This is a genomic window from Mesobacillus maritimus, assembly GCF_044803185.1.
Classification (GTDB): Bacteria; Bacillota; Bacilli; order Bacillales; family Cytobacillaceae; genus Mesobacillus_B; species Mesobacillus_B maritimus_B.
In genome coordinates, this window is sequence record NZ_CP085225.1 from 5,651,009 (window position 1) to 5,701,365 (window position 50,357).

Annotated in this window: 46 protein-coding genes, 3 tRNA genes and 1 riboswitch (1 of these 50 cut by a window edge); of the genes, 8 read left to right on the forward strand and 41 right to left on the reverse strand. The window is 38.5% G+C overall.

Features of this window, described 5'->3' with window-relative positions; genetic code table 11:
• Together LG336_RS27065 and LG336_RS27070 are read right to left on the reverse strand one after the other, a co-directional pair.
• On the reverse strand, nucleotides 1-177 hold the start of the coding sequence (locus LG336_RS27065) for a GNAT family N-acetyltransferase (protein ID WP_404330569.1). Its footprint begins 507 nt before the window's first position; only the first 177 of its 684 coding nucleotides appear in the window; its start codon is at nucleotides 175-177; the stop codon falls past the left edge of the window.
• Nucleotides 178-386: 209 nt separating this feature from the next.
• Nucleotides 387-1,274: a LysR family transcriptional regulator gene (locus tag LG336_RS27070; protein ID WP_404330570.1), complete on the reverse strand. Its 888-nt coding sequence runs from the start codon at nucleotides 1,272-1,274 to the stop codon at nucleotides 387-389.
• 137 nt (nucleotides 1,275-1,411) lie between these two features.
• On the opposite strand from LG336_RS27070, the gene LG336_RS27075 reads away from it, so the two are divergent.
• From LG336_RS27075 to rluF, 3 genes are all read left to right on the forward strand, one after another.
• A complete protein-coding gene (locus LG336_RS27075) occupies nucleotides 1,412-2,602 on the forward strand; it encodes a coenzyme F420-0:L-glutamate ligase (protein WP_404330571.1) in 1,191 nt (396 codons plus the stop codon).
• Nucleotides 2,603-2,843: 241 nt separating this feature from the next.
• Nucleotides 2,844-3,629: an SDR family NAD(P)-dependent oxidoreductase gene (locus LG336_RS27080; RefSeq protein WP_404330572.1), complete on the forward strand. Its 786-nt coding sequence runs from the start codon at nucleotides 2,844-2,846 to the stop codon at nucleotides 3,627-3,629.
• A gap of 308 nt (nucleotides 3,630-3,937) precedes the next feature.
• The gene (gene rluF, locus LG336_RS27085; protein WP_404330573.1) at nucleotides 3,938-4,645 is read left to right on the forward strand and encodes a 23S rRNA pseudouridine(2604) synthase RluF; all 708 of its coding nucleotides are present in this window, start codon (nucleotides 3,938-3,940) and stop codon (nucleotides 4,643-4,645) included.
• 392 nt (nucleotides 4,646-5,037) lie between these two features.
• On the opposite strand, the gene LG336_RS27090 is transcribed toward rluF, so the two are convergent.
• The 4 genes from LG336_RS27090 to LG336_RS27105 form a co-directional block, all read right to left on the reverse strand.
• Complete coding sequence (locus tag LG336_RS27090; RefSeq protein WP_404330574.1) at nucleotides 5,038-5,727, reverse strand: DNA-binding response regulator; 690 nt, start codon at nucleotides 5,725-5,727, stop codon at nucleotides 5,038-5,040.
• A gap of 886 nt (nucleotides 5,728-6,613) precedes the next feature.
• Nucleotides 6,614-7,336, reverse strand: a complete 723-nt coding sequence (locus tag LG336_RS27095; protein WP_404330575.1) for an amino acid ABC transporter ATP-binding protein — start codon at nucleotides 7,334-7,336, stop codon at nucleotides 6,614-6,616.
• On the reverse strand, nucleotides 7,333-8,016 hold the full coding sequence (locus tag LG336_RS27100; protein WP_404330576.1) for an amino acid ABC transporter permease: 684 nt from the start codon (nucleotides 8,014-8,016) through the stop codon (nucleotides 7,333-7,335). Before LG336_RS27100 ends, LG336_RS27095 begins: the two co-directional genes overlap by 4 nt.
• 70 nt (nucleotides 8,017-8,086) lie before the next feature.
• Nucleotides 8,087-8,887, reverse strand: a complete 801-nt coding sequence (locus LG336_RS27105) for an ABC transporter substrate-binding protein (RefSeq protein WP_404330577.1) — start codon at nucleotides 8,885-8,887, stop codon at nucleotides 8,087-8,089.
• A gap of 74 nt (nucleotides 8,888-8,961) precedes the next feature.
• Nucleotides 8,962-9,144: riboswitch (Lysine riboswitch) on the reverse strand.
• 181 nt (nucleotides 9,145-9,325) lie between these two features.
• On the opposite strand from LG336_RS27105, the gene LG336_RS27110 reads away from it, so the two are divergent.
• From LG336_RS27110 to LG336_RS27125, 4 genes are all read left to right on the forward strand, one after another.
• Nucleotides 9,326-10,978, forward strand: a complete 1,653-nt coding sequence (locus LG336_RS27110) for a M20/M25/M40 family metallo-hydrolase (RefSeq protein ID WP_404330578.1) — start codon at nucleotides 9,326-9,328, stop codon at nucleotides 10,976-10,978.
• 662 nt (nucleotides 10,979-11,640) lie between these two features.
• Complete coding sequence (locus tag LG336_RS27115; RefSeq protein ID WP_404330579.1) at nucleotides 11,641-12,507, forward strand: LysR family transcriptional regulator; 867 nt, start codon at nucleotides 11,641-11,643, stop codon at nucleotides 12,505-12,507.
• Between the two features lie 219 nt (nucleotides 12,508-12,726).
• The gene (locus tag LG336_RS27120) at nucleotides 12,727-13,386 is read left to right on the forward strand and encodes a type 1 glutamine amidotransferase domain-containing protein (protein WP_404330580.1); all 660 of its coding nucleotides are present in this window, start codon (nucleotides 12,727-12,729) and stop codon (nucleotides 13,384-13,386) included.
• A gap of 80 nt (nucleotides 13,387-13,466) precedes the next feature.
• Nucleotides 13,467-14,684, forward strand: a complete 1,218-nt coding sequence (locus LG336_RS27125; RefSeq protein ID WP_404330581.1) for an MFS transporter — start codon at nucleotides 13,467-13,469, stop codon at nucleotides 14,682-14,684.
• A 93-nt stretch (nucleotides 14,685-14,777) separates the two neighbouring features.
• On the opposite strand, the gene rlmH is transcribed toward LG336_RS27125, so the two are convergent.
• From rlmH to LG336_RS27240, 23 genes are all read right to left on the reverse strand, one after another.
• Entirely contained in the window at nucleotides 14,778-15,257 is a 480-nt protein-coding gene (gene rlmH / locus LG336_RS27130) for a 23S rRNA (pseudouridine(1915)-N(3))-methyltransferase RlmH (RefSeq protein WP_404330582.1), read from the reverse strand.
• A gap of 91 nt (nucleotides 15,258-15,348) precedes the next feature.
• Nucleotides 15,349-15,510: a CxxH/CxxC protein gene (locus LG336_RS27135; RefSeq protein WP_404330583.1), complete on the reverse strand. Its 162-nt coding sequence runs from the start codon at nucleotides 15,508-15,510 to the stop codon at nucleotides 15,349-15,351.
• A gap of 367 nt (nucleotides 15,511-15,877) precedes the next feature.
• The gene (locus LG336_RS27140; RefSeq protein WP_404330584.1) at nucleotides 15,878-17,107 is read right to left on the reverse strand and encodes a S1C family serine protease; all 1,230 of its coding nucleotides are present in this window, start codon (nucleotides 17,105-17,107) and stop codon (nucleotides 15,878-15,880) included.
• A gap of 193 nt (nucleotides 17,108-17,300) precedes the next feature.
• A complete protein-coding gene (locus LG336_RS27145) occupies nucleotides 17,301-18,095 on the reverse strand; it encodes an MBL fold metallo-hydrolase (protein ID WP_404330585.1) in 795 nt (264 codons plus the stop codon).
• Between the two features lie 6 nt (nucleotides 18,096-18,101).
• Nucleotides 18,102-18,902, reverse strand: coding sequence for a two-component system regulatory protein YycI (locus LG336_RS27150; RefSeq protein ID WP_404330586.1), 801 nt, complete (start codon nucleotides 18,900-18,902; stop codon nucleotides 18,102-18,104).
• Nucleotides 18,889-20,211 carry a YycH family regulatory protein gene (locus tag LG336_RS27155; RefSeq protein ID WP_404330587.1) on the reverse strand — a complete coding sequence of 441 codons (1,323 nt, stop codon included), beginning with the start codon at nucleotides 20,209-20,211 and terminating at the stop codon, nucleotides 18,889-18,891. Before LG336_RS27155 ends, LG336_RS27150 begins: the two co-directional genes overlap by 14 nt.
• Nucleotides 20,208-22,040 carry a cell wall metabolism sensor histidine kinase WalK gene (gene walK, locus LG336_RS27160; RefSeq protein WP_404330588.1) on the reverse strand — a complete coding sequence of 611 codons (1,833 nt, stop codon included), beginning with the start codon at nucleotides 22,038-22,040 and terminating at the stop codon, nucleotides 20,208-20,210. The genes LG336_RS27155 and walK overlap by 4 nt, the downstream gene beginning before the upstream one ends.
• An 8-nt stretch (nucleotides 22,041-22,048) precedes the next feature.
• The gene (gene yycF, locus LG336_RS27165; RefSeq protein WP_221873753.1) at nucleotides 22,049-22,759 is read right to left on the reverse strand and encodes a response regulator YycF; all 711 of its coding nucleotides are present in this window, start codon (nucleotides 22,757-22,759) and stop codon (nucleotides 22,049-22,051) included.
• A gap of 212 nt (nucleotides 22,760-22,971) precedes the next feature.
• Nucleotides 22,972-24,459: a peptidoglycan DD-metalloendopeptidase family protein gene (locus LG336_RS27170; protein WP_404330589.1), complete on the reverse strand. Its 1,488-nt coding sequence runs from the start codon at nucleotides 24,457-24,459 to the stop codon at nucleotides 22,972-22,974.
• Between the two features lie 376 nt (nucleotides 24,460-24,835).
• Nucleotides 24,836-24,908 (reverse strand) — tRNA-Phe (locus LG336_RS27175).
• A gap of 243 nt (nucleotides 24,909-25,151) precedes the next feature.
• Nucleotides 25,152-25,223: transfer RNA gene (locus LG336_RS27180), tRNA-Glu, on the reverse strand.
• Between the two features lie 66 nt (nucleotides 25,224-25,289).
• A tRNA-Lys gene (locus LG336_RS27185) sits at nucleotides 25,290-25,365 on the reverse strand.
• A gap of 299 nt (nucleotides 25,366-25,664) precedes the next feature.
• A complete protein-coding gene (locus LG336_RS27190) occupies nucleotides 25,665-26,957 on the reverse strand; it encodes an adenylosuccinate synthase (protein ID WP_404330590.1) in 1,293 nt (430 codons plus the stop codon).
• Nucleotides 26,958-27,160: 203 nt separating this feature from the next.
• The gene (gene dnaB, locus LG336_RS27195) at nucleotides 27,161-28,525 is read right to left on the reverse strand and encodes a replicative DNA helicase (protein WP_404330591.1); all 1,365 of its coding nucleotides are present in this window, start codon (nucleotides 28,523-28,525) and stop codon (nucleotides 27,161-27,163) included.
• A 376-nt stretch (nucleotides 28,526-28,901) separates the two neighbouring features.
• Entirely contained in the window at nucleotides 28,902-29,351 is a 450-nt protein-coding gene (gene rplI / locus LG336_RS27200) for a 50S ribosomal protein L9 (RefSeq protein ID WP_404330592.1), read from the reverse strand.
• Nucleotides 29,348-31,321 (reverse strand): DHH family phosphoesterase, encoded by a 1,974-nt coding sequence (locus LG336_RS27205; RefSeq protein ID WP_404330593.1) that lies wholly within the window; start codon nucleotides 31,319-31,321, stop codon nucleotides 29,348-29,350. Before LG336_RS27205 ends, rplI begins: the two co-directional genes overlap by 4 nt.
• Before the next feature lie 30 nt (nucleotides 31,322-31,351).
• Entirely contained in the window at nucleotides 31,352-32,296 is a 945-nt protein-coding gene (locus tag LG336_RS27210) for a YybS family protein (RefSeq protein ID WP_404330594.1), read from the reverse strand.
• A gap of 142 nt (nucleotides 32,297-32,438) precedes the next feature.
• Complete coding sequence (gene rpsR / locus LG336_RS27215; protein WP_221873761.1) at nucleotides 32,439-32,675, reverse strand: 30S ribosomal protein S18; 237 nt, start codon at nucleotides 32,673-32,675, stop codon at nucleotides 32,439-32,441.
• Nucleotides 32,676-32,736: 61 nt separating this feature from the next.
• Nucleotides 32,737-33,240: a single-stranded DNA-binding protein gene (ssb, locus tag LG336_RS27220; RefSeq protein WP_404330595.1), complete on the reverse strand. Its 504-nt coding sequence runs from the start codon at nucleotides 33,238-33,240 to the stop codon at nucleotides 32,737-32,739.
• 72 nt (nucleotides 33,241-33,312) lie between these two features.
• A complete protein-coding gene (gene rpsF, locus LG336_RS27225; protein ID WP_404330596.1) occupies nucleotides 33,313-33,600 on the reverse strand; it encodes a 30S ribosomal protein S6 in 288 nt (95 codons plus the stop codon).
• Between the two features lie 605 nt (nucleotides 33,601-34,205).
• Nucleotides 34,206-35,306 (reverse strand): redox-regulated ATPase YchF, encoded by a 1,101-nt coding sequence (gene ychF / locus LG336_RS27230; protein WP_404330597.1) that lies wholly within the window; start codon nucleotides 35,304-35,306, stop codon nucleotides 34,206-34,208.
• Between the two features lie 187 nt (nucleotides 35,307-35,493).
• The gene (locus LG336_RS27235; RefSeq protein ID WP_404330598.1) at nucleotides 35,494-37,503 is read right to left on the reverse strand and encodes a molybdopterin-dependent oxidoreductase; all 2,010 of its coding nucleotides are present in this window, start codon (nucleotides 37,501-37,503) and stop codon (nucleotides 35,494-35,496) included.
• A gap of 289 nt (nucleotides 37,504-37,792) precedes the next feature.
• A complete protein-coding gene (locus LG336_RS27240) occupies nucleotides 37,793-37,990 on the reverse strand; it encodes a DUF951 domain-containing protein (RefSeq protein WP_404330599.1) in 198 nt (65 codons plus the stop codon).
• Between the two features lie 252 nt (nucleotides 37,991-38,242).
• On the opposite strand from LG336_RS27240, the gene yyaC reads away from it, so the two are divergent.
• Nucleotides 38,243-38,860, forward strand: coding sequence for a spore protease YyaC (gene yyaC, locus LG336_RS27245; protein WP_404330600.1), 618 nt, complete (start codon nucleotides 38,243-38,245; stop codon nucleotides 38,858-38,860).
• Between the two features lie 40 nt (nucleotides 38,861-38,900).
• Here yyaC and LG336_RS27250 read toward each other — a convergent pair whose 3' ends face one another.
• The 12 genes from LG336_RS27250 to LG336_RS27305 form a co-directional block, all read right to left on the reverse strand.
• Nucleotides 38,901-39,614: a DUF554 domain-containing protein gene (locus LG336_RS27250; RefSeq protein ID WP_404330601.1), complete on the reverse strand. Its 714-nt coding sequence runs from the start codon at nucleotides 39,612-39,614 to the stop codon at nucleotides 38,901-38,903.
• A gap of 101 nt (nucleotides 39,615-39,715) precedes the next feature.
• Complete coding sequence (locus tag LG336_RS27255) at nucleotides 39,716-40,561, reverse strand: ParB/RepB/Spo0J family partition protein (RefSeq protein ID WP_404330602.1); 846 nt, start codon at nucleotides 40,559-40,561, stop codon at nucleotides 39,716-39,718.
• The gene (locus tag LG336_RS27260; RefSeq protein WP_404330603.1) at nucleotides 40,554-41,315 is read right to left on the reverse strand and encodes a ParA family protein; all 762 of its coding nucleotides are present in this window, start codon (nucleotides 41,313-41,315) and stop codon (nucleotides 40,554-40,556) included. The genes LG336_RS27255 and LG336_RS27260 overlap by 8 nt, the downstream gene beginning before the upstream one ends.
• Before the next feature lie 186 nt (nucleotides 41,316-41,501).
• Nucleotides 41,502-42,380 carry a nucleoid occlusion protein gene (gene noc, locus LG336_RS27265; protein ID WP_404330604.1) on the reverse strand — a complete coding sequence of 293 codons (879 nt, stop codon included), beginning with the start codon at nucleotides 42,378-42,380 and terminating at the stop codon, nucleotides 41,502-41,504.
• Between the two features lie 106 nt (nucleotides 42,381-42,486).
• Nucleotides 42,487-43,203, reverse strand: a complete 717-nt coding sequence (gene rsmG / locus LG336_RS27270) for a 16S rRNA (guanine(527)-N(7))-methyltransferase RsmG (protein ID WP_404330605.1) — start codon at nucleotides 43,201-43,203, stop codon at nucleotides 42,487-42,489.
• 28 nt (nucleotides 43,204-43,231) lie between these two features.
• A complete protein-coding gene (mnmG, locus tag LG336_RS27275; RefSeq protein WP_404330606.1) occupies nucleotides 43,232-45,121 on the reverse strand; it encodes a tRNA uridine-5-carboxymethylaminomethyl(34) synthesis enzyme MnmG in 1,890 nt (629 codons plus the stop codon).
• A 332-nt stretch (nucleotides 45,122-45,453) separates the two neighbouring features.
• Nucleotides 45,454-46,839 carry a tRNA uridine-5-carboxymethylaminomethyl(34) synthesis GTPase MnmE gene (gene mnmE, locus LG336_RS27280; protein WP_404330607.1) on the reverse strand — a complete coding sequence of 462 codons (1,386 nt, stop codon included), beginning with the start codon at nucleotides 46,837-46,839 and terminating at the stop codon, nucleotides 45,454-45,456.
• Between the two features lie 497 nt (nucleotides 46,840-47,336).
• Nucleotides 47,337-47,960, reverse strand: a complete 624-nt coding sequence (jag, locus tag LG336_RS27285; RefSeq protein WP_404330608.1) for an RNA-binding cell elongation regulator Jag/EloR — start codon at nucleotides 47,958-47,960, stop codon at nucleotides 47,337-47,339.
• Nucleotides 47,960-48,736, reverse strand: a complete 777-nt coding sequence (spoIIIJ, locus tag LG336_RS27290) for a YidC family membrane integrase SpoIIIJ (protein ID WP_404330609.1) — start codon at nucleotides 48,734-48,736, stop codon at nucleotides 47,960-47,962. The genes jag and spoIIIJ overlap by 1 nt, the downstream gene beginning before the upstream one ends.
• Before the next feature lie 185 nt (nucleotides 48,737-48,921).
• Nucleotides 48,922-49,293, reverse strand: a complete 372-nt coding sequence (gene rnpA / locus LG336_RS27295; RefSeq protein WP_404330610.1) for a ribonuclease P protein component — start codon at nucleotides 49,291-49,293, stop codon at nucleotides 48,922-48,924.
• Between the two features lie 328 nt (nucleotides 49,294-49,621).
• Nucleotides 49,622-49,756, reverse strand: a complete 135-nt coding sequence (gene rpmH, locus LG336_RS27300; protein WP_066059809.1) for a 50S ribosomal protein L34 — start codon at nucleotides 49,754-49,756, stop codon at nucleotides 49,622-49,624.
• 48 nt (nucleotides 49,757-49,804) lie between these two features.
• Complete coding sequence (locus tag LG336_RS27305) at nucleotides 49,805-49,981, reverse strand: hypothetical protein (RefSeq protein ID WP_404330611.1); 177 nt, start codon at nucleotides 49,979-49,981, stop codon at nucleotides 49,805-49,807.
• Nucleotides 49,982-50,357 lie beyond the last annotated feature (376 nt).

Below are 50,357 nucleotides of genomic sequence, written 5' to 3' on the forward strand. Positions count from 1 at the left end.
TTGCACATGCTTGCTTAATTGTTCTTGATTCCACCATAAATCAGACGGAAACGGAGGCGGAAAGCTTTCCTTCTGAATTTGAATTAAATCAACAAAATCCTTCTGTGTGTATTGCCGGATAACCACCTCAGAATTACGCTCTCCATTTTTTAATACCAGTCGCTTTTTATAATCCATTAAAAGCACTCCTCCCCCTTAAGCCCCTCATTATCATTTACGGTATTGTATCATCACTAAGCAGAAATATCATTTCACGAAAAGGACAATAGGTCATTTTCTACCTTAATCCTCCTACACAGTGTTAAATCTAATGTAAGATGGGAGGCTGTAAAGCTTCCCATCTTACAAAAAAATGTACACAAGTAGCGCTGGTACTTAATAGTGTACTAACGAGGTTTAGTAATGCTTCCAACAAACTTTTCCGCGGCACGTGATAGCGGAACCATTTTTAAACTCACTATTCCGATACTCCGGCTTGGAATCTTCTCTTCTAACAATACTTCGTATAAAATGCCTCTATTTAAATACTCTTCCGAGAATTCCTTTATCACACATGAAATCCCCAAGTTATTTTTTGCGAAATCCATGACCAAATCATAGGATCCAAGCTCAAATGCCGGGGAAACGTGTAAACCCTTCTTTCTTATAAAACGTTCCACATACATCCGTGAATTTGACTTTTTTTCTAAAAAAATTAATGGTAACTCCATTAAACGTTCTAAACGAACTGGTTTTGTCGTTATTTTTTTGTACTTTGTCCCACAGACAAAAATATCATGAATTTCCTTACACGGGATAATCTCGAGATGTTCATCATATATGGGCAAATTGCATATTCCGACATCTGCCGCTCCCGACTTAATAAAAGCAATGATATCTGAAGTTGTTCCATTAAGAATCTTTAACCTGATTCCAGGATACTTAAAACGGAAGTCCTCTAAATATGGTAGTAAAAAGTAGCGAGAGATTGTATCTCCAACACCGATACAAAGCTCCCCATTTTTCAACATCTTAAAATCTAGAAGCTTACTTTCAGCTGCGTTGATCATACCTAAAGCTGAGTTTACGTGATCATTTAATAATTTTCCTTCATTCGTTAATACTACCCCCTTTGATGTTCGGTAAAAAAGTTGAACTTCTAATTCTTTCTCAAGTTTCAAAATGGATTGACTCACTGCAGACTGTGTCATATAGAGTTCCTCTGCTGCTTTTGAAAAACTATTATTTCGGCTGACAACATTAAATACCCGATATAAATCCAATTTCCCTATCATATAAGTTCTCCTAATAACAGATATTATAATTATTAATTTTACTTATATCACGTTATAAGGGTATAGTAAAACGTGAAGTAAACAAAGGTTATTAAATAGTTTATACATATTTGAGTGTTACCAGAGGAGAGATTCATTTGGAAAGAGTAGTTGGAACTAGCGTAAGAGGTCTTCGTGGACCAATCATTAATAAAGGGGATAACCTCGAGGAAATCATTGTCGATACAGTATTAAATGCTACAAAAGTCGAGGGTTTTTCAATTGAAGATCGCGATATTGTTACAGTTACAGAGTCAATCGTGGCGCGTGCACAAGGAAACTATGCAACCATCGACGACATTGCCGCAGATGTAAATGCTAAATTTGGTGATGATACAGTTGGGGTGATTTTCCCAATTCTTAGCCGTAATCGTTTTTCTATTTGCCTACGGGGAATTGCCAAAGGTACTAAAAAGGTTGTCCTAATGTTAAGTTATCCATCAGATGAGGTTGGAAACCACCTTGTCAATATTGATGAATTAGACGTTAAAGGGGTTAACCCTTGGACAGATGTACTTACAGAAGCTGAATTCCGTGAGCACTTTGGTTTTAACAAACATACGTTTACGGGTGTTGACTATATCGAATACTATAAAAGTTTAGTAGAAGCTGAAGGTGCAAGCTGCGAAGTCATTTTCTCAAACAATCCTAAAACAATTTTAGATTATACAAAGAGTGTTTTAACTTGTGATATTCACACACGTTTCCGAACCAAACGTATCCTCACAAACAACGGTGCCGAGAAGGTATACGGTCTGGATGATATCCTGACTAAGTCAATCAATGGGAACGGTTTTAACGAAGCCTATGGTTTACTAGGATCAAATAAAGCAACTGAAGAAAGTGTGAAATTATTCCCAAATAATTGCCAACCACTTGTTGAAGGCATACAAGCGAGCATCAAGGAATTAACTGGTAAAACTGTGGAAGTAATGGTTTATGGCGATGGAGCGTTTAAGGACCCTGTCGGAAAAATTTGGGAGCTCGCTGACCCGGTTGTATCACCCGCTTACACAGCAGGACTTGAAGGTACTCCAAACGAAGTGAAATTAAAATACTTGGCGGATAATAACTTCTCTCATCTTCGTGGAGAAGAATTAAAACAAGCCATTTCTGAATACATCGTAAACAAAAATGAAGACTTGGTTGGTGCGATGGAAGCACAAGGTACAACCCCTCGTCAGCTTACTGACTTAATCGGCTCACTCTCTGATTTAACTTCTGGCAGTGGCGATAAAGGAACACCATTCATTTATATTAAAGGTTACTTTGATAACTATACAAAGTAGTTTCAAAACGAAAGGGGATGCCTTCATAGGCATCCTTTTTCTTTTCATTTAATTTCTTTTAAATAACCTTCTGTTCGTTAAATTTCTGATAATAAAATTACCTTGTGATACGGCTCCCTGCCACGTATCAAAATGAGGTGATTGCTACCAAAGATATCTAAATTAGGAGAATTTCATATAAGTAACTCACATATGTATATTAAGTAGATTTACTTTTATTACAAAAATATGGGGGAATGGTATGAAAGTATTCAATAAGGTCATTGTCGTAACAGGTGCTGGTGGCGGAATTGGGAGAGAACTCGTTACTCAACTTTTAGGAAAAGGAGCTAGAGTCGCAGCAATCCTCCACAAATCCGGGCTAGAGGAAATAAAGTCATTAACAGGAGTCTATGGCGACAAGATTTCAACGCATATTGCTAATTTAGCTAACAGAGATGATGTGGAAAAGCTTCCTGAAGAAATCATTGCTGTTCATGGATGCATAGATGGAATTATTAATAATGCAGGAATTATTCAACCGTTTCGTAGCCTGAATGATCTTGATTATGAACAAATTCAAAGGGTCATGGATGTCAACTTTTACGGTACGCTCTATATGTGTAAATCATTCTTACCACACCTTTTAAGTCGACCAGAGGCTTACATTACAAACGTTTCAAGCATGGGTGGGTTTCTTCCTGTCCCGCTCCAATCGATTTACTGCGCTTCAAAAGGCGCTGTAAAAATGTTAACAGAAGGACTTCATTTAGAGCTTAGAGGTACTAATGTAGGAGTTACGATTGTCTGTCCGGGTGGAGTAGACACTAATCTCGTCCGAAACTCCGGAATTGAAATGGAAGGAGTAGAAAGCCATTCATATAAAATGCTCAGCCCAAATAAAGCTGCTGCACTCATTATTGAAGGTATGGAAAATAAAAAATACCGAGTATTAGCCGGTAACGATTCAAAAATTATGGACTTTTTATATCGTTTAAATCCCAAAAAGGCAACAGACATCATTGCTAAGAAGATAAAAACACTCTAAAACCATCTAGTTAGGTTTGTTAGATATCAGTAAGCCTCTGTTAAAATATTTTTTGAAAACCTCTCTTTTATGTCTTTATTTGAGTCCTAATACCTCTTACCACCTACCTTTTCCTAATCTCCAGATTCACCACTGGAGAAGGTTCTTCTGCAAAGACCGTCCTAGTGGATGCTATATATTGGTTAAAAACCTCATTTCCTATGGACGGTCCACCTTATTTTATTTAAATGAGGTTTTTGATTCACTCTATAAAATAAGGTATATTTGTTACACGAATAACAATTATCAAACTTAAGGTCGTGATTAACATGCGCGTTAATAAATATATTAGTGAAGCTGGAAAAGCATCAAGGCGAGGTGCGGATAAATTAATTGCTGAAGGAAGAGTCACAATCAATGGAAAACGTGCACAAATAGGCGATCAAGTCCAGCCTGGGGATGATGTCCTAGTAAACGGAGCACCGGTTCGGGTAGCTAGAAATAATGTCTATATTGCCTTAAATAAGCCTGTAGGGATTACAAGTACAACAGAAAAGAATGTAAAGGGAAATATTATTGATTTAGTGAATCACCCGTTAAGAATTTTTAATATCGGGCGACTGGATAAGGATTCAGAAGGGTTAATTCTTCTAACAAACGATGGTGATATCGTCAATGAGATTTTACGGTCTGAAAATAAGCATGAAAAAGAATATATCGTTTCAGTAGACAAGCCTATCACACCAGAATTTGTAAAGAATATGTCTGAAGGTGTAAAAATATTAGGTACAAAAACACTTCCTTGTGAAGTAAGACCGTTATCGAAATTTGATTTTCAAATTATCTTAACTCAAGGGTTAAACCGCCAAATTCGACGCATGTGCGAAGCGTTAGGATATGAAGTCTACAGACTGCAAAGAACTCGGATCATGAATATCCATCTAGGGAATCTTCCTCCTGGACAATGGAAAGATTTATCAAAAAAAGAGCGCACACAATTATTTAGAGAACTAAACTATGAACCAAAGGAATGGTAAGGAAGATTGCTTATTAAAAGATTTTTAAGTCGATAGGAACAGCTAAAAGCCTGAAAAGGGATCTTAAAAGGATTAACAAAAATGTTAATGGGGGTGAATCGGACTATGAACTGATTCACCCATTTTTCTGTTTCTAGGGAGTCTCATTCGGCCTTTCCCAGCTATTATCGAATAATTGTTGGGCCAACTACTGCTTTTGGGTTTTCCCCCGTAACCAGCGATAGAAAAATAAGCGGAGATTTTTCCGTTAAATGTAGATTAGAGCTCGTTTCGGGGTAAATAAGGGGAGTTTTTCCGCTTATCATAGCAAAATTACCTATTTTCACGGTTTTCGAGCCAAATAAGAGGAATTTCTCCCTCTATTTAAGCTTTTTTCAGTGCTATTTCCTAATTTAAGGGGAATCTTTCCCTCTATTTATCAGATCAAAGTGTCTAACCTGGTCCCCTAATCGATAAGAACGAACTCTCACGGTCCCAGATGTGGGAATCAGCATCTTTTTATCGACTAGTTGAGAAAGTACTTTTCTAACCGTCTTGCCACTTAGCTTCAAATACTTCTCGACTTCTATAGGGGATATGGCTTCTCCTTTTCGAATCGCTAGCCGAAGTACTTCCTTTTCGACTAAGGACAGAGTGGTCTGATCCATTTCATCCCCCAGCCATCGGCCAATCACTTGCTGAATAATTTGTTGGCATCGACGAGGCTTCTCGTTAACTTGGTCATATGAAAAGCGGATCACGGTCCATCCGTCAATCACCAACTGGTTTTGACGCTCCAGGCTGTCGGAAAATTGCCATCTGCTTATGTTCTGTAAGTGAGGGCCATACCCGTCAATCTCAAGGCAAATCCGGATGGTGGGACGAATATAAGCAAAGTCCAAATACCTCTTGCCATCCTTGAAATCATCGACCTCATATTCTGGATGCAGATACCGAAAATGGTGGAATAAGGGCCACCATACTTGCTTCAAAAACAACTTTTCAGCATGTTTGTGACCTTCTTGTAAGCGCCGCAACGGTTCACCGGTTCTTGCCTGCAAGTGAGCATTCATAAAGGTCTGGTATTCCTCTTCAAGTCCCATAGGACCCCTCCTCCTATCCATTAGTCGTTCTTTTACATGACTCTTAACATACTAATAATCATTTAAAACCGTTCATCCCTCAATCTCTTCTACTATTATTTTTGGTGTTATCTTCAGTGACCTTTAACTATTCCTCAATCGGAACTGTAAAATCATATTCAAGAACCATACTTCAAACTTAAAATATCTGGTATTTGCCAGATAGTATGTGATATCCCTCTTTTCATAAGAATGATCCACGACATGGGCATTTAAGCTGCATACATATTAAACGCAGGAATGAATCATCTCCATTTTTTTCATTTGAACTTTGGAAAGGATTTTAAAATTAATGAGTGATAAAAAGAAGTGAACTGTTTCTTAAATTGGGGAAAATAAAAGGCAAATAAAGACTTGCAAGGAGAGTTAATATAGAAAGAAAAGATAATGTAAGGAAGAATTTTGAGGATGGAACTATTTTTAGTTTAATAGTCCCCTTAGATTTGTCAATCTATTTTTACTATATCGAAAAAACTGTTCTTACCATCTATATTTTCGTTAAGAAAACCCTTTATAATCAAGCCTCCCCAACCTTAAGGGGAGGCATTGGGATAAACCTGATATGGTTCACCGTGATGCTTCAATATGAGGTTTATACTTAATAAAGGATGACTGTTTTCGTAAAGATTGTTGTTAAAATCCTAAAGCCGATTTTAACGCAAGAAAAACTATTTGGTACGTGATAAGAAGTTTGCGCGCGCTCTTTTCTCATTATAAAAAGTGTACTTTGTAGTGAAACAAATCATAATCTACCCGAATTTGTATCCAAGATCAACAAAGTTTGAGAAAAGAGCCTAAAAGATTAAAAACCTACCTTGAATACTCCAAAGGCAGGTTTTATTACATTCTACAATATTTGGTTCAAAAACCTTTTAGTACGTTCATGTATTGGATTGACAAAGATATCATTTGGATGTCCTTCTTCAATAATATTTCCATCTGCAAGCATAATGACTCGGTCCGCTACTTCTTTTGCGAATCCCATTTCATGCGTTACAATCACCATCGTCATCCCGTCACGTGCCAGATCTTTCATTACCTGTAGCACTTCACCAACAAGTTCAGGATCCAATGCTGAAGTCGGCTCATCAAAAAGCATCACTTTTGGTTCCATTGCTAGTGCTCTTGCGATTGCTACCCGCTGCTTTTGCCCGCCGGACAATTGTTCAGGATAGTAGTTGGCTTTATCCTCTAAACCTACCTTTTTAAGAAGGGCAATTGCTTTTGAACTCGCTGCTTCCTTTGTTTCTTTTCTTACAAAAATCGGTGCTTCAGTAATATTTTCTATTACTGTTTTATGGGGGAAAAGATTGAAATGCTGAAACACCATTCCTACCTTTTCTCTTACCTTATTTAAGTTTGTTTTTGCTAGGTCTGTTTTTTCAGAATCAATGATAATGTCACCGCGCTCTGCCACTTCTAAAAAATTTAGGCAACGAAGCAGAGTACTTTTGCCAGAGCCACTGGCACCAATCAGAACAACTACCTCTTTCTCGTCTACACTTAGGTTAATATTTTTTAATACTTCAAGCTTACCAAAGGATTTTGAAAGATTGCTAATTTTAATCATACGATTACGCCCTCCTTAGGTTTGCTGACATCCATTTTCTTTTCAATTCGATTAGCAACCCATGTGAAAATCAGGACGATAATCAAATAATAGACCCCTACAACAAAATACGTTTCAAAAGGCATATAGTTTTCACCTTGTACACTAAGAGCCGTGTTATATAGGTCAGTCACAGCAATATAGGCAACAAGAGAAGAATCTTTTAAGCCAATAATAAACTGATTAGCTAGAGACGGAATTGCTCTTTTGAAAGCCTGTGGGAAAATGATTCTCCTCATTGCAAGAGAGTAGGACATTCCAAGCGACCTAGCCGCTTCCATCTGTCCTCGATCAATTGATTGCACGGCTCCTCTAAAAATTTCCGCAATGTATGCACCTGTATGAACACCTAATGCCAGAGCCCCTGCCGTGAAGCTGTCGAGGTTCACTATATTGGCAAGTCCATAATAAAGGAACATAATCTGAACAATGAGAGGCGTTCCACGAATAATACCTATATAGATATCCGCAATAAGATGTAGTATTTTACTAGAGGAAATCTTAAAGCCCGCGAAAATAACGCCAATCACCATCGCAAATACTAGCGAGATTGCCGTTATAGCAATCGTCATCCAAGAAGCTTTCAAAAAAGCAATTCCGTGCTCACTAAAAATGCCGATAATATTTTCCAAAAAAATCACGATGCGTACCTCCTTCGTTGAATAGTGCAAGCACCCACATCAGGTGCTTACACTAAAAATTTTTCCTATCTTACTTTTCCATGATGTTTGTATTAAACCATTTCATACTAATCTTTTCATACGTACCATCATCAATCATCGATTGGATGGCCTCGTTAATTTGCTCGGCAAGCTCTTTGTTTCCTTCTGCAACAGCTACACTTACACGGTCTTCATTCAGTAAATCGCCTATTTCCTTAATTTCTAAGCCTTTTTCATTTTTTGCACTAACACCAACAATTTTATCAGTGATCACGGCATCTAAACGTCCAAGCGCCAAATCTTGAAGTGCATTGACGTCTGTTGGGTAGCCCTTCACTTGATCAGATAATTCTTCGGCCATGTCTTTCCAAGTACTCGCCTGAATTACGCCAATTTTTTTGCCTTTTAAATCCTCTTTTGATTGAATATCGGAATTGCCTTCTGCTACAAAAATCTGTGCACCAGATAAATAATATGGATTGGTGAAATCAACTTGCTCATCACGCTCTGGTGTAGCAGTCATACTTCCGATAATTGCATCATATTTCCCTGCCTTTAATCCTTGTATAATCGTTTCCCATGTATTAGTTACAGGGTTTGCTTCAAGCCCAATCCTCTTAGCAATTTCTGTTCCAATTTCAACATCAAATCCAGTCAATTTATCATCCTTCTTAAAGTTTAACGGTGGATACTGCCCTGTCATTGAGAATGTTAACGCACCTTCTTTTACTAACTCATGCTTAGAAGCACTTTCATTTGCTGTCTTTTCTGCCCCATCACTCTTCTCTGTTCCGCAAGCAGTTAAAATCAACATCATTGCTGTAACTAATAAAAACCCAAACTTTTTCATAAATATTCCCCCCTAGATAATAAAAAAACACCGTCAATGTAACGGTGTTCTGCACACCCTCATCGATTAGCATTGGTGAAGATAGTTCTCCACAATTCCAAGGAACTGTGACAGTTTTGCCCCTATTCGAGTGCAAACCCAGCATTCTGAAAGAAGTGATTTCAGAAGCTTCGGCAATTGATCCTTTTTCCTATTTTCATAGATTTCACTAAATCTCCAATAGGATACTAATAACAATCGCGACCTCTACCCCATCTAATGCTTGATGAGGATTTTATATTTAGTTTAACGAAACTTCCTTCAGTATAAATAAATATTTTAACAAGTGCAATAATAATTTTAATTGAATTTTTATCCAAATTAAAAGACTTGACGGGTTTTATCTTCTGGGATACATTTTTTTAAAATACCAATTTACTAGAAAAGAAGGTCAGGCGTATGTTGCAATGTCGTGAGGATGTGTTGACATTCACGAAACAGCTCGTAAACATTGAAAGTGTCGTTAATACCAATGGCGAAAAGGCCATTGCTCAATCTTTATATTCTATGATTTCTGCTATGCCCTATTTTTCACAAAACCCCAGCCATCTAGTTTTAGAACAAACACTCCACGATGATCAAGAGCGTTATAATGTTCTTGCTTTTGTTAAAGGAACAAAGGGAAATAGCAACCGTACGGTGATTTTGATGGGCCATATTGACACAGTTGGGATTGATGATTTCAACCAATTAAAGGACAAGGCTTGCTTCCCAGACGAACTTATGGAATCACTAAAAACTGAACAGCTTCCAGCTACTGCTAAAGAACATTTATATTCGGGGGATTGGTTATTTGGCCGAGGCGTTCTTGATATGAAAAGCGGGGTTGCCAGTCACTTATTTCTCTTAAACTATTATTCTATGCATCCTGAAGAATTAGACGGAAACATAGTCCTCTTATCGGAATGTGACGAGGAGGACGGTTCACACGGAGTACTCTCTGCTTTGAAAACATTGAGACGCTGGAAAAAGGAACATGGTTTTGACTATGCAGCTGCCATTAATGCCGATTTCGTTTCACCTAGATATGAAGGCGATGAAAATCGCTATATTTACAAGGGGACTGTCGGAAAGCTACTGCCATCGTTCTTTATTACGGGGGCAGAAACACATGTAGGCTCAGCCTTTGAGGGACTTGATCCCAACTTTATTGCGGCCGAGCTGACAAGGCAAATCAATTACAACCCAGAGCTTTGTAACGAAGCATTTGGTGAGACGACCGTGCCGCCTGTTTCGTTAAAACAAACAGATTTAAAGCCTTCTTATACAGTTCAAACTGCCTTAGCTGCCTATGTTTATTATAATTTCTTTATTCATTCATGGTCTCCAAAGGACGTGCTTGAAAAGTTAAGGGAACAAGCAATGATTGCTTTTACCAATGCCCTTACCTCTTTTGAAGAAAGGTATAAACAATACAGCATATTAAGCGGTGAACCATATGTACAACACCCTTGGAAACCTAGAGTGATGACGTACGAGGAAATGGAAAAATTATTAATCGATGAGAATGGTGAAACGTTTACAACACATATGAGTCAATTTAAAGAAAAGCTGTTAAAAAATACGGAACTGGATACGCGCATGTTTTCGGCAAAAGTGGTAGAGGAAGCCTGGAAATGGATGAAGGATAAAAATCCAGCGATTATTCTGTTTTACTCATCCCTGTACTCTCCACGAATTGAGTTGACTGGAAAAACAACTGACGAGTTTGCTTTAATTACAGCATTGGACGAAGCAGTAGAAGTAATCCAACCATACTATCAATATCCGATTGTGACACGAAACTTTTTCCCTTATATTTCTGATATGAGTTTTGTGGCCCTAAGTGATGATGAAACAGGAATTAACGCTGAAATAAACAATAACCCTAGCTGGGGTACCAAGCTCTTTGTCGACTATCAAGACATTCGCGATATCAATGTCCCAGTAATCAATATCGGCCCTTATGGATTAGATGCTCACAAGAAGCATGAACGAATGGAAATGACCTACTCACTTGAAGTCGTACCAAATCTAACAAACCTCGTGATTCAAAAACTATTAAATAATTGAACAAAAAGCCTGTAGACCAGTCTACAGGCTTTTTAGCTATAAAAATGGACATGAAACTTTTTCAATTTTAGTCGTTATATAACCCTTATAGGAAAAAGACAGGCTTTTTAAAAAGAAGAATATTCTTATAATTTCACTACTTCATTTATTTACTTGTGGTACGGTTCGCCGCAACGCATCTAAATGAGGTTCTAACAAGCACTCCGTTTTCATCTCAATTCCTTTAAAAAAGAAGTGATGTCCTTAATATGAGTATACAGCGATAGAAAAATAAGCGGAGATTTTTCCGTTAAATGCAGATTAGCGCTCGTTTTTGGGAAAATAGGGGGAGTTTTTCCGCCTATGCATAGCAAAATTACCTATATTCAGGTTTTTCGAGTCAAATAAGAGGAATTTCTCCCTCTATTTAAGCCATTTTTAGTGCTATTTACTATTTAAGGGGAATTCCCCCCCTATTTAACAGATCAAAGTGCCTAACCCAACATTAAGGAGAGGCATTGGGCAAAACCTCATTTACTTATGATACGGTTCACCTTTACTTTTCTGGTAAAGCAGATACATATCTCTTGTACATTTTCAAAGGAAAATTATGCTTTAATATAGGAAAGACTATTCTCATCTTTAAGTCTGTTAATTTTATTCTAGTATAAGAGGTGATTTTCATGGTGGATTTTGAATGGTACAGGAGTTTCATTAATATATATAAATACAATTCAGTATCTGAAGCGGCTAAAGCCCGAATTATGACACAACCTGCAATGAGTCAACACTTGGCTTCTTTAGAAGCAGAAGTTGGTGAACCTTTGTTTACTAGAACTTCTAGAAAAATGGTTCCCACGGAAAGAGGAAAGGAGTTATATTCACAAGTAGCCCCCCTTATTGAGTCATTAGAAGTGACTAGTTTAAGTTTTCACTCTATCTCTTTGCCCACTCTTTCCATAATAAGAATCGGCTCTGCGATCGAATATTATTATGAAAATATCCTTCCTGAACTTAATGAATTTAATACATGTACTGTTTCACACTTTGGAACTGCCGACCAACTACTTGAACTATTAAAGGAGGATAAAATAGATATCGTTATTACTTCACAAAAGTTTCAATCACCGGGAATTGAATACTCATTTTTATGTGAAGAAGAATTTGTAATTGTTGCACCAAAGCACTTGGAAATACCAGAGAACTTGAAGTCTAAAGAACAATGGCTTTTATCTCAAGAATGGATTAGTTATGGGTTAGATTTACCAATTATCAGAAGACTATGGAGAGAACACTTTAAAAAAAGGCCAATTATTAAACCAAATCATATTATTCCTAATTTACATCTTATTTTAAAGGCTATAGAAAGCGGAATGGGAATAAGTCTAATTCCTACTTATATCTTAGTAAATTCAATGCACGAAGAAAAATCAAAAGTATTATTTAAGGAATTAAAAATTAATAATAAATTATATATTGCATATAAAACTAAAAATAAACATTTGCCAGAAATCAATAATATAGTGAAAACACTTTTAATGAAAAAATAACTAATCATTCAATGTTTTATATTAAGTCATTCAGTTCATACTGGATGACTTCTTTTATTTTTTTCCTCGCAAGTCATTTATCAAAATGGTACAAGGTATATGCTCGTTCTTTGATATAAATATATTTATACATTACCCATAAAAACATAATTTGTTTTATAGGTAATGTAGGATTAGAATAGCCAATGTAACAAAATAAATTAATGGAGGTAAAATCTTATGGCAAAAAAGATTTTAATGGTTGTTACTAATCATAAAGAACTTAGTAAAGATAAGCAGACTGGTATTTGGTTATCGGAATTTGCTGAAGCATATATTGAATTCACGAAAAAAGGGTACCAAGTTACAGTTGCAAGTCCCCTTGGAGGAAAAAGTACAGTTGATCCTAGTAGTGTAGATGTGAATACACCACAGGAGATTCTAGATACTGAAAAGTATTTACAGAACACTTTGAAACTAGATGCTATATCTTACCAAGATTTTGATGCAATTTTCCTGCCGGGGGGACATGGTACAATGTTTGACCTTCCTAATAATAAAAAACTTCAGGAATTGTTACGGGACTTCTTCGAAGGGGATAAGATTGTTGCTGCAGTTTGTCATGGTCCTGTGGGATTAGTTGGTGCAACATTATCTAACGGTCAACCACTTGTTTCCGGTAAACGTGTTAACGCTTTTACCGACAGAGAAGAGGCTGATACAGGACTAGGGGAACAACTTCCTTTCCTATTGGAAAGTAGAATTCGTGAATTAGGGGCTATTTTTGTGGCTGCCCCAAACTGGTCAACTCATTACGAAGTGGATGGTAATTTGATTACTGGACAAAATCCTCAATCTACATTGGCTGTTACAAAAGCAGTTATTGAAAGATTAGGTTAAGATTTTGGAGACTGATAAAAGATATTATCAGTCTCCTTCTTACTTGTTAAATTTCCAATAAATATAAAGGAGGGTTCCATATGGACTCACTCAATAATAATAAAGTAAGTCTCTCTAAAACTAAAAGTTCAACATTTGCTCTGTATGCCCTCACTCTAGGCGCATTTGCCATTGGTTTAACGGAGTTTATCATAATGGGACTACTTCCAGAGGTTGCCGAAAGTATGCAAGTCTCTATTCCGATGGCTGGCTTGCTAGTTACTGGATATGCGCTAGGAGTTGCTATCGGTGCTCCAATCATTACAGTTGCAACTCATAAAATGAAACGTAAGGAACTCTTACTTTTCCTCATGATTCTTTTTATTTTAGGAAATGCATTAGCGGCTCTTGCACCTAATTATACTACCTTAATGGTTGCACGTATCCTAGCAGCACTAACACACGGTTCGTTCTTTGGAGTAGGGTCTGTTATTGCAGCGGAATTAGTTCCTAAAGAAAAACGAGCAGGTGCTATAGCCATTATGTTTACTGGCCTAACCTTAGCCAATATTTTAGGTGTACCCATCGGAACCTTCCTAGGACAAGCATATGGTTGGAGATCAACATTCTGGGCAATTACGATAATTGGTATTATCGCATTAATAGGAATTATTATTTTAGTACCAACGGTTAAAGCAGCAAAATCTAGTTTACGTCAAGAATTAGGAGTTCTACGTCGCCCTACCTTTCAGATTGCACTTTTAATGACGGTTTTTGGATTTTTTGGAGTATTTACTACCTTTACCTACATTACACCAATTTTAGTAGATATCACTGGATTCTCACCAAAATCAGTACCATATATACTAGTTCTCTTCGGGATTGGTGTTACAATTGGAAATATTTATGGTGGAAAATTAGCAGACAGAAAGTTATTTCCTTCACTAATTGGTATTCTTATCATTTTAGCAATTGTGCTGGCCATCTTTAGTATTACCGACCAGTATAAAATTTTAATGTTAATAACTGTTTTTATTTTTGGTATGGCTGCATTTGGGATAGTTCCCGGATTACAACTGAACGTATTGAATACTGCTAAAGAAGCACCAACTTTAGCCTCTACCTTAAACATTGCTGCATTCAATCTAGGTAATGCACTTGGCGCATATACTGGAGGAATAGTAATTGATTTGAATATTGGTGGTGGGCTTCCCGCTGTTCCTTTAGTTGCATCACTGGTAACGGTTGTTGGGATATTTTTCACGTTATGGGGTGCTCAGCAACAAAAGAGAAATAATCAACAAGGATTAAACCATTAATAAAAGGAGACCGTCTAGTTCGGTCTCCTTCTCTTTATTTAAGTGTTTTTAATACATCACTATTTAATAATACTTCCACTCTCTGTTTTACCACTATTTGTGATACGGTTCTCCCCGATTAATCCGAAATGCCCGGTAAATTTGTTCAACCAAAATTAGCCGCATTAACTGGTGCGGAAACGTCATTTTTGAAAAGCTTAACTGCTCATCTGCTCGCTTTAACACTTCATCACTTAACCCCAACGACCCTCCGATTACAAAAGCCACCTTGCTTTTTCCATAGGTGGCCAGTTTATCGAGATTTTCAGCTAGTTCCTCAGATGACTTTAGTTTGCCATTTATAGCAAGGGCGATCACATATGTATCTTGGTGAATCTTCGATAAAATACGCTCTCCTTCTTTTTGTTTCACCTGCTCCATCTCTACCTCGCTTAATTCTTCAGGTGCTTTTTCGTCTGGCACTTCAAAAATTTCTATTTTAGCATAGCTATTGAGACGTTTTACATATTCCTCTATCCCTTGTTTTAAGTACTTTTCTTTCAATTTCCCAACCGTTACAATTGAGATATGCACAGTTCATCCCCACTTTACAAACAGTTTACAAACAAGTTATTCACAGAAGTTATCCACATATTCACAGCGGTATCCACATTTAGTATGTAGATCATTCGTTCGCCACCATATATACAGCAGGTTTTCCACAGTATCCACAGGAATTTTGGATGTTTTCCACACTTTCTAGCTTTTCAAACTTAGGTGCAATTTCGTGTTCACCCACAACTTCATCTAAGGCTAAGTCTACATGTTCTTCACAGCAATAGATCATTTCTTCATCTCCATTCTCTTCCCTATTCTTTATCAGTATAATCAGCCTTTAATAATTTATCCACAGCGCAGGTTTACATACAGGAAAATAAGCCTTAAAGCTAAAAAAGACAGAAAGCTTAAAGCCTCCTGCCTCATCATTATCATCTTTTATTAAGGCTGTTTTCGTAAGGGTTGGTGTTAAAATTGTAAAAATCTTAAAGCCGATTTTTACTACCTAAAGCCGATTTTAACGCAAGATAAGCAATTTTGTACGTTATAGTAAGTTTGCAAGCTCTTTTCTCATGGATAAAAAGCTATTTGCTGCGAACAAAGCTTAATCGATTTTATTTTGTATCCAAAAAGCAACAAAGTTTGAGAAAGAGCCTTTATTGAAGATCTTCTTCCACAAGTGTCATACTCGTTTCTTGTAATTTTCCATTGCGATAGTATTTAATTTCTAATTGTTGTCCTGCTTCTTTTTCATTATATAAATGCTTACGTAGATCAACTGAGTCGTTGATCTTGACTCCATCCATCTCGACAACTACATCGTATTCTTTTAATCCAGCTTGGTCGGCTGGTGAGTTCGGTACAATTTCAAGAATGGCCACTCCATAATTAATATCTTCTGGGAGCTTTAGGGTATCCTGCTGATAACGAACTGGAATTTCATTTACTGAACTCAAGCTAACGCCCATATATGGTCGTTTCACTTCCCCATACTGCTCTAAATCTTCAATGACTGGAATGGCATAATTAATTGGAATTGCAAGCCCAATTCCTTCAACGGACGACTGAGCAATTTTCATCGAATTGATTCCGATTACTTGACCATCGATATTTACTAGGGCTCCACCACTATTTCCCGGATTGATTGCTGCATCGGTTTGCAGTACTTCGGATTGCCAGTCTGGTCTACCGTCTTGGTTAATATCAACTGGAATTGAGCGTTCAAGACCTGAAATGATTCCTTGAGTCACCGATCCAGAAAACGTTAGACCAAGAGGATTTCCTATAGCAATGGCAGGTTCCCCTATTTGTAATTCATCGGAGTCCCCAAATTCAGCTATCTTTTTGACATTTTCTGAAGAAATCTCTAAAACAGCTAGGTCAGTCCACTGATCTCCACCTACAAGTATTGCCGGAGTTTTGTTCCCATCACTAAACGTAACCTCAAGCTCTGAGGCCCCTTCAATCACGTGGTAGTTTGACACGATATAGGCTTTTTCTCCGTCCACCTTGTAAATAACACCAGATCCTGTGCCAGCCTGTTGGCTCTGCTCTGTATTAAACCAAAAGCCGCGTCCAGTTTGAATATTTGTAATTCCTACCACAGCCTCGCTTGTTTTCTCAACTGCCGCTGTTATCGCTGTTTGTACGTTAACAGAGACATTTTTTGAGTCTCCTATTCTCTGCTCTGTTGATTGCCCAATTTGCTCATTATTTTTTGGCTCCACATCATAGGGAAGAGCACCCAATCTCGCTAGTGTTGGCACGGTAAAAATAACTATGAGACCGCCAATAATCGCTCCCGCTAAGCTAGCGAAGAGAAATCCACCTTTATTTCCTTTTTGACGCTGATAGCGGGTATATTGATCCTCATCATAATAGCCCATGATATCAAATCCTTTCAAAAAGCTTATCTATTCATAATCTCTATATCCATTATAACTGTTGTTTACGCAAAATTTAATCAATAGATATCGTCAATTTTCAAAACAAAAACAACTTACATCTACGTTTACCGCTCGCGATTTAAAGACAAAAAAGGAATGAGGACAATTCTGCCTCCATTCCTATCTAGTAAACTTAAACTGCCGTTAACGCTGTTGGTTTTTTCGGGTCGGTATCAAAGAGATTAAATTGCTCTCCTGCCCGTATCCCTTGTCCTTCAAGAGTCTGGGATACTGCCATTCTTGCAAGATCCTTCATGTTATTATCCGCACTTAGATGAGCCAGGTAGATTTGCTTTGTGTTGTCTCCAATGACTTCACTCATCGCAATTGCTGCATCCTCGTTTGAAACATGTCCATAATCCCCCAATATCCTTCTTTTTATATTCCAAGGATATCTTCCCATTCGCAGCATTTGGACATCATGATTGCTTTCAAATACGTACACATCTGCATTTGAAATTATTCCCTTCATCCGATCACTTACATATCCCGTATCGGTGATGAGGACGAGCTTTTTTCCTTCATGATGAAACACATAAAACATTGGTTCAGCGGCATCATGGGAAACACCAAAGGATTCAATATCAAGAGAACCAAAGCTTTTGACGGTTTCCATTCCAAAGGTAAATTTTTGCTCGACCGGCACTTCCCCAATTAAACCGTTCATTGCGTTCCAAGTCTTTTCATTTGCGTATATCGGTAATTTATATTTACGGGCAACGATCCCAATTCCCTTAATATGATCGCTGTGTTCATGCGTCACTAATATTCCCGAGAGGCTCTTCATATCTCGGCCAATTTGCTGGAATAAGGCATCCATTTGCTTACCACTTAAGCCAGCATCGACCAAAAATCTCTGGTCCTCCGTCTCCACGTAGATCGCATTTCCCGTACTCCCGCTTGCGAGAACACTAAAATGCAAAGTCATATCTATTCACTCCGTTATATTATTATCATCGTTTTTAAACTCAATCACTTGACCCTCAAATCCATGGACAAACAAGTTTTCTTCCCCATTTACAACGATTCTCCACGTCGGTGCTAATACTTGTGAGGCTGCAAGTTGAATGAGAGTAGAATAGCCTAACTCGACTTTGGTAATCTCACTCTTCGGCTCCAAGAAACCCTTATTATATAAAATCTCAACTGCACCTAATGCTGTTAAAATCTCTTGCTCGTCTGATAATTCTTCAACCTCTTCAATATAGGTCTGCTCAAAAAGCATCACTTCACTGTTATCATCGATAAAGAAGGTCAACCTGCCGTTCAAATTATTATACATCATTTTTCCTTCGTGTAGTTGATAAAAAGTGATAGTTCCTTTGGTCTCATCCTTTTTCCAAAATCGGTACTTTTCACCAAATTGGACGGCCGATTTCACCGCAATTGTGAATTCCTCAGGATTAAACTTTTCAGTAATTTTTATCGGCTTGTCTAACTGCCCAATAATCGTGGCAGCAGTTTCATCACCGGAGCTACTTTTTAATATTTGATTAGGAGCTAAATCTTCCCTAGTAAAAATTTTCGGTTTAACACTAATATATCGCTCTTTTTTCAGATCATTGGAGATTTCATTATAAATGATATCGTTATTTTTCAGCATTTCTTCAAAGGAAGCTTCTTCAATAACTTCATACTTCGCTTCACTTCTAGTATTCATAAACTGAAAAATAAGATAGATATCCAGGAGGAGAAAACTGACTATAAAAATGGTTTTAATTCTACTCCAATCCATTATATACCCTCTCCTCCTCTACTAAGGGAAACTCAAACCATATCCCATCATACTGATAGAACCAGCCTGGTTCCAATGAGATAACAGAGGAATCTCTTCCTTCCTTTACCATATAATACCCCAGTGAAATATCGTCAAGAAGCTCCAGGTTCAAATCCGTTTTATCCTTTATTTTCGAAACAATTTCTTCCCCTGATGGCATGGTTACCATCTGCATTTCTGGATTAATAGGTAGCTCCAGGTTAAAGCTAGGTCGGACATAGTGCTTTATCTCTGTTTGCCCCCACTCCTGGATTATTTCTGATAAGCCAATCTCGTTAAAAATGGGGTAGCCTTCATCGCTGTACATCCGAAAAATAACCTGTTGATTAAAATCATCTTTATAGACAAAGCGGAAAGGGTCCGTCCATCCACTATGTCCATTAATGTGTTCAATGCTCTTCTGAATGATATTTTCCGTTCCAACTACAGCTTCACTTTCCCTAAAAGGATTTACATAGATAATCATACTGGTATTATGATTAACAGTCATCTTACTGGCTTCATCCGTAAACTCCTCGCCTTCGGTTACAAAGCTTTTTTGTACAAAACTTGGATCCCTAAACAAGGCATCCTTCAATTGTTCTGGTTCAATCGGATTACGGTAATACGTGTATCTTTTCATTTCTGTTCTATAAATTGGGAGGTAAATAGATTTTTTATTATCCAACTCATGAACAAAATAAGGATTATACAAATTCGCTTTCTGAAGGAATGCTTCTGAAAATTCACTTATGGCTGCAAGACTCACATTGCTTACATATGATTCATGACTTTTTGTAGAATAAAAATAGATGGTTCCCTCTTGACCCTCTCCAGCCTTTGCATTGATCATCATCCGATCAAATTCAAATTTAGGAAGGTCTTGATCTTCAAAGTTTAGAATTTTTTTATAGAGTTCAACCGGTACTCTATCAGGGAAAATAAGCTCTGTATACTGCCCCTCTGAAAGAGATTTTAACAGCACAGATCGACTATCTCCCCATTTCCTAACATCGTAGTACTTCCATTTACCAATCAAGTTCATGATTTTATCTAATTCTGCATTATCGTTGGTTCCATACTGCTTTGCCCCGGTATGAAAAATAACCTGGTGGGGCTTTACAATATTCCTTATCTCCTGCTTTGAACCAATAGCCACTTCATTAACGTTTTTTTCTATTTCCATTGTTTCGTAGTTTGGCTGAAACGTCCAAATATTCCATGTCAAAATTGCACTAAGGACAATTAAAATCGTTAGTATTATTGTTTTTACTTTTTCATAGTTCATGACCAATCATCCTCTGCCATTCGGTCATAAGGAAGCGAGAAATAAATCGTCGTTCCTTCCCCTTCCACACTTTCTGCCCAAATGTCGCCTTCATGTGCCTGTACCATTTCTTTCGCAATCGCAAGCCCTAACCCCGTACCTCCGAGCCTTCTCGTTCTTGCCCTATCTACACGATAAAAACGATCAAATATCTTATTTACATTATCCGCTGGGATCCCGACTCCCTCATCAGAGATACTAATAATAATTCGCGTATCTTCTTCTTTCATTCGATAAGTAATTCGACCACCTTCTGGAGAATACTTCATCGCATTTGAAATAATATTATCTAGTACTTGTGTAATTTTATCCTGATCAATTTCCACAAACATTGGTGTTGTAGGAATTTCACGAACAAAGATGACATTTTGGCTTTTGGTTAGTTCAAAACGATCAATGATTTTATTAAAATAAATGGAGAAATCGATCCATTCCTTGGATAAGCGATAATCCTCCCGATCCATTTTCGATAACTGCAATAAATCATTCACTAGCCTAATCATTCTCTCAGTCTCTGTCCTAGTGGTCTGTAAAAACTGCGGTGCAATTTCATCATCTTTCCAAGCTCCATCTGCTAACGCCTCTAAATAGCTTCGCATCGTCGTTAGAGGCGTACGGAGTTCATGAGAAACGTTTGCGACAAATTCCCGACGCTCCATTTCAATTTTCTCTTGTTCGGTAATATCATGAAGAACAGCAATCAATCCATTAACAAAACCACTTTCTTTTTGGATAACTGAAAAGTTTGCACGTAAAATAAGCCTTTTCTTTTTATTACTAAAGTCTAAGATGACGGATTCCTGCTCTAAAAGTAAATCATCAAAACTATATTCATCGTCAAGACCAAGGACTGAAGCAATTGAAGTCGATAGTACTGTTTCACGTGAAACATCCAACATCTTCGTTGCCGGTTCATTGATTAAGATAACTCTTCCCTTGCGGTCAGTTGCGATAACTCCATCGGTCATATTTGTTATGACCGAACTAAGCTTTCGTTTTTCTCCTTCAGTGGTCGCGGTTGCTTCCTGTAGCTTTCTTGTTAAATCATTAAATGTCATTGCAAGCTGACCAATTTCGTCATTATCATAAACCTTAACTTTTCTAGTAAAGTTTCCCCTCGTCATGACCAATGCATGTTTTTTCATATCCGCAATTGGTCGGGTAATCGTTCTAGCTAGAAGAATTCCCAGAAGGGCGGTAAAGACTAAGGCAATACCCGTCCCAGTAAAGAGAATTTTATTGATATCCTTCATTTGCGAAAAGATATTTTCAACTTTCGCAACTAAATAAACGGCCCCAATAACTTCTCCTTTTGATCGTATTGGCGTGGACTGCACCCAAACTCTATTCCCTGACTGTTGATCCACCTGGATGCTTCCTTCATCACGGTTCGTGACAATGGAGCGCTTAACCTTTAACGCTGTTGTTCGCTGACCAACAATCCCTAGCCTGCTTGGGTCTGATGTCCCAATAATTCGGAGACTCCCTCCATCAATCGCTTGAACTTCAGAAAGATCAGATGATTTATTTTTATATTCCCGTAAAACAAGACGCACTGCTTCTTCTTTCGTGGGATCTTCTTTCCCTCTTTCCTTTACCATTTCCTCTTGAAGGTCGAAGACAAGCATATCCACTCGTTGTTTAAGGGAGTTTTGAAAATTTGTCATCAGAGTATCTTCCAATGTTCTAACAAAATACACGCCAATAATTTGCATGGCAATCAGAATCAACAAGACGTATATGATGACAAATTTAAGATGAATGGAACGAAAAAATCCAACTTTTTTCATTAAGCCTTTTACTCCTGTTCAGAGTTTCTTAAATAATAGCCTACCCCTCTACGTGTAACAATCCATGTAGGGTGGCTTGGATTATCTTCGATTTTTTCACGGAGACGTCTTACTGTAACATCGACTGTACGGACATCGCCGAAATAATCATAGCCCCAAACGGTTTGTAATAAATGTTCTCTCGTCATGACTTGACCAATATGTTTGGCTAAGTAATGAAGCAATTCAAACTCACGATGGGTTAACTCAATCGTCTCCCCTCGTTTTGAGACTACATAAGCATCGGGGTGGATTGTGAGCGAACCAATCGTTATCTCATTTGTTTCCTCTTTCTCCTCTACCTGAGATGTGACTTGCTGATGTCTTCGTAAATTGGCCTTCACTCGTGCAATTAATTCTCGGGTACTAAATGGCTTTGTTACATAATCATCGGCACCTAATTCTAGACCCAAAACTTTATCGATTTCAGAATCCTTAGCGGTTAACATAATAATCGGCATTTCATATTTCTTACGCACTTCCCTACAGACTTCCATTCCGTCTTTTAAAGGGAGCATGATGTCTAAGAGGATAATATCTGGTTGAATCTCCTCTACCATTTCAAGAGCGGTATTTCCATCGTAAGCACAATGTACCTCATAACCCTCTTTTTTCAAATTAAACTGTAAAATATCTGCAATTGGCTTTTCATCATCAACAACAAGGATTTTTTTCTCCATAATCAGTCTCCTTTCCATCTGGGAAATAAGTCTATAATCAATTCTATCCAAACTTCTAAATTGGTTCTATCTTATCTATTCTACTTTATTCTAGAGAAAAACTAAATTTTTCTCCACCAATCCATTGAAACTCAACACCTTTGCATGAAATTTGCCAAATACTTCTTGTTAAAAATAACAAAAGCCTCTAGCTTATTCTAGAGGCTTACGTTCTATTGATTTTTACCTAGTACCGTACGAGGGTCTACAAGTTTTCCATTCTTGGTCACTTCAATATGAAGATGAACGCCAGTTGAATTACCAGTGGAGCCCATAACCCCAATTTTTCCACCTCTTGATACAGTTTGTCCTGGTTGAACTGAAATGGACTCTAAATGTGCATACAAAGTACGATAACCATTTTGATGATCGATGATTACCTTATTCCCATACCCATCGCCACGATTACCAGTAGAAACAACTACACCATTATCGACACTCTTAATGGTTCTTTCACTTGGTCTAGCAATATCCATTCCTTTATGCATACTTCCCCAACGATATCCCATATTACTAGAAACATAGCCACCATTTGTTGGCCATGCAAAGCTACCTGTTCCACGTGATGGAATAACTTTAGTCCCTTTAATGATAATTTCTTCAACAGCTTCTTTAAGAACAGTTGTGTTCAATGTTTCCTTCTTAACAACTTGTCCATTTTGTTCTGTTACAGAATAGGTTACGCCGTTTAACCCATTGCTACCTTCCTGCTTTACCTTTGTTTCCCCTTTTGCCATAGAAGAGTCTTCTACTATCTTCTTCTCAAATGGGACTTCCTCGGTTGTATAAACTTCTTTATTTACTTCCACGTTGGCAAGTGGCTGTTGATACGTAACCTTTAGCTCCATTCCTGGCTTTAAAAGTGTATCTTCATTTAAATCAGCATTAAGTGATAATAGCTGCTTTAAAGTTAAATCATGAGAGTCAGCAATGGCTCCTAATACATCTCCAGATTTCACTTCGTATTTCTTTTCTTCTAATGTCCCTTTTTTAAATAAGGTAACAACATCTTCTACCGCTAAAACTTCATCGGGATTAACTTTTGTTTCAATAAATGAAACTTCTTTTGAGAGTTTAACGTCTAATAAACGAGTTTGATTTTCTTTTAATTCGGGTAATGGTTGATTAGGGACAGTTTGTCTCTTCTCAAGTTGAGCAAGTTCCTCTTCACTCACATGGTCTAGCATGAGTGAATCTATTACATTCTCTGCTGCAGCTTCATCTTTAACAAATGCAACTTCTTCACCATCAATAACAAGCGCAGAAACATTAGCCTTAATATCAAGTTTTGATTCAACTTGATTTAAAACGTCTTCCGCTTGTGTTGAAGAATTAAATTGAAAAGCTTGTTCTGGAATATAGGTAATTTCTGATCCTACTTCTAAATCTATATCCTTATATGTTTCTTCCATTGATGTCAATTTATTTTGAATTAAAGACTCGACTTCTTTTTTATCTGCTACGGTGCCGACAAACTCATCTTGTATGTATACATGAAAGAAAGTCGATAATTGTAAATTGGGAGCAGCCATAGTATTCCCTGTTCCGAAAGTAAGCGCAGAAACGGTCAGTGCGGCTACGATTGCGTTTTTCATTACTGGTTTTACTTTAGTTGACCATTTACTAGTAAGACCAGAAAATGTATTTCTCCTCTTTGCCATGTTATCCTCCTGCAAGGTACAATTAAGAACAAAGTACCCCATTCACATCTATTTTTATATTAACCTTTTATAGGTTACCATATCTTCATATAAAAATATTAATGGAATTCATAATGTAACAAAATTGTATAATAACTGACATTTTACTACATTTGCTGTTAAATAACTGGAAAAATAAGTTTTATAAATAAAAGTGGATATTTGGCCAAAAGCTAGGAAAATACGGGTTTTCAAGACTTTCAAACCCGAATCCCTTTTATTTCAATACATAGATATAGTGTAAATAGTAATTACGTGTCTTTTGTAATAATTCTGTAATATAAGTAAAAAATTATAAAAAAAGGAACGTGTAGTTAATACACGCTCCCTTTTTTGATGGCTCAGGACGGAATCGAACCGCCGACACATGGATTTTCAGTCCATTGCTCTACCGACTGAGCTACTGAGCCATAATATGTATTTAGTTTCGCTTAATTGTTTCTGCGAGTCCATTGCTCGAATAACCTTTCGGTTTTTCTCGCAGGTTGCCGCAGAAATTAAATATGTTTAATCTCTTAGTATACCTGTCCCCATCTCAGTAATCATAATCAAGAAGCATCTCGATGGGTACAACTCGTAGCGTATTCATTGAAGAGATGCTCGTTGCTCTACCGACTGAGCTACTGAGCCAAACGCAATATATGTATGTAAAGTGACCCCTACGGGATTCGAACCCGTGTTACCGCCGTGAAAGGGCGGTGTCTTAACCGCTTGACCAAGGGGCCATATTGAAGATGCTTTTGCTAACGCAAGAATATGGAAATTTACTTTCAATAGTGTGAAAGAAATTTTGGTGAGCCATGAAGGATTCGAACCTTCGACCCTCTGATTAAAAGTCAGATGCTCTACCAACTGAGCTAATGGCTCTAAATATTTGCAATACATGTTACAACCTAAAAGTTTTGTTTGGTAGCGCATCTACGCTGCTCGAAAGACCTCACGGCCTTTCTCGCAAGTTTCCACAGAAGCTTACTCAATGAAGCAAGAAACTTGCTCTACCAACTGAGCTAATGGCTCCAAACTTATTCGTCTATAATCGACAATTTTTTCATCTCTCGTAAACGACTTTCTTATAGTATCATGATGGTTTCTCTTTGTAAAAGGTTTTTTTGATATTTTTCTAAAAAAGAGAAAAAACTCCCGGAAATGGGAGTTTTTTAATGAAGTTAAATTTGTCTCCATGGGCTACGAACGATGTTTGTCTGGTTCCGATCAGGTCCAACAGAGAAGATAGACAATGGAATACCTGTTAGTTGTGAGACTCTTTCAATATAATGTCTAGCATTATCAGGTAGCTCGTCTAACGTTTTACAAGACGTGATATCCTCTGTCCAGCCTGGTAGTTCTTCATAAACAGGTTCACACTGTGACAGTGCTTTTAGGCTTGCTGGGAATTCTTCAATTACTTCCCCTTTATATCGGTAAGCGATACAAATTTTAAGTTTTTCAATTCCTGTTAAAACATCAATTGAGTTTAAGGATAAATCTGTAAGACCGCTTACCCGACGAGCATGACGAACAACTACGCTATCGAACCAACCAACACGACGTGGTCTACCTGTAGTCGTTCCATATTCACGCCCAACTTCACGGATTTGGTGACCAATTTCGTTATCTAACTCAGTTGGAAATGGACCATCACCAACCCTTGTCGTATAAGCCTTACATACGCCTACAACATGATTAATTTTGCTTGGGCCTACTCCTGAACCAATGGTTACTCCACCTGCCACTGGATTAGAAGAAGTTACAAATGGGTATGTTCCTTGGTCAATATCAAGCATAACGCCTTGGGCTCCTTCAAATAGAACGCGGCGCCCCTCATCTAACGCGTCATTTAAAACAACTGATGTATCACATACATACTTTGCCACCTGTTGTCCGTATTCGTAATATTCATCAAGAATATCCTCTAACTTAAAGCCTTCTGTTTCATACATCCGTTCAAATAAACGATTTTTCTCTTCAAGATTACGTATGAGTTTTTCTTCAAAAACTTCGCGCTCCAGAAGATCAGCCATTCTAATCCCCACTCGAGCAGCCTTATCCATATAAGCAGGACCTATTCCTTTTTTCGTTGTCCCGATTTTATTATCGCCTTTTCTCGCCTCTTCAACCTCATCTTGTTTTAAGTGGTACGGCAAAATAACATGGGCACGATTGCTAATTCTTAAATTATTCGTCTGAACCCCTTTATCATGGAGGTAGGCTAGTTCCTGTACCAACGCTTTTGGATCAACTACCATCCCATTGCCAATCACACAGATTTTATCTTGATAAAAAATTCCAGATGGGATTAAGTGGAGCTTGTAGGTTTCTCCATTAAATTTAATCGTATGACCTGCATTGTTCCCACCCTGATAACGGGCGACCACTTCAGCATTCTCAGATAAAAAATCGGTGATTTTTCCTTTCCCTTCATCTCCCCATTGCGTTCCGACAACAACAACTGATGACATACAGAAAGCACCTCCAAAGTTCTATGTAAAAGATATTTTTTTAACCAAACAAGATAATTTTAACAGTTAATACTAAATGCCGTCAATAAAACACGAACAATTTTTATAATAAATATTATTACGTTCGTGTATATGAACGAGCTCCCTCTAAAACCTATTCTTCCCTAAAAAGAAAAAAGATTAACCTATAATTAGGTTAATCTTTAAGCCCCTGGTGGGATTGATTGTGCATCGTACCTCGTCTCCAAGTTTACGAATTTATTATACTCTTTAACAAAAGCTAACTGAACAGTCCCCACCGGACCATTACGTTGCTTCGCAATAATAATTTCAATGATGTCCTTGTTTTCTGATTCCTTATCATAGTAGTCATCACGATATAAGAAGGCAACAATATCGGCATCCTGCTCAATACTTCCTGATTCACGGATATCTGACATCATTGGGCGCTTATCTTGACGTTGTTCCACACCACGGGATAGCTGAGACAAAGCAATAACCGGGACCTGTAACTCTCTGGCAAGAGCTTTTAGGGAACGTGAAATTTCCGAAACCTCTTGTTGTCGGTTCTCTCCAGACCGCCCATCCCCTAGAATAAGCTGAAGGTAGTCAATTAGAATCATCCCTAATCCATGCTCCTGTTTCAAGCGACGGCATTTTGAGCGAAGCTCACCGATTTTAACACCTGGAGTATCATCTATGAAAATACCAGAATTTGATAGACTGCCCATTGCCATCGTTAACTTACCCCAGTCTTCATCTGTTAATGAACCTGTTCTTAAATTTTGAGCATTGATATTGCCCTCGGCACAAAGCATACGCATCACTAGCTGCTCAGCACCCATCTCGAGACTGAAAATAGCCACATTCTCTTGAGCTTTAGTGGCAACATTTTGAGCAATGTTAAGAGCAAATGCTGTTTTACCTACAGAAGGACGTGCTCCTACGATAATTAAATCATTTCGCTGGAATCCTGCTGTCATTCTATCAAGCTCTGCAAATCCTGTTGGAATACCTGTTACATCACCAACACGATTAGCTATCGTCTCGATGTTGTCGTATGTGCGCACTAGTACATCTTTTATATTATGAAAGGCCCCAGCATTCTTTCGCTGTGCAACCTCTAGTATACTTTTTTCAGCCTCGCTAAGTAGTGACTCCACTTCATCTTCTCTAGAATAGCCATCGGAAGCGATTGTAGTAGCTGTTCGAATCAATCTTCTTAACAGAGACTTTTCTTCAACAATTTTTGCATAGTATTCAATATTAGCTGCAGTTGGAACCGACGCAGCCAGTTCACTCAGATAACTAACTCCCCCTGTATCCTCAAGTAGTTTTGCTGCAGCTAGTTCCTCTGTCACTGTAACCAAGTCGACTGCTTTCCCTTTATCATTTAGATTTAACATGACTTCAAATATCTTTTGATGGGCAGCTCGATAAAAGTCGTCAGGAATAAGGACTTCAGAAGCAACTGTCAAAGATGAAGGCTCTAAGAAAATAGCACCTAAAACTGCCTGTTCCGCTTCAATATTTTGCGGTGGCATCCGATCAGCTAATAATTCATTCATCTGAAAACCTCCTATAAGAGAAGATATATTGGGAACTTCCTCCCGCTATCTTTCTTTTTGGCTCTTTTCTCAAACTTTGTTGCATTTGGATATCAAATAGGATGCATGAAGCCTTATCTCACTTCAAAATTGCATTGTTATCTGAGAAAAGAGCTTGCAAACATACTATAACGTACTAAATAGCTTATATTACGTTAAAATCGGCTTTTGGATTTTAACAACAATCTTTACGAAAACAGCCTTCTTTTTTGAAAAGAAAAAAGTGATCAGCCTAAACAACTAATCACAAAATTAAATAGATAGGACAGAAAGCATGTCTGCCTTTCTGCCGGTTCTTTTATTTTAACATGTTTTTTCTGTAAAAGAACTGCCAAATTTAGTTTACTTCTTTTACATGGACATTCAGAGTCGCTGTTACTTCAGTGTGGAGTTTGACGGGAACCTTTGTTACCCCAAGAGCACGGATGGCATCATCCATTTCAATTTTACGTTTATCAATTTTAATTTTATGCCTTTTTTGAAGTTCTTCAGCAATTTGTTTGCTCGTAATGGAACCGAATAAGCGGCCACCTTCGCCTGATTTAGCTAAAAGTTCCACTGTTATCTTTTCTATCTTCTCTTTTAATTCTTTAGCATTTTCTAATTCTACCTCAGCTTGCTTTTCCTCTTTTTTCTTTTGAGCACTAAGTGAACTCATTGCCGCAGCAGTAGCCTCAGCAGCAAGACCCTGTTTAATTAGGAAGTTATGAGCATAGCCATCGGATACATTTTTCACTTCGCCTTTTTTCCCTTTGCCTTTTACGTCTTTTAGAAAAATTACTTTCATTCTTTATTTCCCCCTTCTAAATAATCAGTTATTGCAGCGGTCAACATTCCTTCAGCTTCTTCCAGTGATACATTCTGAAGCTGTGTAGCCGCGTTTGTCAGATGTCCACCACCCTGTAAACTTTCCATAATCACCTGAACGTTCACATCACCAAGGGAACGGGCACTAATTCCAATTAGATTGTCAGCTCTTCGGGAAATAACAAAGGATGCATTAACGCCATCCATCGTTAGCAACGTGTCTGCCGCTTGCGCGATAATCACTTGATTGCTTAACTCCTCTTCCTCTGCACGAGCAATAACAATCCCGTCATGATAGAAGTAAACATTCTCTATAATACGGGCTCGTTTGATATACGTGTCGACATCTTCCTTTAAAAACTTTTGAACTAGAATCGTATCTGCACCATGACTCCGCAAATAAGATGCCGCATCAAAGGTCCGTGACCCCGTTCTTAGAGTGAAGCTTTTCGTATCAACAATAATCCCTGCAAGTAAAGCAGTCGCTTCGAGCATTTGAATCTTCCCATTTTTAGGTTGATATTCTAAGAGTTCTGTAACCAATTCTGCTGTAGAGGAAGCGTACGGTTCCATATATACAAGCAAAGGGTTTTTTACAAACTCTTCCCCTCTGCGGTGATGGTCAATGACAACCGTGTTTTCAATGCGATTCAAAAGGCGTTCATCAATAACTAGTGAAGGTTTATGTGTGTCGACTACAACCAAAAGCGTATCATCATTTGCAATCTCATAGGCCTGTTCAGGACTAATAAAACGTGCATATAAATCTTCATTCTTTTTGATTTCTTCCATCATCCGCTGAACACTTACATCAATTTCCTGCTTATTTACGACTATATAGCCTTCACGTTTGTTCATCTGGGCAACTTTTAATATCCCAATTGCCGAGCCAATCGCATCCATATCCGGGTATTTATGACCCATAACTAGAACCTTGTCACTTCCAGAAATTAAATCCCTTAACGCATGGGAAATGACCCTTGCTCTAACACGTGTTCGTTTTTCCACAGGGTTTGTTTTCCCACCATAGAATTTAACTTTTCCATTCGGCTGTTTAATCGCAACCTGATCGCCACCGCGGCCAAGTGCGAGGTCCAAACTAGACTGAGCCTGAATCCCTAATTCCGGCAAAGAAGAAACCCCTGTCCCTACTCCTATACTAAGAGTGAGTGGGACATTCTGTTTCAGTGCAGTATCGCGTACTTCGTCAAGAATTGAAAACTTTCCTTTTTCCAATAACTGAAGAATATGTTCATTAAAAACACCAATAAAACGTTCAGAGGATACTCTTTTCAGAAAAACCCCATTATTGGTAGCCCAAGTATTTAATATCGACGTAACTAAGTTATTTAAGCTACTTCTCGTTTGATCGTCCATTCCTTGTGTTAATTCATCATAATTATCTAAATAAATAAAGGAAATCACGGTTCTTTCATTATAGTAAAGCTTTTCAATTTCTGCCTGTTCTGTTACATCAAAAAAGTAGAGCAACCGTTCCTCTGCTTTATGAACTATTTTAAACTTGCGATCATGGAGAGAAACCACTTCAGTTTCAACTTCTTGCTTAATTAATGGAATGATGACATCTGCTACATCATAGAGAGAGCGCCCAACCAAGGTATCCTCGTTGAAACAAGATGCAATAAATGGATTCGTCCATTCAATAAGATAGTCATCATTAATCAACATAATTCCAATCGGCATTTCCATCAGTGCTTCTTCCCCGACTTTTTTTACGCGATAGGATAAAGTTGATATATACTCTTTTGTTTCTTTCTTAATTTGATAAAAAACATTAAAAAGTAAGAAAACAAGTATTCCAGTAAGGAAATAGCCAATAGCTCCAATCAGCCAATTATAAAAAGACAAGATCCCTAGAAGAACCAGGAGCACAGCTATTAACCCATATAAGGGATATTTTATTTGCCGCCTTTCAAAGTAAGATGGCATGTACTCAGCTCCTAAGTTGTAAATTCTCAATTACTTTTTCGCTTCAAGGCGTTTCCTTAAATCGAAACCTAAGTCAATTATACCTAATATCCTTACGATATAAAGAATTAATGGAATAATGACTGAAAGAACAATGGTCACAATCAAGACGGCTTTAGGATACCCTTTAAGATGCGAATAATAAGCGATAAAGGTATATCCTTGAAGTAACATGAAAAATTGCAAAATAAATACAAGATTCGTTAATGCCCAATGCCAGTAACTACCTACCTCAGGTTGAAGAAACATTGTCGCTATTAGAGAAAATAGGTAATACCATAATAAGCTTTTCGGCAACGTCATATTTCTAAGCGGCATCCAGGATTGAACTTTAACACCGAACCGTTTCAAAAGCGGGAAACATAGTAATTGGATAAAGAAGACAATCATAAATGAAGCCATGACAAACAAACTTGGCATAAGCGTCTCCATCAAGGCTACCGAATTCTCAAATTGTTCAAGAACAGCATCATCAACGGTTTGCCCCATACCTTCTAACATATTGACCGAAGTAGATATTGATTGCTGGAAGGCTGTCATAAACTCTTCAATGATATTCATGTTAAACAACACTACTGTTGCAGCATATTGAAGAATCGTATTGGCTAGGAACACAAGAGAGCCCGCTGTAAAAATTACTAACCTACTTTTCCCTTTGCCAATTAACACCCCCATTACACTACCAGTAATCCCATATGTAAGAGCAATAGGAATAGCTAAAAAGCTCCCCACAATTATTGATAGTAGCGTAGCTGCAATCGTAAACACTGACGCACTTTTCCAATCATGCTTTGCAGCAAACATGATAAACGGCATTGCTAGGAAAAAGTTAACGACAAGACCTAACCCTGGTATGTACAATGTAATTAACAATAATACTGTGAAAATGGCCAGTAGAACGGCCCCTTCTGTCAACCTATATGTGTTTTTTCTCAACTTTTCACCTCTAACAATAAAAGATCTTCATAAAGACTATTTTAGCCAGTACACTTTATAGATTCAACTACTTGTCCAACAAACTTTTAGCATTTATGACAAAAGGCAGCGGGAATCCCCGCTGCCTTTTGATTTCTGAACATTATTCTCCTGATACGTATGGTAATAATGCCATTTGACGTGAACGTTTGATTGCAACTGTTAGTTTACGTTGGTATTTAGCGCTTGTACCAGTTACACGACGAGGTAAGATTTTACCACGTTCTGAGATGAATTTTTTTAGAAGATCAACATCTTTATAATCGATGTGTGTGATTCCGTTAGCTGTAAAAAAGCAAACTTTACGGCGCTTAGCGCGTCCGCCTCTACGTCCTCCCATTGCCATGAGTTTTCCCTCCTTTATATTTTGGATTTTATTTAAATCGTCCTACTTAGAAACACTAAAATGGTAAGTCATCATCAGAAATATCGATTTGACCGCCACCTGCAAATGGATCATCATCCACTTTCGTGTTTCTTTGTGGTTGTGGTTGGCGTTGATTCTGATTTCCAAATGGGTACTCTTGTCCACCACTCGGGCGAGAAGTGAAATTGTCTCCACCTCTATCAGAGTTCTGGCTTTGACCTTTTGGCTCAAGGAACTGAACACTCTCAGCCATTACTTCAGTTACATAAACGCGTTTACCGTCCTGACCTTCATAACTACGAGTTTGGACACGACCATCAACGCCTGCTAAGCTCCCCTTTTTCAAGAAGTTTGCAACGTTCTCAGCTGGACGACGCCAAACTACACAGTTAATAAAGTCTGCTTCTCTTTCTCCTTGCTGGTTCGTAAACGAACGATTAACAGCTAGAGTGAAAGAAGCAACTGCTACTCCGTTTGGTGTATATCGAAGTTCTGGATCCTTGGTCAAACGGCCGACAAGAACTACACGATTCATCATCAGTAATCAACCCCTTTTTCTTCCATAAAGTTCCACGTGGAACATTGTTGATGGAAGGTTATATTTAAAAAATTATTTTTCGTCTTTAATTACCATATGGCGAACGATATCTTCGCTGATTTTTGCAAGACGGGAGAATTCATCAACCGCAGCTGGACCAGCATTCACCTGAAGGATTTGGTAGTAACCATCGCGGAAATCATTGATTTCGTATGCAAGACGGCGCTTACCCCAGTCCTTAGTTTCAGTAACCTCCGCACCATTATCAGTCAAGATGCCGTTGAAACGCTCAACTAAAGCTTTCTTCGCTTCATCTTCAATGTTTGGGCGGATGATGTACATAATTTCGTACTTTCTCATCACTTTCACCTCCTTTTGGTCTAACGGCCCATCACTGATGGGCAAGGAGCAATTATTCATTACTCACAATGAAAGATTATATCATAGCAATAAAACAAAAGCAACTTTACTCTAAATGGAATCTTTTTTCAGCTTGCTCATCTTAACTATAAATAAATACTAACATATGTTCGTGTTTTTGTCCAATCCAGGATAATATAAAAAACCGTAGAACCTTATTTATCTCACCTCTCTTAAATCAAAAGTGCTAGACCCTAATTATACTAACTTCTGAAAAAGAAAATAAGCGGAGTTTTTCCGGTTAAATGCAGAATAGAGCTAGTTTCAGGGGAAATAACGGGAGTTTTTCCACTTATCCAAATAAAAATCATCCATTTTTACGTTTTTTGAGTTAATAGCGGGAATTTCTCCGTTTATTTAAGCTTTTTTCAAAGCTATTTTCTAATTAAGGGAAATTATTCCCCCTATTCTTGCTAAGTGTCAAAGAAAGCAAGTAGAGCAGGGTAAATTCCATTATGGTTCCCCTGCTCTTTCATTTGAGAATCATTATGCTCTTTTTTGCACCTCAAAAAAAAGAACCCGTAGTTATTCTACGGGTCTTAATCTTATACATTAAAACGGAAGTGAATAATATCTCCGTCTTTTACGTCATAGTCTTTTCCTTCTAATCGTACTTTTCCTGCTTCGCGGGCTGCGGTCATGGATCCTGCAGCGACTAGGTCATCGTAGAATACTGTTTCAGCACGAATGAAGCCTCTTTCGAAGTCTGAGTGAATGATTCCAGCACATTGTGGAGCTTTCATTCCTTGACGGAAAGTCCAAGCACGAACCTCTTGAACCCCTGCAGTAAAGTAGGTGGCAAGTCCCAGTAGATTATAAGTTGCACGGATTAACTGATCCAATCCTGATTCTTCGATGCCGAGTTCAGATAGGAACATTTCTTTCTCTTCTCCATCAAGCTCGGAGATTTCTTCTTCAATTTTGGCACATACAACAATTACTTCTGCATTGTCTTTTGCTGCAAAGTCACGAACCTTTTGGACATATTCATTGGTAGATGGGTCTGCGACATCATCTTCTCCAACATTTGCCACATAAAGCATTGGCTTAGCGGTTAATAAGTGAAGTCCTTTGACAACCTTTGATTCTTCTGGAGTAAATTCTACCGCCCGTGCAGGCTGATCATTTTCCAAGGCTTCCTTCAGTCTTTCAAGGATTGGGAACTCAACCATTGCCTCTTTATCCTTTTGCTTCGCCATCTTCCCAACTCTGTTAATTCGCTTCTCTACAGATTCAAGATCGGCAAGAATAAGCTCTAGATTGATGATTTCAATATCAGAAATGGGGTCTACCTGCCCTGAAACATGGGTTATATTGTCATCTGCAAAGCAGCGGACAACTTGGCATATTGCATCTACTTCACGAATATGAGCAAGAAACTTGTTTCCAAGCCCTTCTCCTTTACTTGCACCTTTTACAATCCCTGCAATATCGGTAAACTCAAATGCTGTTGGTACGGTTTTCTTTGGTTGAACCAATTCTGTTAATTTCGTTAAACGGTGGTCTGGTACTTCAACTATCCCGACATTTGGATCAATTGTACAGAATGGGTAGTTCGCTGATTCTGCACCAGCTTGTGTAATTGCATTAAACAAGGTCGATTTCCCTACGTTCGGAAGCCCGACAATACCTGCTGTTAAGGCCATCCTTGTCACTCCTCTAAAAAAGATCTATTTTAACTTACTTATTTCGCAGTTTAACTGACGGAAACAAATTTGCCTCCCACAATTATAGATAGTAGAAAAAAAAAAGACAAGCCATCTAGAAAATGTACATTAATGGTAGACACTAGGAAAATCTACTCTTTGAGTACATCCTCTATAAGACAGCTTGTTAAACAGAAAGCTTTTTAATATTTACAAGACAATCATACAAGGTACTTCCTTGGCGGTTATCCGACTCTGAATCGGATGTGAGTTGATTGACTGAGCCGCCAAACTTCTGCCAATTTCCTTCATCAATATTAATGGTACCAGGATGGGCAAGCTTCAAAATGGATACCTTTCCTTCTATCTTGCCACGTTCATTCCAAACAAGTACTAGATCCCCTTCCTCAAGCTCCTTTTCCATCACAATATCTTCAGCAACCTCTACCTTTACTTCAGGAGTCCCCCCTAAGAGGTGATAGAATTGCGAATGATTAGAACGAAGCGGATGAATGCTTAGTAAAGAATAGGGATAGTTTTCAGCAAGAGCCGGATTCGTCCACTTCGACTCCGTTGGGAGAGATAAGGTCAGTTCCCCACTAAATCCAGCATTTTTAGCTGTTTGTGAAGTGAACTCATACTTCCCACTAGGTGTTTTAAAATTCCAATCACTCCAAGGAATAGGATTGACTGGCAACTCAGCAAACTTTTTCTCTCTTAAAACATCTAGCGTAATTCCCTTCTCTACTAGAGAAGCAAGACCCATCTTGATATAGTCTTCTCTGGTATACGCAAATTCCTCTCCAAAACCAAGTCGGTTCGCTAGCTCAGTCCAAATCCACTCATCTGTCCTAGCCTCACCTGGTGGCTCAACAAGCTTTGGTCCATGGTTTACATAATGATGGTACATAGAAGAATAATAGATATCCTCTGTTTCGAATGCCGCTGTTACCGGTAATACATAATCCGCCATTTCAGCTGTGTCGGTCAAATACTGGTCAATCACAACAAGAGTCTCTAGAGAGGAAAAGGCTTCCCTAGCTTTATTTGTATCAGGAAGCTGTGTTAATGGGTTCCCACAAGTCACAATCGCCATTTTCACTTCTGGCTCTGAGGCTGTTAAAATCATCTCTGCCTGTTTCATCATTGAGAACGTTCTGCTTTCTGTTTTTCGATGTGGCATCGTTAAAGCCTCAATATCAAAACTTTGGCCAACATGTTTATTGGCATAATTGGCTCCACCGCCTGGTAGGCCAATATTTCCGCTGATTGCTACTAAGGCATCGATTAAGCGAACGGTATTTCCCCCATTGGCATAGCGTTGCATGCCTAAACCAAATAGAGTCGCAACTGGTCGTTTTGCGTAAACCTCTGCGAGCATTGTTATTGTCTTTATAGGAACTTCGGTCACAGTTTGAATATAATCAAGAGAAACACCCTTTAAAAGCCTTTTTAAATCGTCAAAACCTATAGAATGAAGTTCAATAAACTCTTTATTTTCTAGGCCCATTCGAAGCATTTCCTTCATAATCCCTGCTGCTAATAACCCATCAAACCCGGGCTTAATTGAAATATATTGATCAGCCAGTTTAGCTGTTGCATTGAAAATTGGATCAATGACGTACAAGGTTGCCCCAGCTTTTTTGGCCTTTTGCAATTCAGCGTATAAATGCATATTGGTTCTTGCTACATTTCTCCCCCAAATCACAATGCTCTTACTATTCATGATATCCCCTGGGGCATGGCTATAGGCATCTCCAAAATCCCAATTCTGAGCTTCAATTCCAGAGCCCCAACAAAGCGACCCAGTTAATTCTGTTACTCCACCATAGTTGTTAAAAAAGCGGGCATCGAGATTGGTTAACAACCCACCATTGGCATAGTCATGACTATGCAGAACCGACGTTGAACCATATTCCTTTTTATAGGTTTTTAACTTCTCAGCAATTTCATCAAGAGCTTGCTGCCAAGAGATCTTTTCAAATTCACCGGCAACCTTCTTCAATGGGTACAACAGACGATCACCCGAGTTCACTCGTTTTTCAAGCATCCTTCCTCTACCACAAATTTTCCCCTTCGTGATCGGATGCTCGGTGTCCCCTTCCACCTTTACCACTTTGCCGTCTTCAACTGTCACCTTAAATCCACAGCTATCCCAGCAATTTAGCGGGCATGCTGCATGAAAAACTTTAGCCAATTGCTCTCATCCCCATTTTTTCTGTTCTATATTCTATCAGTCTAATCGATTTATAGATAAGCTATTTTCTTGAAGTTTGATGTTAAAATTGTAAAAATCTTAAAACCGATTTTTACTACCTAAAGCCGATTTTAACGCAAGATAAGCTATTTGGTACGCGATAAAAAGTTTGCGCGCTCTTTTCTCATTGTTAAAAGGGTACTTTGTAGTGAAAAAAGGCTTAATCTAATCAAATTTGTATCCAAGAGCAACAAAGTTTGAGAAAAGAGCTAAATAAAAAGAAGCAGGACTACTCTTCCTGCCTTACAAGTACCTTTTTCATTTTTCTAGTGAAGTCCCTTCTAGGAATCAACACACTATGTCCACAGCCCTCACACTTAATCCGAATGTCCATTCCAAGTCGAATGATCTTCCATTTGTTTGTACCACACGGATGAGGCTTTTTCATTTCGACAATATCATTTAGCTGAAATTCTTTCTGTTCCAACACCTTTACCTCCTAAATGGCAACAAGGTTTCAAATGCAACCCATTTTTACACTGGGTTGCAGAATTATCTTTATTTTAACAAGTTTCGTCCTTATGCAAAAGAAAATGGTTTCGTAACTTTATGAATCATTGTAATAAAAGAACCTTAACTTAGCAAAAAAGTTGACACAGAATGTTTCTTTTTTCCTTTCATGTATAGATTTCAGTAAATTTCCGTATACTGGTATTATGAATTTAAGGGAGTGGAGCCAATGAATCTTAATTTTTTTGATAGGAAGGGTAGTGAGTTCAAGGTTAATCATGAGGACCCTCATGCTTCTACTAAACTTGCTAAACAGATCCTTTCATTAACGCCCACTGTTACAAGCCGTCCTATAGTCATTGTTTGTATTGGAACTGATAGGTCTACAGGTGATTCATTAGGCCCACTAATCGGTACCTTTCTTGAGGAAAAAGAAACTTCATCTATTCATGTTTACGGGACGTTAGCACAGCCCATACATGCTGTCAATCTTGAGGAAAAGCTTAAGGAAATTAAAGAAACACACTTCAACCCTTTTATTATTGGAATTGATGCTTGTCTAGGTCGGATGAAGAGTGTCGGTAACATTCAAGTCGGAACAGGGCCGGTCAAACCAGGCGCTGGCGTAAATAAAGAATTGCCAGAGGTTGGCGATATTCATATTACGGGAATTGTCAATGTTAGTGGTTTTATGGAGTTTTTTGTTCTGCAAAATACAAGATTAAACCTTGTTTTGAATATGGCCAAAACGATTGCGAATGGGCTCTATGAAACAAGCACGCTCTTGCCTAATAAACAAACCTGGTCTGAGCTTAAATGGGACATAGACCATGAACATACGAACTAAAAGAGGAAGGCATGTTGCCTTCCTCTTTTTCAATTCTCATTCACATTAAAACCTGATATCCATAGATTACCGTAACAATTACAGCCGTCACTAGGATGCCGGGTAGGAGATTGGCCACTTTGATTTTTGTCAAACCTAGTAAATTTAATCCTATTGCAAAGATCATCACTCCACCTGAAGCTGTCAGTTCCATAATGAAACTATCCATAAGTTCGGCGGGGATAAAACGGTCAATCTGCGTCGCAAAAGTTGCAATTAATCCTTGGTACAGCACAACTGGAACGGCTGAAAAGATAACGCCAATTCCTAGTGTTGTTGTTAATATTAGCGCTGTGAACCCATCGATAATCGCTTTTGTATAAAGAACATCCTGCTCTCCTCGGATTCCGCTATCAAGTGCACCGATAATTGCCATGGCTCCAATCACAAAAATCAATGTGGCTGTGACAAACCCTTGTGAGATACTCCCCTGACCAGAAGTCCCAATTCTTTTTTCTAACCAATACCCAACAGAATTCAGTTTCCCATCTAAATCCAAATACTCCCCAATTACTGCCCCAAAGACAAGACTAATTATCACAATTAAAAAGTTTTCACTTTTAAATCCCATCTGTAAGCCTAGTACAATCACAGAAAGGCCAATTCCATACATAACGGTCGTTTTCATCCCCTCAGGGATACGATTTAAAAGCTTTCCAAGGAGAGTTCCAATAATAATGCATAGTCCATTAACAATTGTTCCTAATAAAAACATTTTATCCACCTATTAAAATAAAATTTCAAAAGCAATTAGTTTATAAATACCATGAGAATAGAATAAATCTGTTATTAAAAAAAAGCCATCTTTACGATAGCTTAAGAGGAAGATTTCCCTATTAGCTCGAGGATGCGCTCAAGATCATCCTTCGAAAAGAAGTCTATTTCAATTTTCCCTTTATTTTTTGACTGTTTAATGGTTACCGTCGTGCCAAAACGTTCACGCAGATGACTTTCTTGTGCCCGAATAAAAACATCCTTTTCTGGCTTTTTCTTCGCTTCACGAGGAACAGCATTATTCAACTGCTGAATCAATAACTCAAGCTGACGGACATTCAACCCTTCTCTTATTGTCTTTTCAGCAACAGCTTGAAGTTGTTCCTTCTGCCTCAATCCTAACAATGCCCTGCCATGCCCCATTGAAATTTTCCCTTCGGAAATTAAAGCCTGAATCTTAGCCGGTAAACTTAACAACCTTATATGGTTAGCGAGATGAGGGCGACTCTTTCCTAGACGTTTGGCGAGCTCCTCTTGGGTTAATCCAAGCTTCTCCATTAAAGTTTGATAGGCAGCCCCTTCTTCAATCGGGTTCAAATCTTCCCGCTGCAGGTTTTCAAGAACAGCCAGCTCCATCATTTGTTTCTCATCTAGTTCACGGACAACCGCAGGAACAGTTTGAAGCTTTGCTGCTTTAGCTGCACGAAAGCGACGTTCCCCAACGACAATTTCATACCCCTTTATACTTTTCCTTACAATAATTGGTTGAAGGATGCCATGCTCAATGATGGAGTCCCTCAGTTCTTCAATTGCTTTTTCTTGGAAAATTTTACGGGGCTGATAAGGATTGGGTCGAAGTTCGCTAATGCTTATTTCTTTGACAATCTCTTCTGTATCTACTTCCATATTAAAGAATGCATTTAAACCTTTTCCTAACCCTTTAGCCATGTGAAAGCACTTCCTTTGCAAGATCTAAATAAACCTCAGCGCCACGCGACTTTGGATCATAAATAATGATTGGCTCACCATGACTTGGAGCCTCGCTGAGACGAACATTGCGCGGAATAATGGTTTTATAAACCTTGTCCTGAAAATATTTTTTTACTTCTTCGATAACCTGAATGCCTAAATTTGTCCGGGCATCTAACATCGTAAGCAATACACCTTCAATCCTTAATTCATGATTTAAGTGTTTTTGCACAAGACGAACAGTGTTTAATAACTGACTCAACCCTTCTAGTGCGTAATACTCACACTGAACCGGAATCAAAACTGCATCTGACGCAGTCAATGAATTAAGGGTCAATAATCCAAGAGAAGGTGGGCAGTCGATTAGAATATAATCAAAATTATCTTTAACCTCTTCTAAGGCCCTTTTTAATCTCACTTCCCGGGAAATAGTTGGGACCAATTCAATTTCTGCCCCTGCTAACTGAATGGTGGCGGGAATAATAAAAAGATTGTCCACCGATGTCGGAAGAATAACCGCATTTGCTTCAACATCATCTACGAGCACATCATAAATACATTGATTCACATCTGCTTTGTCAATCCCAACACCACTTGTGGCATTCCCCTGTGGATCAATATCCACTAACAATACTTTTTTACCGATATATGCTAAGCAGGCCCCCAAATTGACTGAAGTTGTCGTTTTCCCAACTCCTCCTTTTTGGTTAGCAATTGCAAGAATCTTGCCCACATTGTCACCTACCTTCAAACCTATAGCTTCTCAAATTTTTTTAATATAAAAAGAAAACACCCTTAAATTTACATAAGTATCATAGAAAAATTAATCATGTATTTTATTTTATCACAAACAGAATCTAGCAATCTAAAAATCTACAAAAAAAGTGAGAAACAGTCTTAGTTTCCCACTTTTTTTGTCTTATTTCTTTTTTGGAATCTGAATGGTGATTTGATAGAAATCATCAAATTCCTCTTCTTCTGACTTTAAATTAATCCCTGAATCGGTCACCATCGATAACGATTGACGAATTGTGTTAACAGCAATGCGCATGTCTTTGCTGAATGCTTTCCGTTTTGGTTTAGGCTTTTCAGCTGATTGATTAAGCAGTTTCTCTACCCTGATTTCTGTCTGTTTGACGTTCAGCGATTTTTCAATAATTTCTGCTAAAAGCTGAACCTGTTTCTCTGTATCTTTTAGAGGAATTAAAGACCGAGCATGTCGTTCAGAAATGGTTTTATTTAATAAGGCATCCTGAACCTCCTGAGGCAACTTGAGCAGTCGAAGTTTATTTGCAACAGTGGATTGTCCCTTTCCTAAACGCTGAGCTAATGCCTCCTGAGTTAAACTATGAATCTCTAATAGTTTCCCGTATGCAATCGCTTCCTCTATCGGGGATAGTTCTTCACGCTGAAGATTTTCAATTAAAGCGACTGATGCTGTTTCTGCATCACTTAAATTATTAATAATGGCCGGAACTTCATCCCAACCAAGGGATTTCATCGCTCGCCAACGACGTTCTCCAGCGATGATCTCATATTTTTCATCTTCAAATTCCCTGAGGACAATGGGCTGAATAACTCCGTGCGTGTGGATTGTACGGGCAAGCTCCTCAATTTTTTCATCGTCGAACACCGTTCTTGGCTGAAATCGATTCGGAACGATATCACCGATTGGGATTTTTTTAATTTCATCTCGTGCTTCCGGTTTCTCTACTTCTACTTGTTCAATCTGTTCGATCTGTTCTATCTGTTCCTGCTTTTCACCCAGACCAAAAAAGCGTGAAAAAGAAGGCTTCATTCCCCTGCACCACCTTTATGAAACTCCCTTTAACATATTCTCTATCTAAAGACAAGTTCCTGCATCTACCTATTATTATAAACTAAATTTAGGTAGAAGGTACCCCCTATTCAATGGGAGTTTTATTTGGGGTACCTGGTTTTCTCGGATATTGCTTTGGTGTTTTTTTCTCTTTATGAACAATTAGGATGTTTCGTTCACTTTCCTCTACCGGCAGCTTAAAAGAATGAACACTAGACATTTTCCCACCAAGAACAGCCAGTGCTTTTTTCCCACTCTGCAACTCTTCCTCTGCCTGTCCACCCTTCATCGCAATAAACGTACCACCAATTTGGGCTAAAGGAAGGCATAGTTCACTTAAAACGGATAATCTCGCTACAGCTCTCGCCATGACAAGCTGATACTTTTCACGATGAGCCGGATTTCTTCCAAACGTCTCTGCCCGATCATGGACAAACTGCACATTTTCAAGTCCGAGTTCCTGAGCGAGATGTTCGAGAAAGTTGATCCGCTTATTGAGCGAATCAACAATTGTGACCTGTAAACCTGGAAAGGCTATTTTTAAAGGAATGCTTGGAAATCCTGCACCCGCGCCAACATCGCATATTGTCAGTGGTTGGTTAAAATCAAAATAAAAGGCAGCCGATACAGAATCATAAAAGTGCTTAAGATAGACTTCTTCTTTCTGTGTTATCGCCGTTAAATTCATTTTTTCATTCCACTCAACAAGCGTGTTGAAATAAACCTCATATTGCTTCATTTGTTCGTCTGATAGGGTAATTCCTTTTTCAAGTAAAGCTTTTTGAAACTGGTCTGGATTCATAGACTAATCCTTTCTAAAAATAATGACATTAATCGTTTGAGACCTTGGCGATTCTTCCCTGTTCGATATAAACAAGTAGGATTGAAATATCAGCAGGATTCACACCAGAAATCCGTGAAGCTTGGGCAATAGATAGCGGACGAACATTTTTCAGCTTTTGTCGCGCCTCTGTTGCAATCCCCGTAATGGCATCATAATCAATATTATCCGGAATCTTTTTATCTTCCATCTTTTTTAGACGGTCAACTTGCTGCAATGATTTCTCGATATAACCTTCATATTTAATTTGGATTTCGACTTGCTCTTCAACATCTGAATCTAACTCTGTTTCAGAAGGAATAAGCTGTTTAATATGACTATAAGAGATTTCCGTCCGTCTAAGGAAGTCTGCAGCACGGATGCCATCCTTTAGTTCACTTCCACCTAATGATCGAATAAGGCTCTGAACTTCTTCGGAAGGCTTTATAATAATTGAGCGCAATCTCTTAACTTCTGCCTCAATTGCTTTCTTTTTCTGAATAAAACGAGAATACCGCTCTTCGGAGATCATTCCGAGCTCGTAACCCTTTTCGGTTAAGCGTAAATCAGCATTATCATGGCGCAGTAAAAGACGATATTCCGCTCTTGATGTGAGCAATCGGTAAGGTTCACTCGTCCCCTTGGTGACAAGGTCATCAATCATTACCCCAATATAAGCATCAGAGCGACTCAAGATCACTTCCTCTTTCCCTAGAGACCTTCTTCCTGCATTGATACCAGCCATCAAACCTTGACCAGCTGCCTCTTCATACCCCGATGTTCCATTAATTTGTCCAGCTGTATAAAGATTTTTCACAATTTTTGTTTCCAATGTTGGCCACAATTGTGTTGGCACGACTGCATCATACTCAATCGCGTAGCCTGGACGCATCATTTTTGCATTTTCAAGGGCTGGAATCGATTTTAAAATTTGATGCTGAACATCCTCAGGTAAGCTTGTTGATAATCCTTGTACATATACCTCTTGCGTATGCCGGCCTTCTGGCTCAAGGAAGATTTGATGACGTGGCTTATCATTAAAACGGACAACCTTGTCTTCTATCGATGGACAATAACGCGGACCTGTTCCTTTGATCATTCCTGAAAACATTGGTGAACGATGGAGATTATGGTCAATGATTTCATGTGTTTTTTCATTGGTATACGTTAACCAACAAGGCAATTGCTCGGTGATGTACTTTGTTGTCTCGTAAGAGAATGCCCTTGGAACTTCATCACCAGGTTGAATTTCCGTTTTTGAATAGTCAATTGTATTGCTATGGATTCTTGGAGGGGTTCCTGTTTTAAATCGGACCAAATCAAGGCCAAGCTCCTCTAGATGCTCCGAAAGCTTAATAGAAGGCTGCTGGTTATTAGGACCGCTTGAATATTTCAATTCTCCAAGGATGATTTCTCCACGCAGGAAGGTACCTGTTGTAATAACCACTGTTTGGGAGCGGTACTCTGCTCCTGTCATGGTCACAACACCTTTACAAACACCATCTTCTACAATTAGACGTTCAACCATTCCTTGAACCATTGTTAAATTTGGTTCTTCTTCCATCGTTTTTTTCATTTCATGCTGATAAGCAAATTTATCTGCCTGTGCCCTTAAAGCCCTTACCGCTGGCCCTTTTCCTGTATTCAACATCCTCATTTGGATATATGTTTTATCAATATTTCGACCCATTTCGCCACCAAGGGCATCAATTTCTCTAACAACAATCCCTTTGGCTGGTCCGCCAATTGAAGGATTGCAGGGCATAAACGCAATCATATCGAGATTGATGGTAATCATCAGTGTTTTGGCACCCATGCGTGCCGCCGCAAGGCTTGCTTCACTACCAGCATGGCCCGCCCCAATTACGATCACATCATAATTTCCGGCTTCATATGACATTTGGCTGCCTCCTTTTATTTTAGATTGGTACTGTTTAACTAGGCTGTTGATTTCCGCTCCAATCAACGTGTAAAAAAACAATAAGTACATTAATACAAACAAAAAATAAACTTTGTTGCAATTGGATGAGTAATTTGGATATTAATTATCCAGCAGCGCTTCTTCTTTTCTATTTGTCCAGCTCCAGCGCCTAGCGCTTCCGCTTTTCTATTTGTCTAGCTGCAGCGGCTAACTCCTCGGGTCATAAGCCACCCCGGAATTGAAGGCAAAGAGCGCCTTCTATTCCGGTTTGTCTTATGCCAGTCGGAGTTGAACAAGCCGCTTCCGCTTTTCTATTTACCTAAACAGAATTGAGAAAATAACTGATCGATTAGACTTTCATGGACACTGTCTCCAATGATTTCTCCGAGTAGCTCCCATGAGCGGGTTAAATCTATTTGTACAATGTCGATTGGTGTGCCCGATTCTACTCCACTAATTGCTTCCTCAATAGAACGGTTGGCTTGATTTAAAAGAGCAATATGGCGACTATTTGATACATAGGTAATATCGCCTGCCTCGATGGCACCTGAAAAGAACAAGGAAGAAATGGCTTCCTCAAGCTCATTGATTCCCTCATCTTCTTTTAAAGACGTCGTGACAATCCGATATTCCTTTGCTATCTCATTTAGTTCCTCCATATCCAACTGCTGTGGCAAATCCGTCTTATTGACAATAACGATGACATCCATGCCTTCAACTGCCTTGAATAAGTTCTGATCCTCTTCCGAAAGCTTTTCCGAGTAATTGAGAACTAGAAGAATCAAATCCGCTTCTTTCAAAACTTGTCGCGAACGCTCGACGCCAATTCGCTCCACAATATCTTCTGTTTCACGGATACCAGCTGTATCTAATAACCGTAACGGTACCCCTCTGACATTTACATATTCTTCAATGACATCCCTCGTCGTTCCAGGAATATCCGTGACGATTGCTTTATTTTCTTGTACCAGACTATTTAACAATGAAGATTTCCCTACATTCGGGCGACCAACAATAACGGTTGATAACCCTTCTCGAAGGATTTTTCCCTGCTGTGAAGTCTGTAATAATTGTTCTATTTCCTTATGCACGTACCTAGATTTTTCAAGAAGCATTTGATGGGTCATCTCTTCAACATCGTCATACTCCGGATAATCTATATTCACTTCTACATGGGCTAGTATTTCAAGGATTTCCTGTCGAAGCTTACGAATAAGCCGCGACAGTCGACCATCCATTTGTCCTAGTGCAACATTCATGGCTCTATCCGTTTTCGCACGAATTAAATCAATCACCGCTTCCGCCTGTGAAAGATCGATACGGCCATTCAAGAAAGCCCTTTTCGTAAACTCACCAGGCTCTGCAAGCCTTGCACCTTCATTAAGTACTAATTGTAAAACTCGATTAACGGACACTAGACCTCCGTGGCAATTAATTTCAATTACATCTTCCTTCGTAAAGGTTTTTGGTCCTTTCATCACCGAGACCATTACTTCCTCTGCTACTTCGTTCGTCTTCGGATCGACAATATGACCGTAATGTATCGTATGGGAAGAAACATCCATCAAGCTTTTGCTTCCGACTCCCTTAAAAAGCCTGTCCGCTATTTTAAAAGCATCTTCACCGCTTAAGCGAACAATCGCGATTGCGCCTTCCCCCATAGGAGTGGAAATCGCAGCAATTGTATCAAACTCCATCTTTTCACCTCATTACTTTGGACCGTACATCTATTTCACTATTATTGTTCACCAAAATTATAGAATATCACACCTACTATCAAAAAAATAGAATCCTGTCAGAGCTTATCCACAATAAATTTAAGTATAAATTATTTTAACTTATCCACATGTGAATAACAATAAATCCCTCTTCCCATCTTTGAGTTTTGTAAATTAAGGGCTGTTAAACTTAGCTGTTGATTTACACTCCAGGCACTTCGCTTTCCGCGGGCAGTCCGGGAGCCCCCTTCGTCGCTCTGCTCCTACGGGGTCTCCATTTGCCTTGCACTTCCGCAGGAGTCTACGGCCTTCCGCTCCAATCAACGTGTGAAAAACCAACAATTTACATTAACAAAGCCTAAACGCAAAAAAACCAACCTGTATGACAGATCGGTCTTTACTGATAACTTTAAAAGATAAGAAAGTATAAAAGTTTTTATTTAGAGAAATGTCAAGCTCCAGCGCACTAGCGCTTCTTATTTCCCGGCAGGAGTTATGACAATATGACGATGTGGCTCGCTGCCATCTGAAAATGTCTTTACTTTTTTGTTCCCCATCAAAGCGGTATGGATGGCTTTCCGCTCATATGAAGGCATTGGCTCAAGCGCAACGTCTTTTCCCGTTTTAATTGCTTTTTGGGCAAGACGTTCTGCTAACTGAACGAGCGTATCATTTCTCCGTTTGCGATAATCCTCAGCATCAACTAATACGGTATAGAATTGAGTTGAATAGCGATTCATCACAAGTTGAGTTAAATATTGGAGTGAATTAAGCGTTTGTCCCCTCTTACCGATTAGCAAAGCAATCTTCTCTCCAGTTAGAATAAAGTGAACTTGCTTTCCTTCTTTCCTTACTTCTACCTCTACTGGAGCACCTAGCCCTTTTGCAACCACCTTAAGGTAATTGGTTGCTTCTTCAAATGGATCAATTTTCACTGTAACTTTGACGATTGCAGGACGGGAACCAAAAATACCGAAAAGCCCCCTTTTCCCTTCATCAATCACCTGAGTTTCTGTGCGGTCCTTCGTTGTTTGTAATTGAGCCAGTGCTGATTTTACTGCTTCTTCGACTGTTTGTCCTGTAGCAGTTATCTGTTTCACTACTTCTTAGCTCCTCCCGCATTGCCGGTTGCTGGTTGTTTTTTCAAATCCGGCCCTTTAATAAGTATGGTTTGGACAATAGAAAAAATATTCCCCACAACCCAGTACAAGGATAAAGCTGAAGGAAGCGTGATGGCAAAAACAAGAATCATAATCGGCATCATCCAAAGCATCATTTTCATTTGTGGATTATCCGGCATTCCTATCATCATAATTTTTTGTTGTGCAAAGGTCGTAATCCCTGCTAATATCGGCAACAAATAAATGGGATCTGGAGAACCTAAGTCAAACCATAGAAAATTATGCCCAGCTATTTCCCTTGTTCTTACGATTGCGTGGTAAAAACCAATTAGAATTGGCATTTGTACAAAAATCGGCATACAGCCAGCAAGTGGATTCACCCCATGTTTTTGGAATAAAGCCATTGTTTCCTGTTGTAGCTTTTGTTGTGTCTTCTGGTCCTTTGAACTGTATTTACCCTGTAATTCTTTTAATTCTGGTTGAATTGCTTGCATCGCCTTTGAACTCTTTATTTGTTTAATCATAAGCGGCAAAATCGCAAAACGAATCAGAATGGTAACGGCAATTAGAGAAAGACCAAAGCTGCCACCAAGCCAACCTGCCATGCTTACGATTAGCCATGAAAGTGGATATACTATATATTCATTCCAAAAGCCCTCGCTTTCAGATGTGATGGCCTGATCATATTCTGTACAGCCTGTCAGAACTGCCATCAGAAGCAATAGACCAACTATAAGAAACATTCTATTCTTCAAACCCAATTTCCTCCTAACCGTGATGTTTACATCTAAAAAAACTCTTATATTTTTGAATGACCTAGAGCATTTCTCCACTTTGTATGTACTGGTACCCCGCTGGTCAAAAAAAACCTATCCATGTTTGTCCAAATGTATTTTATCATCTTTTATAAAAAAGCGCTTTAAAAAAAGGAACAATATCATTATTTTCTTCCATCATTATGACCATTGTTCCTTTTTTTCAAAACGCGCGCAACCTTTAATACATGTTCGAGACTTTTCTTTATATCCTGCATCCCCATTTCAGCAGCTGGTTTCCTAGCAATAATCACATAATCATTACCTGTACGAACCTCGTCCTTTAGTTCAAGGAATGCTTGGCGGATATATCTCTTGATTTGGTTTCTTGTTACTGCATTCCCAAGCTTTTTACTAACAGATAAACCAATTCGAAATGATTCCTGATCTTGCTTTTTCAGTACGTAAACAACGAATTGGCGATTCGCAAAGGATTTCCCGTTCTGAAAAACTTGTTGGAACTCTTTATTTTTTTTAATCCGTAATTCTTTTTTCATTCGAACACACCTTCACTCAGAGTTACGAACTTTATAATGGTCTTTTTTCGGGTCTAACAAACCTATTTTTATCAAATAAAGGCTGTTTTCTCAAAAATTGTTGTTAAAATTTTAAAAATCTTAAAGCCGATTTTTACTACCTAAAGCCAATTTTAACGCGAGATAAGCTTTTTTGTACGTTATAGAAGTTTGCAAGCTCTTTTCTCATTATAAAAAGGTATTTCCCAGTGGAACAAAGCTTCATCCATCCTATTTTGTATCCAAAAGCAACAAAGTTTGAGAAAAGAGCCTAAATAAAGAGAAAAAAGACCACTGACAGTTCAGTGGCCTAAGCTGATAATACTTTTCTTCCTTTACGACGACGGCGAGCAAGAACCTTGCGGCCGTTTGCACTACTCATGCGGCTACGAAAGCCGTGAACTTTACTATGCTTACGTTTATTTGGTTGGTAAGTTCTTTTCATATATGACACCTCCCTGAGGAATTAGCTGCTATCAGACAGTCCTACTAATTATAAGGACGGTACCAGTAAAATGTCAATAGTAACAGAAAGAAAACTGCTGATAACAGCTAAGATAAGTTTTTCCAGTTTAGGATTTCCTTCTTTTAAAGATACTTTTTGAATAAGGATAAAAAGCCTGTCTACACCCACCTGTGGACAAAAATCGACACGATTTTCTTTATCCACAATAGCAATTCACACCTTTTGCACAAAAAAGAACCCTGTGGACAATTATTTTCCACACAGGTATAGTATTGTGGATAAAGTATGAAAAAGCGTTGCGCCTTCTTGATTTATTTGATATTATATTTGTGTTTTCACTCTTAACAACTGGTACATCAAATATTAGTTGTCCACAAATTGTGGATAAGCTGTGGATAGGTTATCCAAGACTGTGCTTTGCACTTTGTCCACAATCAGTGGATATTGTCGAAAAACCACTTTATTTCCTATTATATATTTTTCCACATTAATAGACTTGTATAATTATAAATTTCGCCGGAAATGGCTTATGCAATGGTTATGCATTGAAAGTAAATCTTGCTAAAAGGAGGGTTATGGA

Bases quoted from the DNA above. Each gene is read 5' to 3' on its own strand.
- rluF (WP_404330573.1), top strand. From the start codon at position 3,938: ATGCGCGTTAATAAATATATTAGTGAAGCTGGAAAAGCATCAAGGCGA.
- LG336_RS27140 (WP_404330584.1), bottom strand. From the start codon at position 17,107: ATGGGCTATTATGATGAGGATCAATATACCCGCTATCAGCGTCAAAAA.
- rplI (WP_404330592.1), bottom strand. From the start codon at position 29,351: ATGAAAGTAATTTTTCTAAAAGACGTAAAAGGCAAAGGGAAAAAAGGC.
- LG336_RS27070 (WP_404330570.1), bottom strand. From the start codon at position 1,274: ATGATAGGGAAATTGGATTTATATCGGGTATTTAATGTTGTCAGCCGA.
- LG336_RS27125 (WP_404330581.1), top strand. From the start codon at position 13,467: ATGGACTCACTCAATAATAATAAAGTAAGTCTCTCTAAAACTAAAAGT.
- mnmG (WP_404330606.1), bottom strand. From the start codon at position 45,121: ATGTCATATGAAGCCGGAAATTATGATGTGATCGTAATTGGGGCGGGC.
- ssb (WP_404330595.1), bottom strand. From the start codon at position 33,240: ATGATGAATCGTGTAGTTCTTGTCGGCCGTTTGACCAAGGATCCAGAA.
- rsmG (WP_404330605.1), bottom strand. From the start codon at position 43,203: ATGAATCCAGACCAGTTTCAAAAAGCTTTACTTGAAAAAGGAATTACC.
- mnmE (WP_404330607.1), bottom strand. From the start codon at position 46,839: ATGGAGTTTGATACAATTGCTGCGATTTCCACTCCTATGGGGGAAGGC.
- LG336_RS27090 (WP_404330574.1), bottom strand. From the start codon at position 5,727: ATGGGACTTGAAGAGGAATACCAGACCTTTATGAATGCTCACTTGCAG.
- ychF (WP_404330597.1), bottom strand. From the start codon at position 35,306: ATGGCCTTAACAGCAGGTATTGTCGGGCTTCCGAACGTAGGGAAATCG.
- rpsR (WP_221873761.1), bottom strand. From the start codon at position 32,675: ATGGGAGGACGTAGAGGCGGACGCGCTAAGCGCCGTAAAGTTTGCTTT.
- yycF (WP_221873753.1), bottom strand. From the start codon at position 22,759: ATGGAGAAAAAAATCCTTGTTGTTGATGATGAAAAGCCAATTGCAGAT.
- LG336_RS27250 (WP_404330601.1), bottom strand. From the start codon at position 39,614: ATGTTTTTATTAGGAACAATTGTTAATGGACTATGCATTATTATTGGA.
- walK (WP_404330588.1), bottom strand. From the start codon at position 22,040: ATGAAAAAAGTTGGATTTTTTCGTTCCATTCATCTTAAATTTGTCATC.
- LG336_RS27105 (WP_404330577.1), bottom strand. From the start codon at position 8,887: ATGAAAAAGTTTGGGTTTTTATTAGTTACAGCAATGATGTTGATTTTA.
- LG336_RS27095 (WP_404330575.1), bottom strand. From the start codon at position 7,336: ATGATTAAAATTAGCAATCTTTCAAAATCCTTTGGTAAGCTTGAAGTA.
- LG336_RS27170 (WP_404330589.1), bottom strand. From the start codon at position 24,459: ATGGCAAAGAGGAGAAATACATTTTCTGGTCTTACTAGTAAATGGTCA.
- LG336_RS27155 (WP_404330587.1), bottom strand. From the start codon at position 20,211: ATGAACTATGAAAAAGTAAAAACAATAATACTAACGATTTTAATTGTC.
- LG336_RS27150 (WP_404330586.1), bottom strand. From the start codon at position 18,902: ATGGATTGGAGTAGAATTAAAACCATTTTTATAGTCAGTTTTCTCCTC.
- LG336_RS27135 (WP_404330583.1), bottom strand. From the start codon at position 15,510: ATGATCTATTGCTGTGAAGAACATGTAGACTTAGCCTTAGATGAAGTT.
- LG336_RS27255 (WP_404330602.1), bottom strand. From the start codon at position 40,561: ATGGCTAAAGGGTTAGGAAAAGGTTTAAATGCATTCTTTAATATGGAA.
- rnpA (WP_404330610.1), bottom strand. From the start codon at position 49,293: ATGAAAAAAGAATTACGGATTAAAAAAAATAAAGAGTTCCAACAAGTT.
- LG336_RS27120 (WP_404330580.1), top strand. From the start codon at position 12,727: ATGGCAAAAAAGATTTTAATGGTTGTTACTAATCATAAAGAACTTAGT.
- yyaC (WP_404330600.1), top strand. From the start codon at position 38,243: ATGAATCTTAATTTTTTTGATAGGAAGGGTAGTGAGTTCAAGGTTAAT.
- LG336_RS27115 (WP_404330579.1), top strand. From the start codon at position 11,641: ATGGTGGATTTTGAATGGTACAGGAGTTTCATTAATATATATAAATAC.
- rpsF (WP_404330596.1), bottom strand. From the start codon at position 33,600: ATGAGAAAGTACGAAATTATGTACATCATCCGCCCAAACATTGAAGAT.
- dnaB (WP_404330591.1), bottom strand. From the start codon at position 28,525: ATGAATGAATTATTAGCTGATCGGATGCCACCGCAAAATATTGAAGCG.
- LG336_RS27110 (WP_404330578.1), top strand. From the start codon at position 9,326: ATGTTGCAATGTCGTGAGGATGTGTTGACATTCACGAAACAGCTCGTA.
- LG336_RS27205 (WP_404330593.1), bottom strand. From the start codon at position 31,321: ATGCCATCTTACTTTGAAAGGCGGCAAATAAAATATCCCTTATATGGG.
- rpmH (WP_066059809.1), bottom strand. From the start codon at position 49,756: ATGAAAAGAACTTACCAACCAAATAAACGTAAGCATAGTAAAGTTCAC.
- noc (WP_404330604.1), bottom strand. From the start codon at position 42,380: ATGAAGCCTTCTTTTTCACGCTTTTTTGGTCTGGGTGAAAAGCAGGAA.
- LG336_RS27145 (WP_404330585.1), bottom strand. From the start codon at position 18,095: ATGACTTTGCATTTTAGTGTTCTCGCAAGCGGGAGTACGGGAAATGCG.
- LG336_RS27080 (WP_404330572.1), top strand. From the start codon at position 2,844: ATGAAAGTATTCAATAAGGTCATTGTCGTAACAGGTGCTGGTGGCGGA.
- LG336_RS27190 (WP_404330590.1), bottom strand. From the start codon at position 26,957: ATGTCATCAGTTGTTGTTGTCGGAACGCAATGGGGAGATGAAGGGAAA.